The organism is Azospirillum picis (assembly GCF_017876115.1).
Lineage (GTDB): Bacteria > Pseudomonadota > Alphaproteobacteria > Azospirillales > Azospirillaceae > Azospirillum > Azospirillum picis.
The window spans coordinates 224055-280358 of record NZ_JAGINO010000006.1 but is presented as its reverse complement, the minus strand read 5'-3'; the positions used below and the strand labels follow the sequence as shown (position 1 = coordinate 280358).

General features: G+C 69.6%; 56 protein-coding genes (2 of these 56 running past the window's edge). 13 read left to right on the top strand and 43 right to left on the bottom strand.

Going from position 1 to position 56304, the window contains the following annotated elements; translation table 11 throughout:
* The 4 genes in view from J2850_RS11720 to moeB are tightly spaced (at most 14 nt apart) and all read left to right on the top strand, a layout consistent with a single transcriptional unit that may run on beyond the window.
* On the top strand, positions 1-685 hold the 3' portion of the coding sequence (locus tag J2850_RS11720; RefSeq protein WP_211113863.1) for a YcaO-like family protein. The gene continues 620 nt to the left of window position 1, outside the view; the window shows 685 of its 1305 coding nt (coding positions 621-1305); its start codon lies beyond the left edge, outside the window; its stop codon occupies positions 683-685.
* 14 nt (positions 686-699) lie between these two features.
* Positions 700-2118 (top strand): TfuA-like protein, encoded by a 1419-nt coding sequence (locus J2850_RS11715; RefSeq protein ID WP_209981757.1) that lies wholly within the window; start codon positions 700-702, stop codon positions 2116-2118.
* Complete coding sequence (locus J2850_RS11710) at positions 2115-2393, top strand: ubiquitin family protein (protein WP_307354351.1); 279 nt, start codon at positions 2115-2117, stop codon at positions 2391-2393. Before J2850_RS11715 ends, J2850_RS11710 begins: the two co-directional genes overlap by 4 nt.
* A gap of 14 nt (positions 2394-2407) precedes the next feature.
* Positions 2408-3565 carry a molybdopterin-synthase adenylyltransferase MoeB gene (moeB, locus tag J2850_RS11705; RefSeq protein WP_209981755.1) on the top strand — a complete coding sequence of 386 codons (1158 nt, stop codon included), beginning with the start codon at positions 2408-2410 and terminating at the stop codon, positions 3563-3565.
* A gap of 33 nt (positions 3566-3598) precedes the next feature.
* On the opposite strand, the gene J2850_RS11700 is transcribed toward moeB, so the two are convergent.
* The 10 genes from J2850_RS11700 to J2850_RS11655 all read right to left on the bottom strand — a co-directional run bounded on the left by J2850_RS11700 (position 3599) and on the right by J2850_RS11655 (position 16005).
* Positions 3599-3994, bottom strand: coding sequence for a response regulator (locus tag J2850_RS11700; protein WP_209981753.1), 396 nt, complete (start codon positions 3992-3994; stop codon positions 3599-3601).
* Positions 3991-5712 carry a PAS domain-containing sensor histidine kinase gene (locus tag J2850_RS11695; RefSeq protein WP_246512991.1) on the bottom strand — a complete coding sequence of 574 codons (1722 nt, stop codon included), beginning with the start codon at positions 5710-5712 and terminating at the stop codon, positions 3991-3993. Before J2850_RS11695 ends, J2850_RS11700 begins: the two co-directional genes overlap by 4 nt.
* 35 nt (positions 5713-5747) lie before the next feature.
* Positions 5748-7421, bottom strand: coding sequence for a hybrid sensor histidine kinase/response regulator (locus tag J2850_RS11690; protein ID WP_209981751.1), 1674 nt, complete (start codon positions 7419-7421; stop codon positions 5748-5750).
* Between the two features lie 277 nt (positions 7422-7698).
* Positions 7699-10473, bottom strand: coding sequence for a sensor histidine kinase (locus J2850_RS11685; protein ID WP_209981748.1), 2775 nt, complete (start codon positions 10471-10473; stop codon positions 7699-7701).
* 7 nt (positions 10474-10480) lie between these two features.
* Positions 10481-10681, bottom strand: a complete 201-nt coding sequence (locus J2850_RS11680) for a hypothetical protein (protein WP_209981746.1) — start codon at positions 10679-10681, stop codon at positions 10481-10483.
* Positions 10678-12918 carry a 3'-5' exonuclease gene (locus J2850_RS11675; protein WP_209981744.1) on the bottom strand — a complete coding sequence of 747 codons (2241 nt, stop codon included), beginning with the start codon at positions 12916-12918 and terminating at the stop codon, positions 10678-10680. The genes J2850_RS11680 and J2850_RS11675 overlap by 4 nt, the downstream gene beginning before the upstream one ends.
* Complete coding sequence (locus J2850_RS11670) at positions 12915-13310, bottom strand: response regulator transcription factor (RefSeq protein ID WP_209981742.1); 396 nt, start codon at positions 13308-13310, stop codon at positions 12915-12917. The genes J2850_RS11675 and J2850_RS11670 overlap by 4 nt, the downstream gene beginning before the upstream one ends.
* A gap of 261 nt (positions 13311-13571) precedes the next feature.
* On the bottom strand, positions 13572-14795 hold the full coding sequence (locus J2850_RS11665) for an SPOR domain-containing protein (protein WP_307354352.1): 1224 nt from the start codon (positions 14793-14795) through the stop codon (positions 13572-13574).
* 214 nt (positions 14796-15009) lie between these two features.
* Positions 15010-15348 carry a twin-arginine translocase TatA/TatE family subunit gene (locus J2850_RS11660; RefSeq protein WP_209981740.1) on the bottom strand — a complete coding sequence of 113 codons (339 nt, stop codon included), beginning with the start codon at positions 15346-15348 and terminating at the stop codon, positions 15010-15012.
* 90 nt (positions 15349-15438) lie between these two features.
* On the bottom strand, positions 15439-16005 hold the full coding sequence (locus tag J2850_RS11655; RefSeq protein ID WP_209981738.1) for a septation protein A: 567 nt from the start codon (positions 16003-16005) through the stop codon (positions 15439-15441).
* Positions 16006-16180: 175 nt separating this feature from the next.
* Between J2850_RS11655 and J2850_RS11650 the strand changes: the two genes are divergently transcribed.
* Positions 16181-16822 (top strand): DUF4337 domain-containing protein, encoded by a 642-nt coding sequence (locus J2850_RS11650; RefSeq protein ID WP_246513004.1) that lies wholly within the window; start codon positions 16181-16183, stop codon positions 16820-16822.
* Positions 16823-16880: 58 nt separating this feature from the next.
* Here the strand turns inward: J2850_RS11650 and J2850_RS11645 are convergent, their stop codons facing one another.
* From J2850_RS11645 to nifA, 14 genes are all read right to left on the bottom strand, one after another.
* The gene (locus J2850_RS11645; protein ID WP_246512990.1) at positions 16881-17972 is read right to left on the bottom strand and encodes a lipid A deacylase LpxR family protein; all 1092 of its coding nucleotides are present in this window, start codon (positions 17970-17972) and stop codon (positions 16881-16883) included.
* Between the two features lie 111 nt (positions 17973-18083).
* Positions 18084-18977: an SIR2 family protein gene (locus tag J2850_RS11640; protein WP_209981734.1), complete on the bottom strand. Its 894-nt coding sequence runs from the start codon at positions 18975-18977 to the stop codon at positions 18084-18086.
* A 47-nt stretch (positions 18978-19024) separates the two neighbouring features.
* Entirely contained in the window at positions 19025-20260 is a 1236-nt protein-coding gene (locus tag J2850_RS11635) for a DegT/DnrJ/EryC1/StrS family aminotransferase (RefSeq protein WP_209981732.1), read from the bottom strand.
* Entirely contained in the window at positions 20261-20560 is a 300-nt protein-coding gene (locus tag J2850_RS11630; RefSeq protein WP_246512989.1) for a hypothetical protein, read from the bottom strand.
* A 5-nt stretch (positions 20561-20565) separates the two neighbouring features.
* A complete protein-coding gene (nifT, locus tag J2850_RS11625; protein WP_209981730.1) occupies positions 20566-20775 on the bottom strand; it encodes a putative nitrogen fixation protein NifT in 210 nt (69 codons plus the stop codon).
* Between the two features lie 39 nt (positions 20776-20814).
* Positions 20815-21966 (bottom strand): cysteine desulfurase family protein, encoded by a 1152-nt coding sequence (locus tag J2850_RS11620; RefSeq protein ID WP_209981728.1) that lies wholly within the window; start codon positions 21964-21966, stop codon positions 20815-20817.
* Entirely contained in the window at positions 21963-22271 is a 309-nt protein-coding gene (locus J2850_RS11615) for a nitrogen fixation protein NifZ (RefSeq protein WP_209981726.1), read from the bottom strand. The genes J2850_RS11620 and J2850_RS11615 overlap by 4 nt, the downstream gene beginning before the upstream one ends.
* Positions 22272-22326: 55 nt before the next feature.
* Complete coding sequence (locus J2850_RS11610; RefSeq protein ID WP_209981725.1) at positions 22327-22650, bottom strand: nitrogen fixation protein NifZ; 324 nt, start codon at positions 22648-22650, stop codon at positions 22327-22329.
* Between the two features lie 19 nt (positions 22651-22669).
* Positions 22670-23482: a 4Fe4S-binding leucine-rich repeat protein gene (locus J2850_RS11605; protein ID WP_209981723.1), complete on the bottom strand. Its 813-nt coding sequence runs from the start codon at positions 23480-23482 to the stop codon at positions 22670-22672.
* Complete coding sequence (locus J2850_RS11600; protein WP_246512988.1) at positions 23479-24039, bottom strand: hypothetical protein; 561 nt, start codon at positions 24037-24039, stop codon at positions 23479-23481. The genes J2850_RS11605 and J2850_RS11600 overlap by 4 nt, the downstream gene beginning before the upstream one ends.
* Positions 24040-24107: 68 nt before the next feature.
* A complete protein-coding gene (locus J2850_RS11595) occupies positions 24108-24299 on the bottom strand; it encodes a 4Fe-4S dicluster domain-containing protein (RefSeq protein ID WP_014248512.1) in 192 nt (63 codons plus the stop codon).
* Between the two features lie 54 nt (positions 24300-24353).
* The gene (nifB, locus tag J2850_RS11590; protein WP_209981721.1) at positions 24354-25919 is read right to left on the bottom strand and encodes a nitrogenase cofactor biosynthesis protein NifB; all 1566 of its coding nucleotides are present in this window, start codon (positions 25917-25919) and stop codon (positions 24354-24356) included.
* Positions 25920-26127: 208 nt separating this feature from the next.
* Positions 26128-27024, bottom strand: a complete 897-nt coding sequence (locus J2850_RS11585) for an adenylate/guanylate cyclase domain-containing protein (RefSeq protein WP_246512987.1) — start codon at positions 27022-27024, stop codon at positions 26128-26130.
* Between the two features lie 209 nt (positions 27025-27233).
* The gene (nifA, locus tag J2850_RS11580) at positions 27234-29105 is read right to left on the bottom strand and encodes a nif-specific transcriptional activator NifA (protein ID WP_209981719.1); all 1872 of its coding nucleotides are present in this window, start codon (positions 29103-29105) and stop codon (positions 27234-27236) included.
* A gap of 342 nt (positions 29106-29447) precedes the next feature.
* Here nifA and J2850_RS11575 point away from each other — a divergent pair, with 342 nt between their 5' ends.
* From J2850_RS11575 to J2850_RS11565, 3 genes are read left to right on the top strand one after another with little or no spacing between them, the layout of a single operon-like run.
* Complete coding sequence (locus J2850_RS11575; protein ID WP_209981717.1) at positions 29448-30134, top strand: TetR/AcrR family transcriptional regulator; 687 nt, start codon at positions 29448-29450, stop codon at positions 30132-30134.
* Positions 30131-31102, top strand: coding sequence for an HlyD family secretion protein (locus tag J2850_RS11570; protein WP_209981715.1), 972 nt, complete (start codon positions 30131-30133; stop codon positions 31100-31102). The genes J2850_RS11575 and J2850_RS11570 overlap by 4 nt, the downstream gene beginning before the upstream one ends.
* Complete coding sequence (locus J2850_RS11565) at positions 31099-32067, top strand: ABC transporter ATP-binding protein (protein WP_209981713.1); 969 nt, start codon at positions 31099-31101, stop codon at positions 32065-32067. Before J2850_RS11570 ends, J2850_RS11565 begins: the two co-directional genes overlap by 4 nt.
* Positions 32068-32069: 2 nt before the next feature.
* Here J2850_RS11565 and J2850_RS11560 read toward each other — a convergent pair whose 3' ends face one another.
* Positions 32070-32438: a hypothetical protein gene (locus J2850_RS11560; protein WP_209981711.1), complete on the bottom strand. Its 369-nt coding sequence runs from the start codon at positions 32436-32438 to the stop codon at positions 32070-32072.
* 376 nt (positions 32439-32814) lie between these two features.
* Here J2850_RS11560 and J2850_RS11555 point away from each other — a divergent pair, with 376 nt between their 5' ends.
* Positions 32815-33039 carry an SMc00767 family acetate metabolism repressor gene (locus J2850_RS11555; protein ID WP_209981710.1) on the top strand — a complete coding sequence of 75 codons (225 nt, stop codon included), beginning with the start codon at positions 32815-32817 and terminating at the stop codon, positions 33037-33039.
* Between the two features lie 200 nt (positions 33040-33239).
* Positions 33240-33425, top strand: a complete 186-nt coding sequence (locus J2850_RS11550; RefSeq protein ID WP_209981708.1) for a hypothetical protein — start codon at positions 33240-33242, stop codon at positions 33423-33425.
* Here J2850_RS11550 and J2850_RS11545 read toward each other — a convergent pair.
* Both J2850_RS11545 and J2850_RS11540 read right to left on the bottom strand, forming a co-directional pair.
* Positions 33409-35643, bottom strand: a complete 2235-nt coding sequence (locus J2850_RS11545) for a hybrid sensor histidine kinase/response regulator (RefSeq protein WP_209981706.1) — start codon at positions 35641-35643, stop codon at positions 33409-33411. The genes J2850_RS11550 and J2850_RS11545 overlap by 17 nt on opposite strands.
* A gap of 123 nt (positions 35644-35766) precedes the next feature.
* Entirely contained in the window at positions 35767-36588 is an 822-nt protein-coding gene (locus J2850_RS11540) for a molecular chaperone TorD family protein (protein WP_209981780.1), read from the bottom strand.
* A 233-nt stretch (positions 36589-36821) separates the two neighbouring features.
* On the opposite strand from J2850_RS11540, the gene J2850_RS11535 reads away from it, so the two are divergent.
* Positions 36822-37211, top strand: coding sequence for a carboxymuconolactone decarboxylase family protein (locus tag J2850_RS11535; protein ID WP_209981704.1), 390 nt, complete (start codon positions 36822-36824; stop codon positions 37209-37211).
* A gap of 9 nt (positions 37212-37220) precedes the next feature.
* Here J2850_RS11535 and J2850_RS11530 read toward each other — a convergent pair whose 3' ends face one another.
* Entirely contained in the window at positions 37221-37493 is a 273-nt protein-coding gene (locus tag J2850_RS11530) for a hypothetical protein (protein ID WP_209981703.1), read from the bottom strand.
* Positions 37494-37607: 114 nt separating this feature from the next.
* Entirely contained in the window at positions 37608-38300 is a 693-nt protein-coding gene (locus J2850_RS11525; RefSeq protein ID WP_209981701.1) for an XRE family transcriptional regulator, read from the bottom strand.
* Positions 38301-38392: 92 nt separating this feature from the next.
* On the opposite strand from J2850_RS11525, the gene J2850_RS11520 reads away from it, so the two are divergent.
* Positions 38393-38602, top strand: a complete 210-nt coding sequence (locus J2850_RS11520; protein ID WP_209981699.1) for an XRE family transcriptional regulator — start codon at positions 38393-38395, stop codon at positions 38600-38602.
* Positions 38603-38705: 103 nt separating this feature from the next.
* Here J2850_RS11520 and J2850_RS11515 read toward each other — a convergent pair whose 3' ends face one another.
* The 9 genes from J2850_RS11515 to J2850_RS11475 form a co-directional block, all read right to left on the bottom strand.
* Positions 38706-39641, bottom strand: coding sequence for a ribose-phosphate pyrophosphokinase (locus J2850_RS11515; RefSeq protein ID WP_209981697.1), 936 nt, complete (start codon positions 39639-39641; stop codon positions 38706-38708).
* Positions 39642-39843: 202 nt separating this feature from the next.
* Positions 39844-40611 carry a peptidoglycan editing factor PgeF gene (gene pgeF / locus J2850_RS11510; protein WP_209981695.1) on the bottom strand — a complete coding sequence of 256 codons (768 nt, stop codon included), beginning with the start codon at positions 40609-40611 and terminating at the stop codon, positions 39844-39846.
* A gap of 178 nt (positions 40612-40789) precedes the next feature.
* A complete protein-coding gene (locus J2850_RS11505; protein ID WP_209981694.1) occupies positions 40790-41953 on the bottom strand; it encodes a class I SAM-dependent methyltransferase in 1164 nt (387 codons plus the stop codon).
* Positions 41954-41957: 4 nt separating this feature from the next.
* On the bottom strand, positions 41958-42767 hold the full coding sequence (gene lgt / locus J2850_RS11500) for a prolipoprotein diacylglyceryl transferase (RefSeq protein ID WP_209981692.1): 810 nt from the start codon (positions 42765-42767) through the stop codon (positions 41958-41960).
* 11 nt (positions 42768-42778) lie between these two features.
* The gene (gene rfaD, locus J2850_RS11495; protein ID WP_209981690.1) at positions 42779-43765 is read right to left on the bottom strand and encodes an ADP-glyceromanno-heptose 6-epimerase; all 987 of its coding nucleotides are present in this window, start codon (positions 43763-43765) and stop codon (positions 42779-42781) included.
* Positions 43766-43882: 117 nt separating this feature from the next.
* A complete protein-coding gene (leuA, locus tag J2850_RS11490) occupies positions 43883-45547 on the bottom strand; it encodes a 2-isopropylmalate synthase (RefSeq protein WP_209981779.1) in 1665 nt (554 codons plus the stop codon).
* A gap of 486 nt (positions 45548-46033) precedes the next feature.
* Positions 46034-46756: an LrgB family protein gene (locus tag J2850_RS11485; protein ID WP_209981688.1), complete on the bottom strand. Its 723-nt coding sequence runs from the start codon at positions 46754-46756 to the stop codon at positions 46034-46036.
* Positions 46753-47133, bottom strand: coding sequence for a CidA/LrgA family protein (locus tag J2850_RS11480; protein ID WP_209981686.1), 381 nt, complete (start codon positions 47131-47133; stop codon positions 46753-46755). Before J2850_RS11480 ends, J2850_RS11485 begins: the two co-directional genes overlap by 4 nt.
* Positions 47134-47251: 118 nt before the next feature.
* Positions 47252-47701, bottom strand: coding sequence for a pilus assembly protein TadG-related protein (locus J2850_RS11475; protein ID WP_209981684.1), 450 nt, complete (start codon positions 47699-47701; stop codon positions 47252-47254).
* Between the two features lie 619 nt (positions 47702-48320).
* Between J2850_RS11475 and J2850_RS11470 the strand changes: the two genes are divergently transcribed.
* A complete protein-coding gene (locus tag J2850_RS11470) occupies positions 48321-49646 on the top strand; it encodes an exonuclease domain-containing protein (protein ID WP_209981682.1) in 1326 nt (441 codons plus the stop codon).
* A 21-nt stretch (positions 49647-49667) separates the two neighbouring features.
* Here the strand turns inward: J2850_RS11470 and egtB are convergent, their stop codons facing one another.
* The 5 genes from egtB to J2850_RS11445 all read right to left on the bottom strand — a co-directional run.
* On the bottom strand, positions 49668-51071 hold the full coding sequence (gene egtB / locus J2850_RS11465; RefSeq protein WP_209981680.1) for an ergothioneine biosynthesis protein EgtB: 1404 nt from the start codon (positions 51069-51071) through the stop codon (positions 49668-49670).
* Between the two features lie 252 nt (positions 51072-51323).
* On the bottom strand, positions 51324-51491 hold the full coding sequence (rpmG, locus tag J2850_RS11460) for a 50S ribosomal protein L33 (protein ID WP_012974790.1): 168 nt from the start codon (positions 51489-51491) through the stop codon (positions 51324-51326).
* Positions 51492-51680: 189 nt separating this feature from the next.
* Complete coding sequence (locus J2850_RS11455) at positions 51681-53255, bottom strand: S41 family peptidase (RefSeq protein ID WP_246512986.1); 1575 nt, start codon at positions 53253-53255, stop codon at positions 51681-51683.
* Positions 53256-53634: 379 nt separating this feature from the next.
* Entirely contained in the window at positions 53635-55818 is a 2184-nt protein-coding gene (gene rnr / locus J2850_RS11450) for a ribonuclease R (RefSeq protein ID WP_209981678.1), read from the bottom strand.
* Between the two features lie 48 nt (positions 55819-55866).
* On the bottom strand, positions 55867-56304 hold the 3' portion of the coding sequence (locus J2850_RS11445) for a hypothetical protein (protein WP_209981676.1). It continues 219 nt past the right edge of the window; the window shows 438 of its 657 coding nt (coding positions 220-657); its start codon lies beyond the right edge, outside the window — the gene reads right to left on this strand; its stop codon occupies positions 55867-55869.

Sequence of the window (56304 nt, the reverse complement as noted above, 5' to 3'; positions counted from 1 at the left end):
TGAGGTCATCGAGCGGGATTCCGTCTCCTGCTGGCGTTTCGCGAGCGAGGCGCTCGGGATCCCGATCCCACGGGTGGATCTGTCCACCATCGACTCGCCGGTGGTCCGGGATCTGCTCGGCCGCTTCGAGGAGGCGGGGATCCGCCCGCTGCTGTTCGACGTCACCACCGACATGGGGGTGCCGACCTACATGGCGACCGTCTATGACCGGGACGTCCGGAATACCGGGATGTTCCGGGGGTACGGCAGCCATCTTGAGCCCGCGGTCGCGATGTGCCGGGCGCTGACCGAGGCGGTGCAGTCCCGCCTCGTGATGATCGCGGGATCGCGTGACGACTTCTTCCGCCGGGACATGATCCGGAACCAGTGCGGAGACAATTCGGCCCAGGTTGCGGCGATGGAGGCCCAGCCGGCGACCGCCGACGGCCGGTGCCACGCCAACCTGTCGACGCCGACCTTCGAGGGGGATATCGCGGTCCTGGTGAGCGCCCTTTGCCGTCGCGGCCTGGACCAGGTGCTTGTCTTCGACCTGATGCAGCCGGACATCGGCATTCCTGTGGTAAGGGTCATGGTGCCGGGCCTTGAGGCGTACAGGACCGACTTCTATGCGCCGGGTCCGAGAGCCAGCGCCTTTACCGCATGGTTGAAGGCGCGGGCGGCAGGGACCGGCGCGGCGGTCGTATGAACGGGATCGGCGGAATGAAGATCTGTGTGTTTCTCGGCCCCACCTTGCCTCAGGAGGACGCCCGGGCGCTGTTGCCCGGCGCAATCTATCTTCCGCCGGCGACGCAGGCCGACATCCTCAGTGCGATGACTATCCATCGTCCCGACGTCATCGCGTTGATCGACGGGGTGTTCGGGCAGTCGCTGTCTGTGTGGCACAAGGAAATCCTGTTCGCCCTGCACAAGGGGATCGCGGTTTTCGGCGCCTCCAGCATGGGCGCCTTGCGGGCGGCCGAATGCCATCCCTTCGGCATGATCCCGGTCGGTGAGATCGCCAGGGCTTACATCGACGGGCGGCTGAGCGGCGACGACGAGGTGGCGCTGGCCCATGCCGGCGCCGAACATGGCTGGTTCCCGCTGTCGGAACCGCTCGTGAACCTCCGGGCCAGCCTGTCGGCCGCGCTGGCCGCCGGCGTGCTCGACCAGCCATTGCACGACCGCATCGTCGCGGCGGCGAAACGGCGCTATTTCGTCGAACGCACGCGGGACCGCATCTGGGCGGACGCCGGGTTGACCTCGGAGGAGGCGGCCCGGCTCGACGGCTTCCTTGCCACCAATGCCGTCGACCGCAAACGCCTGGATGCCGAGATGCTGCTGACCCATCTTGCGGGGCTTGCCGCGCCTCCGCGTCCCGCACCCTTTCCCTTCGTGGGATCGCATTACTTCGACGCACTGTACGAGCGTGACCGGCGGGTCGCCCATGGCGGACACAGCGTGCCGTTGTCGGAGATCGCCACGCACGCCGCGCTGCATCGCCCGGATTTCGCTGCGATCAACAATGCCGCCCTCGACCGCCTGCTGGTGGTCCAGTTGGCGGAGACGGTGGGCATGACCGTCGATGCCCAGGCGATCGAGGCGGAGGTCCGCCGGTTCTGCACCGCGCGGCAGATCACCGGGCCGGAGCAGTTGTCGGACTGGTGTCGCCGGAACGATCTGACCGATGAGGAATTCCACGCGCTGATCGTGGAATTGGCCACCGAACGGGCGATGCGGCTGTGGCTGATCGCCCGCCGTTCCATGGTGCGCACCACCAAGCCGGTGCTCAACGAGCTGCGCCTGCGCGGCCTCTATGAGGCGACGGCAGCCGATGCGGCGCTGGTGCAGCGGCTGTCGGACCTGCATTTCGGCGACGCGGGCCTGCAGGACGGCGAGACGGTGGACGAGTTGATCGCCGATCATCTTGCCCACACCGCCTGCCGGATGGATGCGCCGGCGGGAGCTTGGGCTTATGAATATGGTTTCAAGGATTTGCTGGACCTGAGGATCGACTTGGCGAAATTCAAGCAGGCACGGGATCTGTTGCGCCGGCTGGCGGTGGAGGCCGAGCAGGCCGTCGCCGCCGGGCAGGAGTCCGCGACCACCTCGGGCTTGGCTGACGGGGGGAAGACGCCGTGACCGACGTGACGATCAGGATGCCGACGCCGTTGCGCGGGTTCATCGGGGGGCTGGATCAGGTGACCGTGCCGGCCTCGACGGTGGGCGAGGCGCTGGCGGTGCTGACCGCCGGCCGGGAGCCCCTGCGCGACCGCCTGTTCACCAGCGACGGTGAACTGCGTCGCTTCGTGAATGTCTATCTGGGGCGCGACGATGTCCGCCGGATCGGCGGCCTGGAAGCGGCCCTGCCGGCCGGCGCGACGCTGACGGTGATGGTCGCCCTGGCAGGCGGTTGAGGAGGAGTGGCGCAATGAGCCTCAAGGATCGTCGACTGGCGGAGTTGCGGAGCCGCATTCCCGAGATTCCGGCCGCCGCAGCGCATGCGAGGCAGCGCGAGGGCAGCCTTCTGGTCGACGTGCGCGAGGATGAGGAGACTGCCGCCGGCAGCCCGGCCGGCGCCCTGCGGCTGCCGCGGGGCTTCCTGGAATTGCGGATCGAGGACAAGGCTCCTGACACCGCGCGCCCGATCCTCCTGATCTGTGCCGGCGGCACCCGATCCCTGTTCGCGGCCGAGGATCTCAAGCGGCTCGGCTACCAGGATGTCGGCTCCGTGGAGGGAGGGTTTTCCGCCTGGAAGGCGGCCGGCCTTCCGGTCGAGGTCCCTCCGGCCCTCGATGCCTCCCAGCGCGAGCGCTACCGGCGTCACCTGACCATGCCGGAGGTTGGCGAACGCGGGCAGCATCGGCTGCTGCAAAGCCGCGTCGCCCTGATTGGCGCCGGCGGCTTGGGCTCGCCGGTTGCCATGTATCTTGCCGCGGCCGGCGTGGGACGGCTGACGCTGATCGACGACGACCGGGTGGAGCGCAGCAACCTCCAGCGCCAGATCCTTCATGCGGAAAGCCGGCTTGGCCAGCGGAAGGTCGAGAGCGGCCGCACCGCGCTGCTCGACCTCAATCCAACCATCGAAGTCGTCGCACAGGATGCCAGGATCGAAGCGGCCAACGTGCTCGACCTGCTGGGCGGTCATGACGTGGTGGTGGACGGCTCGGACAACCTGCCGACGCGGTATCTGGTGAATGACGCCTGCCTGCGGCTGGGCGTGCCCGTCGTCTACGGCGCGATCTTCCGGTTCGAGGGGCAGGTTTCGGTATTCGGCGGAGGCCCCGCCGCGCAACGCCCCTGCTACCGCTGCCTGTTCCCGGAGCCGCCTCCCGCCGAATATGCGCCATCCTGCGCGGAGGCGGGCGTGCTGGGGGTTCTGCCCGGCGTGATCGGCACGATCATGGCGGCGGAGACGGTCAAGCTCCTGCTCGGTCTGGGTCAGCCCCTGGCAGGGCGGCTGCTTCTTTATGACGGCTTGCGGGGCGAGTTCAACGAGATCGCGGTGCCGGTCGATCCTGACTGCGCGTCCTGCTCCGGGCGGGCAGGGCCGGAGCTGCGCGACCTCGCGGCGGTTTGCGGGGCTTGACGGTTCGCGCGGCCGGTCAGAACCTCCTGTCCGTCAGGCCGCGCTCTTCTGTTCGATGACGGTATTGACCAGCTTCTTCAGGACATTGAAGTCCACCGGTTTGGTCACCAGATCGGTGGCGCCGATGTCGAGGGCGCGGCGCCGGTTCTCGGTGTCGCCATAGGCGGTGACCATGACGACCGGGACCTGCGGCAGGTTCGTGCGCAGATGCCCGAGGAAATCCAGGCCGTTCATGCCCGGCATGTTGATGTCGCTGAGAACGAGCACGGCTTCCGGCTGCAGGCCCGAATTCAGTTTGGTGAGGGCCTCTTCGGCGGAGGTCGCGAAATGAATGGCCAGCTCGCCCCGCCGCAGTTCGGCACGGAAGCGCTGACGGAAGAGATCCTCGATATCCGGCTCGTCATCGACGACAAGGATGCCCAGAGTCATACTTTTCGTCGCTCCCCTAGCGATACGGACGCTGCCGCCCGCGGCAGCGTGATCGTGAACTCGGCATACTGATTCTCGACGCTGGCGACGTCGAATCTGCCCCTATGCTGATGTACCACGATGTCATAACTGAGCGAAAGTCCCAAGCCCGTTCCTTCACCCGTCGGCTTTGTGGTGAAGAAGGGGGTGAACAACTTGCCGATCACCGATTGTGGGATGCCCGTTCCATTATCTCTAATCTGTATGACTATTTTGTCTCCGCAATCCCTGGTCGCCACATGCAGTGTGGGTTGGTAATCGGGATCTCCACATATCAACTGTCGTTTGCGCAACGCATAGAAGGAATTGGTGAACAGATTGACCAGCACGCGTGAAATGTCCTGAGGCACGAGCTGAAGCTCGCCGACCGCAGGGTCGAGGTCGCGCAGGAACGTCGTGTTGAAATGGGGATCCTGGGCGCGGCTTGCGTGATAGGACAGCGCCAGAGCCTCTTCCACCAGGCCATTCAGCTCCGTGCGCTGCCACTCGCCGCCACCACCCCTGGAATGGTCCAGCATGCTCTTCACGATGCGGTCCGCACGCCGGCCGTGATCGGCGATCTTGCGCAAGTTGCTCTGGAGGTCGCCCACCAGGGCGTCCACCTCCTCCACCGCCTGCGGTGAAAGCCGATCGTCCAGAGGTCCCATCAGGGCAAGAAGCTCGTCCAGCAATTCCCCGGTCAGTTCCGCGAAGTTGTTGACGAAGTTGAGCGGGTTCTTCAGCTCATGCGCGATTCCGGCGGTCAATTGGCCGAGCGAGGCCATCTTTTCCTGCACGATCAACTGCTGCTGGGTCTCGCGCAGTTCCTGCAGGATGGCTTCCGCCCGGTCTCTCGCCTCGCGCAGCTCGTTCTCGATCCGCTTGCGGTCGGTGATGTCGTACTGGGTGATGACGTACCCGCCGTCGGCGCGCGGGGCCGTGCGGATGTCGACGATCCGGCCGTTCGGGATCACGCGTTCGGCATTCGCCAGTCCTTTGACCTGGAACTTGGCGAGCATCCTTGGAATGACCTCCTCGCGGGGAGCCTTGCCGTAGTCGCCCCGGTCATAATTGTAGTCCAGCGTGATGGAAACATGGGTCCCCGGCGGGAACATGCCGGGCGGATAATCCCACAGACGGAAATATTCGCTGTTGGCGCCTTCAAGGCGCAGTTCGCTGTCCAGCATCAGCACGCCGTTGGGCATCGCGTCGATGGCCGCCTGCAGCAGTTGGCCCTGCCGCGGCAGGTCGGCATTCGCCGGATGGGGGCGCATCCGGGTCAGCAGCTCCATGACCGCGAGGCCGTCAGCCCACTCCACGGTTTCCAGGAGCTGATCGAACCATTGGAGGCTGGAATCGGCGCGGAAGCGCTTGACGCGGCGGGCCTCCGGACGGCCGCGCCCGGTCAGGCAGCGCGTATACGCATCCTGTTCGATCGCCAGGGCATCGTCCGGAACCATGGACAGCACGCCCCGCAGTGCCAGCACCTCTTCCGTGGTCTCGTATCCCAGCAGGTTGGCCAGCGCGGTGTTGCAATAGAGAATGCGGCCGCCGCGATGCACGATCAGCCCAGGCATCGTTTCGATCAGCAGATCGCGGTAGCTGCGGGCATTCTCCCGTGCGTCCTCCACCGAGCCAGACGGCGGAACCGGGTGGTTGCTAGGCTCGTCCATCCAGAATGCTCCCGCCTTGCGGATCATGATGAAGCGCCGGTCTCAGCCGGCGATGAACCGGGTCAAGGCGCGTCCATCGGCAGCCGCAGGATCACCGAGGTACCGGTGCCGGGAACGCTCTCGATGTCGATCTCGCCGCCCAGCCTGCCGGTCACCAGGTTGAACACCGCGTAGAGGCCGAGCCCCATGCTGCCCGATCCGCGCCGGGTGGTGGCGAAGGGCTGGAACAGCCGCGGCTGGATCTCTTCCGGAATGCCGCGGCCGTTGTCGGACACGCGCAGCTCCACCCGGTCGTCCGCGGTCAGCCTTGCGGAGACGGTGACCCGGCCGCCGGGGCGCGGCGGGTCCTCCTCGGCCTCGCAGCCGGCGGCGACGGGAGCAGGGGCGGTGGGGGTCGAGCGCGTCTCGAAGCCATGGGCGAAGGCGTTGGCCAGCAACGCCAGCAGCACTTCGGTCAGCGCCCCGGGGTAGGATTCCAGGGCAAGCCCGTCCGGGCAGTCCAGCAGCAGCTCGTGCCCCGCGGCCGTCGGCTGCACCTGCACCGCCAGCACGATGTCCGACAGGTAGTCGCGCAGGTCGAAGCGGCTGCGCGGCGATCCAGCCTTGCCTTCGGTCACCAGCTTCAGGCTCTGGATCAAGGCGGCGGCCCGCTCGATGTTGGAGACCAGCAGGGTGGAGACCTCGCTGGCGGTGCCGACATAGTCCTGGAAGTCGCTCCGGCGAAGCTGGCCGCCCTTGAAGGTCAGGATGATCGAATCGGACGCGGTCTGCAGGTGGGTGGCGGCGGTCAGCGCGATCCCGACCGGGGTGTTGATCTCGTGCGCGACGGCGGCGATGAGCTGGCCGATCACCGCCATCTTCTCCGCCCGGATCAGGTCGCCCTGCATGCGCTCCAGGTCGGCCAACGCCTGCTCGGCCGCATCCTTGGCGCCGCGCAACGCCTCCGCCTGTTCCTTGCGCTCGGTGACGTCATAGAGCCAGACGATGAAGACGGGCTGGTTCTCGTAGTTGGTCTGGTCGAAGGAGACGGCCATCCACACCGCGCGGCCGTCGTCGCGGACGAAGCGAAGCTCGTCCGACAGCGGCGCCCGGAACGCAGGGTGTCCGCCGCCGCCGGGCCGGCGGTCCTGGACGTGACGGAAGAGGAGCGGGGCGCAGTGGCGGTGCATCTCCTCGGCCGCCAGGCCGAACAGGTCGAGGCAGCGGTGGTTGCAGTAGAGCAGCTCGCCGCTCTCGGTGATGATCGAGACGCCGATCGGGCTGCCGTCGAGCACCCGGCGCATGCGTGCCGCCTGGGCGCGCGAGGCGGCTTCCGCCGTGCGGGTTTCCTGCAGCGCGTCGCGCAGCCGCCGCACCGCGCGGCAGGCCTCCAGCGTCTTGTGGATGGTGGCTTCGAGGTCGGCGAAATCGATCGGCTTGATGATGAAGTCGAAGGCGCCGCGGTTCATCGCCGCGCGCACGTTGCCGAGATCGCCATAGGCCGAAACCATCACGGCGCGGATGTCGGCGTTCAACTGCGGCAGATGGTCCAGCAGCGACAGCCCGTCCATGCCGGGCATGTTGATGTCGCTCAGCACCATGTCGATGTCGGGCCGGGCACGCAGCATCGCCAGGGCTTCCTGGCCATCATGGGCGAACAGGAACTCCAGCTCGCCGGCACGGACGGCACGGCGGAAGCGCTGCATGATCAGCGTTTCGACGTCCTTCTCGTCGTCGACGACCAGTATCTTGCCCATTCCGCCTTCCTACCGCCGGCCCGTCCGGCCCGCGCGCCGCTCCGCCGGCCGCGCCTTGCCGGCAATGCGGCTGACACCATAGGCGCGGATCGCAGCCGCGGGAAGCGCCACGCTGCAGGCCATCCTGCCAGTTGTGCTAAGCCGTGACCTTAAGGTCAAGCCGGATCGCAAGGCATCTCTCGCTTTCGGGTAAGCCGAATACTATCCCGGAAGATAGCAACTTGCCCGTGGCGGAGCGAGTCGCTTGTGCGTTGCGGTCGTGAAGGGCCCGATTTTCTCACCGAGTCGCCTCGGTCTCCGCACTGTCGGCAGCCAACGGCAGCGTGAACCAGAAGGTGGCGCCCGCCGTCTCCTCCTCGATGGCGGCCGGAGCATCCTCGACGCCGATCCGGCCGCCGAGATGCTCGACGATCCGTTTTGCGATCGCCAGTCCGAGGCCGGTCCCCGCCGGCTTGCCGGTCAGCGTGTCGCCGCTCTGGCGGAAGCGGTCGAACACCAGCTTGCGGTCCTTGCGCGCGACCCCCGGCCCACTGTCGGCCACCGTCACCCGAACCCCGCCGTCGATCGGCCGGGCCGATATCCTGGTCCGGCCGCCGCGGGGGGAGAACTTGGCGGCGTTCGACAGGAGATTGACGGCGACCTGGATCACCCGGTCGGCGTCGGCACGCACCCGCGGCAGGTGCCGCGGCAGATCCACGCTCAGGTCGATGCCGCGTTCGCGGAACAGCGCCTCGGTGGCGGCGACCGCCTGGGCCAGCGTATCGGCCGGATCGATCGCCTCGATCCGCCAGTCGAGCGCCCCGGCCTCGATCTTCGCCATGTCCAGGACCTGGTTGATCAGGCGGGTCAGCCGTTCGCTCTCCTTGATGATGACGGCCAGGAACTCCTGCCGCTGCGCGGTGTCGAGGCCGGGATCGTCGTGCAGTATTTCACTGAGCGCGCGGATCGAGGTCAGCGGCGTGCGCAGTTCGTGGGTGACGGTCGACAGGAAGTCGTCCTTCAGCCGGTCGAGCTCGGTCAGGCGCTCGTTGGCGGCGCGGAGCGCGTCGGTGGCGCGTTCCAGGTCGGCGGTCTTCTGTTCGAGCTGGCGGCTGTGGGCGATCACGTCGCTGGTCTCGTCCAGCATGCGCAGCAGCTCCGCCGCATCCACCGCTTCGGCCGAAACCGCGGAGGCCAGCGCGACCCGTGCCGACGCCCCGCCCAGCACCCCCGCCAGCAGCCGCTCCGCCGCCCGCAGGCGCTCCGGCCCGGCCGGCTCCTGCGGGTCCGCACCGGCGAATGCCTGTTCGGCCCGTTGCGGACCGAGGAAGCGCGCCACCGCGCGGACGAGGTCCCCGACGCTGGCCGCGCCCCGCCAGTCGGCGGACGCGGCAGGCGGCGGGGCGGCGGTGTCGGTGAAGGGCGCGGCCGCGGCGGACATGCCGACGAAGGCGGCGGCTTGCCCCCGCTCCGCGCCGTCCGGGCTGTCGAACAGGGACAGCGCCACATAGGCCCCGATGTTGGCCAGCGCGCTCCAGAACAGGGCGTGGGCCAGCGGATCCAGTCCCTCCAGCCCGAGCAGGGCGTAGGGCCGCAGCACCGTGACGCCCCAGGGGCCGTCGGCGATGAAGGAGGCGGGCAGCCAGTCCGACCTGGCGAAGCTGGGCAGGAGAAGCGTATAGGCCCAGACGAGGGTGCCGGCCGCGACCCCGCCGATGGCGCCCCGGCGGGTGGCGCCGCGCCAGTAAAGCCCGCCGACCAGCGCCGGGGCGAACTGCGCCACCGCCGCGAAGGAGATCAGCCCGATCGACACCAGCGCGTAGGCCGACCCGGCCAGCCGGAAATAGGCGTAGCCGAGCAGCAGGATCGCCACGATGGCGCCGCGGCGGATCGCCAGCAGCAGGGGTGCCGGGTCGGCCGAACGCGCCAGCGCCGCCGGACGGAACCGCAGCAGCAGCGGCACCGCCAGCTCGTTGCACAGCATGGTGCTGAGTGCCACCGATTCGACGACGATCATGCCGGCCGCCGCCGACAGCCCGCCCAGGAAGGCCAGCAGCGCCAGCCACGCCACGCCGCCCTCCAGCGGCAGGGCTACGACGAAGAGGTCGGGGTCGGTCCGTCCCCCGAAGGTGGCGAGGCCGGCCAGCGTCACCGGCAGGACGAACAGGTTGATCAGCAGGAGGTAGAGCGGGAAGAGCCAGACCGCGCGGTCGAGATGCCGCTCGTCGACCGCCTCGATCACCATCACCTGGAACTGCCGCGGCAGGCACAGCATCGCCGCCGCCGACAGCAGCGTCGTCGCCACCCACACGCCGGCGGCCGTGGAGCCGAGGGCCGCCTCGCCGTCGAACAGGCGGGCGAGATCGGGGTGGGCTGCCGCCGCGGCGAACAGGGGGCCGGGGCCGTCGAACAGGCCCCAGACCACGAACACGCCGACCGCCAGGAAGGCCACCAGCTTCACCAGCGACTCCAGGGCGATGGCTGCGACCATGCCGGGATGATGCTCCGCGGCGTCGAGCTGGCGGGCGCCGAAGACGATGGCGAACAGCGCCATCACCGCGGCGATCAGGAAACCGTGGTCGAGGAAGGGAAGGGCGCCGGCCCCCAACCCGCCGTCGGCGGAGAGCCCGCCGCCGGTCAGCACGTCGAAGCTGACCGCGACGGCCTTCAGTTGCAGGGCGATGTAGGGAACGACGCCGACGGTGGCGGTCACCGCCACCAGCCCGCCGAGCAGCGGGCTGCGGCCGTAGCGGCTGGCCAGGAAGTCGGCGATCGAGGTGGTGCGCTGCTCCTTGGCGATGCGCAGGATCTTGCGCAGCAGGAGCGGCGCCAGCAGCATCAGCAGCGTCGGGCCGAGATAGACCGGCAGGAAGCCGATGCCCTGGGTCGCCGCCCGCCCGACCGAGCCGTAGAAGGTCCAGGTGGTGCAGTAGACCGCCAGCGACAGCGCGTAGACGGTGGGGGAGGCGATGACGCTGCGCCCGGCCGCCTGCCGCCGGTCGGCCCAATGGGCGACGGCGAACAGAGCCGTCAGGTAGGCCAGGGCGGCGCCCAGGACCGGACCCCAACCCATCGGGCCGCTACTTCATCCGCCCGGCGAGCGCGGCCAGCGCGATCACCGCCGCCCAGAGCCCGAAGACCCAGGCATAGAGGGCCGGCACGCCCAGCAGCGTTCCCCCGGTGCCGAACAGGCGGAGCAGCGGCGGGTTGAACAGGACCGCCGCCAGCAGGAACAGCGCCGCCAGCCGTTCGCCGCGGCGTCCGGGGGAGGGCGCGGTCAAAACGCCCGCTCCCGGGCCGCGAGTTCGACCAGGATGTTGGCGCCGCGGATGGCGTCGTCCAACGTCCGCACGTCCCGCTCGCGCAGCATCGCGATCATGCGCAGGAAGACCGCCGCGGTGACCAGGCTGTCGCCCAGCGCGGTATGGCGGTCGACGACGGCGATGCCCAGCCGCTCCGCGATGCCGTCGAGCGTGTGGTCGCCGTCGTTGCCCAGCAGCATGCGCGACAGCAGCATGGTGTCCAGCACCGGGCCGTCGAAGCTGACGCCCGCCGCCCGCTCCTTCATCTTCAGGAATTTCAGGTCGAAGGCCGCGTTGTGCGCCACCATCACCGCGCCGGACACGAAGCTTCGGAACTGCGGCAGAACGGCGCCGATCGTCGGCTTGCCCGCCACCATGGCGTCGGTGATGCCGTGGAAGCCGGAGGATTCGGGCGGGATCGGCCGGTTGGGATCCACCAGCGCGTTGAAGGTCTCGCCGGTCAGGATGCGCCCGCCGACGATGCGCACCGCCGCGATCTGGATGATCTCGTCGCCGGTGCTGGGGGACAGCCCGGTGGTCTCGGTGTCGAACACCACGTAATGCAGCCGGTCGAGCGGCGTCGCTCCCAGTCCGCTGGTCGCCAGGGGCTGGTGCAGCAGGGTGAAGTCGAAGAATTCCGGGCGGGCGCCGGCCTGCGGGCGGGGGCGGGCCGACAGCGGCGATTGCGCCGGCGGCAGCGGCACGCGCAGCCGGGCGAAGCCGGGGCGCCCGGAGCCCGCCAGCGCCTCGCTCCACGCCGTGCTGCGGTGGTGCTGCAGCACGTCGCCGGCGCTCAGGCCTCCGAGGCCGCCGGGCAGCGGCTGGTCGAGCCAGCCGTCCAGCATGGGGCTCGGCACCGGCTCCCCTTTCCACACCAGGTCGAGATAGACCCAGCGGTCGCCCTCCGGCGGCGCAACCGCCTCCAGGTCGAACTCGCCGGCGCCGGTCGAGGCCTGGATCCGGCCGACCAGGTGCGCGAACAGCAGGACGAGGCTGTGGCTGTCGCCATGGACCCATTGCGGCAGGCCGGTCAGCGTGACGGCGGCCGGCGCCCCGGCGCCGGCGACGCGGTGGCGGATCAGCGTGATCAGGTTGCTGGAATGGATGTCGCTCATCGGCCAACTGCCGGTGACGACGCTGCGGTAGGCGGCGGTCACCCGCTCCAGCCGCTGGGACAGGCTGTCGCTCGACTCCAGCATGGCGCTTTCCAGGGCGGCGCGATCGCCGGGGCCGAGGTCCGGGTTGTCGTAGAGCGTTTCCACCGCGGCGCGCAGGTTGGCGATCGGCGTCCGGAACCCCTCGGTCGCCTCGCGCAGCAGGGCGTCGCGCTTGCCGAGCGCCGCCAGCTCGCTGGTGGCGTCCGACAGGGTCAGCACATAGCCGGTGATGGCGGGACCGCCCTCCATCTCCAGGATCGCGCTCATCCGGCCCTCCAGCAGGATGCGGCCGTCGGTGGTGGCGCCGACGAACTGGGCGGTGGTGCCGTGCTCGTGGGTGGCGTGCCGGCCGTCGCGCACGCGCAGCGACAGGCGTTCCAGCGTGTGGGTCAGCGGTTCGGCCACCACGAAATGCAGCAGCGAGCGGCCGAGTCCCAACTCCCCCGTCAGGTGCAGGATATCCAGTGCCGTCTGGTTGTAGAGCAGGACCTGGTGCCGGGCGTTGCAGACGATCACGCCCTCGTGCAGGTCGCGCAGGATGGCGGCGAGCCGCGCCTTCTGCTCCTCCGCCTCGGCGGTCGACAGCGCGACGGTGCGGTCGATGTCGCGGCGGACCTGGGCCAGCCTGTCCGACAGCTCGTTGACCGCGCGCGCCATCGGGGCAAGGTCGCCGTAGCGGTCCAGCGGGATGCGGCCGCTCGCCGCCGTGGCGGCACCCGTGGCGGTGCGGCCGGCGTCCTGGACCGCGCCGTGGGCGACCAGGCCGGCCTCGCGGCTCAGGGTCTCCGCGGCGCGCAGCAGATGGCGGTCCACCACCAGCCACAGCCCGCGGATGGTGGCCGCGCAGGCGGCGGTCATCACCACCGCATAGGTCAGAAGGGGATCGGCGGCGTCGATCCCGCGCACCGCGACGGCCAGCCCGACGGCCAGCCCGACCAGCCCGAGGCCGGCGACGCGGAAGGCGAGCGGCACCCGGCGGCGGGGTGGCTGGGGCGGCGCCTGTGCCGGCGCGGTTCCCGTTTCCGCCCGTTCGCCGCCATCCAGCGCCGGCACGGTCATGGCCGCGGTTCCCCGGTGTCGGCCGGCATGCCCAGATGACGGCGGACGGTGGCCAGCAGGTCGCGGGTGGAGAAGGGCTTGGTGATGTAGTCGGTGGCGCCGAGTGCCAGCCCCTTCTGACGCTCCACGTCGCGGCTCCGCGCGGTCAGCATGATGATCGGCAACGACCGCCAGGCCGGGTCGTTGCGCAGGGTCTGGCAGACGTCGAAGCCGTCGCGCTTCGGCATCATCGCGTCGAGGAGGATCAGGTCCGGCGTGAACGCCGTCACAGACTGCAACGCCTCCTCCCCGTCGCGGGCGATGCGCACGTCGAACCCGGCGCGCTGCATCAGGACCTGGAGCGACAGGACGATGCTCGGCTCGTCGTCGACGACCAGGATGGTCGGCTTCATGGCGGGGCGTCCTCCGGTGACCGGTCTTGTGCCGGCTTCCTCATGCTGCGTTCGTGCCCTGGAATGTCCATGGTACGAGCAAAAAGAAGGGTGGATCAAGACGCGCACCCGGCTCCCCCGACCAAAGAACGGGGGCGCCGGCCCAAGAAAAAGCCCGGCCGCGACCAAATGTCGCTGCCGGGCATTCCCAGATGGAACGGGATGGGAGAGGGGGCGCAGGGCCGATGACCGGAGCGCCGGCGCCCCGGCCCCGGGCGATGCTCAGCGGGTGGTCACGACGACCGGGTTGAGCCCCATCCTGGCTTTCAACTGTTCGGCCTCGCGCTTGGCGGCGGCCGGGTCGGGGAAGCCGCCGACGCGCACCGCGCGCCAGGACCTGTTGGCCCCGTCGGTCCAGTCGACCGTATAGGCCTGGAAACCGCCGCCCTTCAGCCGCTGCGCCAGGGAATCGGCATTCGCCGCCACCTGGAAGGTCCCGACCTGGACGCTGTAGCGGCCGGCGGGCACCGACGCCGACGGCGCCGTCCTGGCGGCGGGAGCCTTCGACTCGCCGGATGGCGGCGGGGGAGCGGCCGGCGCCGCCGTCGGGGAGGCCGGAGGCGCGGTTTCGGCCGGCGGCCGCCTGGTATCGCGGGGCTCCTTCGGCGGGGCCAGCATCGCCTGCAGGGACCCGGTGTCGGTGCCATCGCGGCCGGTCCCCTCCCTGGCGGTGGCTGCGGGCGCCGGCTCCGGCCTGGGGGGCTCGGGCTTCGATGCCGCCGGCGGAGGGGGAGCGCCAGTCTCCGCGGCGGGCGCGGCATGCGGTTTCGGCTGCGCCGCGGGCGCGGTGGCCGGAACCGCAGGTGGTTCCGGAACCTTCAGCACGGGCGGCGGGCTGACCGGCTGCGCGGCGGAGGGCGGCGTCGGGGCGGAGGAGGTGGCCGTGGCCTGTGCCGCCGGAGTTTGGGCCGCCGGGGGGTGTGCCGTCGGAGCCTGGGCCGCCGTGGACTGGGTCGCCGAGGTTTGGGCCGATGAGGACGGCGCGCGGGTGATCATCGGCTCCGGCGAGCCGGTGGCGGAGGCGTTCGCCTGCGGGCGGGTGATCGCGGGGGCCGGAACCATCGGACCCGACGCAGCCGGCGTGGCCTGGCTGTCGGCCGCCGTCTCGGGCGCCTTGCCGCCGGGGTCCAGGGCGACCACCGCGACGGCGATGCCGCCGGCAGCCAGCAGGGCGAGGGCGATCTTGCCCAGCGGCAGCCCGCGGGGCGCCGGCTCCTCGTCCTCGTCGCCGATCTCGTCGTCCAGCGGCTCGGCCCGCAGATCCTCGTTCAAGGCGCGCAGCAGCTTGGCGATGTCCTCGTTCTCCGGCGGCGGAGTTTCGGAAGGGTTGCCGTTTGCCTTCATCTCGTCCTTGAACAGCAGGGAATCGGTAGGGGAAGTCGATATCGGGTCGGCCAGGGTCGGGGACCGGCGGACCGTCTGGCGGAACGGGGGCTTGAGCGTCACGGGCGACCTGCGCTTGCCCGCGGCGGCGGGCCGGCTGGAAATGCGAAAGGGCTTGCCGCCGCCCGGTTCGGACTGGCCGGACCGGCAACGGAAAGCCCCTTCTTTTTATCGTATTTTGCCGCGCCATCAAACCGCCAAGCGGCGGCGGCCACCCGGCGGCCGGTGGAAAAGAAGGGGCGGCAGCCCCGGGGCAGTCCTCGGGGCAGCCCTGGGCTCAGCCCTGATGCGGCCTGCCCGGATCGGCCGGATGCGGCTGGCCGGGGGTGGCGGTCGGCGCCGGGTGGGTGGCAGTTGCCTGGACCGGAGCCGCCTGGGCGGCGGGCTGCGTCGGTGCCGGGTTGATGGCGGCGGGCGGAACCTGGGTGCCGGTCTGGGGATGGTGGGACGCATCGGCGGCGGTCGGCGCGGCGGGCTCGTCGTCCTTGAGGCCGGCCTTGAACGCCTTCATGCCCTTGGCGAGGTCGCCCATCACGCTGGGCAGCTTGCCGGCCCCGAACAGGAGAAGCACGATGACCAAGACGATCAACCAGTGCCAGATGCTGAAACTGCCCATCGATCAAACCCTCTGCAAATCGGTCGGAGCGGACGCCGCCGCGGACGTCCCTCCCATGTGAGTGCCTCTTCCGCGTCGCACAAGAGGCGGTCAGGCGGCGGGGCCGCTTTCCGCCGGTTCTTCCGGCAGTTGGTGCCGCAGGATCAGCGGCGCCTGGAACGCGCTGAACAGCAGCGTCAGCGGCATGATGCCGAACACCTTGAAATTGACCCAGGTGTCGGTCGGGAAGTTCCGCCAAACCAGTTCGTTCAGCACGGCCAGAACCAGGAAGAACCAGGCCCAGCGGAAGCCCAGCGACCGCCAGCCCTCCTCCGACAGGTTGAGCACCGTGCCCAGCAGCCGCTTCAGCACGTTGCGGTGCAGGAGGTGGGCGACGAACAGCACGCAGGCGAACAGCAGGTTGACCAGCGTCGGCTTGATCTTGATGAACAGGTCGTCCTGCAGCCACAGCGTCAGGCCGCCGAACAGGAGCACGAATCCCGCCCCGACCACCGGCATGATCGGGACGCGGCGCTCCATCCGCCAGGACACCGCGACGGCGATGGTGATGGCGACCATGAAGACCGCGGTGCCGGTCATGATGCCGGCCTGCGAGTTGGCGATGAAGAAGGCGGCGAGCGGGCCGGCCTCGATCGCCAGGCGTGCGAACTGGTTCATGCCACTCACATAGCCCGAACAGCGGCCCCGTGAAAGAGGCGAGTGCCCGGCAGGCGAGATTGGCGCCGCCCCAGCGGCGGCCCCCGCGGCGGTGGGGAAAGCCTGCGCTTTCCTTGGGGCGCCTGCTTCGGTACCACTTCGGGACTTCGACATTGGCCAGGAAGGGAGCGTGACCATGGATGCTGCCGAGGTCCGGGAACTCATCGACGAAGCCCATGAGCGGGAGCTGGAGAAGCGGCGGGCCGAGAGCGACCATGGCGACGGGCACGGCCCGGCCGCCCATTCCGTCAAGACCTCCACCGCCATCTACATCTCGGTGCTGGCGGCGGCGCTGGCGATCGTCAGCGTCGCCGGCTCCAACGCGGGCAAGGACATGATGGCCAGCGCCGTCGAGGCGTCGGACGACTTCGCCTATTTCCAGGCGAAGACCCAGCGTCAGATCAGCCTGAGGCTCGCCGCCGACGAGCTGGACCTGCTGTCGGCCGGCCTGCCGGCCGACGCGCAGGCCAGGGCGTCGCAGCGGGCGGCGGACTACCGCGGCCAGGCCGACCGCATGGACAGCGAGGGCGGGAAGAACGGCCGCACCGATCTCCTGTCCCGTGCCAAGGCGGCCGAGGCCAGGCGTGACCATGCCGCGGCCCAGGATCCCTACTTCGACTTCGCCGAGGGAATGCTCCAGATCGCCATCGTGCTGGCGTCGGTCTTCGTCATCACCAACTTCGGCTTCATCCTGTGGACCAGCCGCCTGCTGGCCGTGGCCGGGCTGCTGATGGCGGCCGACGGCTTCACGCTGGCGCTGCCGCTTCCGTTCCTGTGAGGGCAGTTCCCGCGAGGTCGGTTCCGGCGAGGTCGGTTCCCGTGGCCGCGCCGCCCGCTCAGAGCTGCAGAGACAGCCGCAGGGAGCCGTAGTTGGTCAGCGACTTCTGGCCATGGAACTCGGGGGTCCGCAGCGTCTGGGCGTAGGTCAGGCCGTAACGGCCGTAGCGCAGCGTCAGGCCGACCTGCATGCTGCCGACGAGCGGGTACTTGTCGACGGACCGGCTGTCGCGGAAGCTGTTGCCATCGAGGAAGATGTTGCGGGCGACCGCGCGCCCCTCGGCGCTGGCATAGACGTACCAGGAGAAGAGGCCGGCCGGCGCGCCGTAGGGGCTGTCCTGGTAGGGGATGCTGGCGGTCGGGCGGCTGACCAGCGAGCCGACCGGCGGCGGCATGTTGCCGCCGAGGCGAACGGTGCCGCCGGCCGAGGCATAGGTCAGGACGTTGCCCAGGCTGCCGGCGACATGGGGGGTGACGTCCCACTCCAGCGGCCCGAGCTGCTGTGGCCGCTCGTCGCGCCAGGCATGCTCGTAGCTCAGCACCACGCCCGGCTCGTCATGGAGCTGGTAGTTCCAACCCTCCGGGTAGGTGGAGCCGCTGACGATCTTGTGGACGGTCTTCTGTGTCTGCTCCGCCAGCGAGGAGGGACCGACGATGCCGAGGTCGAGGTCGAACCGGTCGACCGCCCGCGGCGCCTCGTTCAGCAGCGACAGCCGGCCGTAGAGCCAGCCGGCATAGGGCCGGTCGGTGGGGTCGGGGTTGCGGGCCGACAGGTTGCTTGGCGTGTACATGTTCTGCCCGAAGGCGAAGCCGTAGCGGCGGACCCCGCCCGGCTCGATCCACGGCACCAGGTCGGGCAACCAGTCGATGGCGCCGTAGGTCGGGCGGGCACCGGAGAAATAATAGAACTGGAAGCCGTTGGTGTAGTAGCGGTCGGTGCCGCCGCCGAACAGGTCGTTGTCGATCCAGAAGCCGAACACCGGGCCGGAGGTGGCCGCGGGGGGCGTGCCGACGGCCATGTCGCCGGCCGTTTCGCCGGCCGCCGGGGGAGGCTGGAGGAGGCCGGACTCCTGCGCGCTCGCCACCGGTGCGGCGGCCAGCAGCATCGCCGCGACCGTCCCCGCAAGCATCCGTCCCATCACCGCCGTCATTCCCGCACTCCGCGACCGTTCCACCGGTAACGCCGAGATGGGGTGCGCGTTGCGGTGCAGCGCGGCTTCTTTGGGGGTAGGGCGGGCTCCCCGTCCCCGTTGCGCTCCGCCCTACAGCGCCGCCATCAGGGCGGCCGCCGCCTCGTCGAGGCCGAGGTCGATGCGCTGGATGCCGTGCAGGGCGAGGAAGCGGACCTCGTTCTTCGACAGCTCGCCGGGGATCACCGCCCAATGGCGGTCGGAGGAGCGCTTGGCGATCTGGCGGGCGAAGGTGCGCTGGATTTCGTGGTCGAAGCGGCAGCCCAGGAACAGGAAGTGCCGGCCGGCGCGACGCTCCTGGACGATGGCGGGGATCGGGGTCTGGATGTCGATCTCCGTCAGGACCTCGACATAGTCGCTGTCGGAGACCAGGTAGTTGCCGGCCGGCGTCACGGCGCCCGACGGCTTGTAGAGAACCGTTTCCCAGCCGGCGGCCGTCTCCGCCGTGGTCTCGGACCCGTCGGGGGCGTAATAGCGCACCCACTCGCCGGTGGACTGCGGGTGGGACACCCCCTGGATCTGGCCCCATACCCGGTCGGCCGCCGCACTCAGCAGCGAATCCAGCACATTGTCGTACCAGACGTCGACCAGCAGCGGCGGGGCGGGGATGGACGCCAGCAGGCTGTGGACGGCGGTGGCCGGCACCGTCTGGCGGAAGAGGTCGTCGAGGATGGTCTCCAGGGTCTTGCGGTGCTTGCGCGTCTCGATGAACTGCGCCACCGCGGTCAGGTTGGAGCGGATGCGGCCGGGGGCGGCGACCTTGGCGTTCAGCCGCTGCACCAGCTCCGCCGAGTTGCGCGGGATCGGGCATTGCTCGGCCGGCAGCAGGGCGAAGGCGCCGGGTCCGAGATAGGGCACCACCTGACGGGCGGCCAGCGCCGCCGCGACGTCGGCCAGGGCCGCGGCGGCATCGGGGGCGGTGACGGCCGCGGCGGTAAGGGCGGTGTCGAGCGTGGTGACGGTCATGGCGGGCCTTTCCCTGTCTTGCAACCCTGTTGTCCGCATATCCTGGTTCAGAGGTAGATCGCCGCGCCGGCGCCGGTGTTGATCGTGGCGTCCTTCAGCGTCTCGACGATGAAGTCGACCTGGTCCCTGGTGATCCTGTGGTGCAGCGGCAGGGCCAGCACGCGGTCGGCCGTCTTGGTGCAGACCGGGCAGGCGGCGCGGCCGGCCCCCTGCTCGCCCCCATGCCCGCCCCCGGGCCGGCCGAAACGCTCGATGTAATATTGCTGGGTGTGCAGCGGCTGGCCGTAGTCGGCGGCCTCGACCGCGTGGGTGTCGAGATCCTCGATCACCGCCTTGCGCCCCGAGGCGGTGAAGCGCGTGCCGAGATGGACGGCGTAGACCATCGGGTTGATGACCTCCGCCCCCGGCCCGCGGTAGGGCGGCTTGATTCCCTCGAAGCTGGCCATGGCGGCGTTGTAGTAGGCGATGACCAGATTGCGGCGCGTCAGGATCTCCGGCAGCCGCTTCAACTGCACCAGCGCCAGCGCCGCGTTCAGGTTGCCCATCCCGGCCTGCCAGGGCAGGGTGCGGGTGATGACGACGGTGTTGCGGTGCTCGATCTCCCGCCGGCGCATGTAGCGCAGGCGGTGGGCGAGGTCGCCGTCGTCGGTGACGATCATGCCGCCCTCGCCGGCCAGCAGCACGCCGGGCTCCGAGAAGTCGAAGACGGCGGCGTCGCCGAAGGTGCCGACCATCCGGCCCTTGTAGGTCGAGCCGATGGCTTCGGTCGAATCCTCCAGCAGGGTCAGCCCCGTCTCGTCGGCCAGCGCCCGCAGCTCGTCCCAATGGGCGGGATGGCCGTTGACGTTGCCGGCCAGGATGGCCCTGGTCCGCGGCGTGACCAGCGAGGCCGCCTTCTCCGGATTGATGGTGTGCTGCCAATAGTCGATGTCGACCAGCACCGGCGTGGCGCCGCAGAGCGCCACCGCATGCTGCACCTGATGCCAGCCGAAGGGACTGCACAGCACCTCGTCGCCCGCGCCGATGCCGTAGCCCTTCAGCATCAGCAGCGTCGCCATGGTGCCGCTCGACACGGCGACGGCGAAGCGCCGGCCGACATAGGCGGCGAAGGCGGTTTCGAACGCCTGCACCATCCGCCCGTCGCCGAGCCCGCCGGCCGACAGCAGGTGCCCCAGGATCTCGACCTCGGCGCCGGAGACGTCGGCTGCGGTCAGCGGGATATAGTCGTCGAAATCGTCATCCCGGTCCGGGGAGCCTTCCATCGCGGCGGCGGCGTCGGTCATTCAGTCCTCCTCCTCGCGCTGGGCGATCACGACGCCGGTGGCCAGCGCCGGCTTGTCGGTGATGGCCCAGCAGTGGTTGTTGCCGTCCACCAGATGCAGGTCGAAGGCAGCCTCCTCGCGGAACGGCTCCTCCGCCATCACCGCGGCCATGGCGCCGGTGACGGTCTTCAGGTCCGGGTTGGCTTCGCGCACCGCGCGGACAACGGCATCCAGGGTGCCGCCGCCGGCGAACAGGCGGGCGGCGAGCGTGGCGATGGCGTCGATGCGTTCGGGAGACAGCGGCATGGGCTTCACTGGCATGGGCCTCACTCCGTGCCGCGCTTCCTGGCCTCGACGGTGATCGGCAGGCGGGTGTCGGCCGGCAGGTCCGGCAGATCGAGCGTCCAGCCGTTGGCGATCTTCACCCAGCCGCCCCACAGGTCAGGCTTCTCCCTCTCGACGATCGCCTCCTCCAGATCCTTCTTGGCGACGTAGATCGTGTATTGTTCGGACGCCTTGCGGATCATCACTTTCATCACGGGCACTCCAGCCTGTTGTTTTCGTTCGGATTCCGGTCAGGCAGCCACCAGGCGCGCATGCAGCGCCGGCAGTTCCGCCAGGACGGCGTCGATCTCGGCCGCGGTGCTGTAGCGGCTCAGCGAGAAGCGCAGGCTCGCGGCGGCGTCGCGTCCGCCCAGGCCCATGGCGGTCAGGACATGGCTCGGCTCGGTGCCGCCGGAGGAGCAGGCAGCGCCCATCGACACGGCGATGCCGGCGCGGTCGAGGCGCATCAGCAGTTCCTCGGCGTCGACCGGCCGACCCTGGGCGTCGACGAAGCGGATGTTGCTGGTGTTAGGCAGCCGCGGCGCGCCGCCGCCATTCACCGTGGCGCCCGGCCAGCGGGCGAGGATGCCCTGTTCCAGCCGGTCGCGCAGGAAGGCGACGGTGTCGGCCTCGTCCAGCCACAGGGCGGCCAGCGACGCGGCGGCGCCGAACCCGACGATCCCCGGCACATTCTCCGTCCCGCCGCGGCGTCGGCGTTCCTGATGGCCGTGGATCAGCGGATGGAAGGGGGCGCCCTTGCGGACATAGAGGGCGCCGACTCCCTTGGGACCGTGAAGCTTGTGGGCGGACAGCGTCAGGTAGTCGGCGATGCCGCAGTCGACCGGCACCCGTCCGGCCGCCTGGACGGCATCGGTGTGGAACAGGGCGCCATGGGCGTGGGCGATGGCGGAGGCGCCGTCGACCGGCATCAGCACCCCGGTTTCGTTGTTGGCCCACATCATCGAGACCAGTGCCGTCGCCTCCGTCACCGTGGCGGCGAGGTCGACCAGCGACGGCAGGCCGTCGCGGTTCACCGGCAGGATGGTGACCCGCCAGCCGCGCTGGCGCAGGTCATCGACCAGGGCCAGCGTCGCCGGATGCTCGACCGCCGTGGTGACGATGTGGTCGCGGCGGTGGTCGGTCTCCTCGATGACGCGGAGCGCTCCCAGGATGGCGGCGTGCGTCGCTTCGGTGGCGCTGCCGGTCATCACCAGGTCGACCGCCCGGGCGCCGATCAGGGCGGCCACCTGCGCCTTGGCCTCGCCGACCGCGCGGCGGGCGGCCATGCCGGCGCTGTGCGGGCTGGACGGGTTGGCGAAGCCGCCGAACAGGTGGGGCAGCATGGCGTCCCGGGCCTCGGGCGCCAGGGCGGTCGTGGCGTTGTTGTCGAGATAGGCCATCATTCCATCACCCCCGGCACGCCGCGGCGCACGCCGCTCGACGGGGCGATCTCCTCCTCCAGGCAGCCGACGACGGTGCCGCCGGGGAGTTCCACCAGATAGACCGGCAGGTTGCCCTCCTCGGTGCGGCCGACGCGGATGATGACGCCGGGCGTGCCGGCGGGCGCCAGCAGGACGCCGTCCGCCACCTGAGGGTGGCTGCCATCGTTGAACAGGTCGTCCTGCACGGTGACCCGTAGGCCCCAGTCGTACAGCGGTTCGCGCGGCGGGATGAAGCCGGGCTTGGGGGCGGTTTCGACCTCGGACATCGCAAGGCTCCTGAAAGGGGGACCGGAGAGGCGGTGCAGCGGAGGATGCTGCCGGCTATTGCGGGTCGTTGCAGTGGGCGTCGATCACCTCCATCTCATGGGCGCGCATGCCGACGACCACCCGTTTTTCAAAGAAATCAATGGCATAGATGTAATACATCTGCAGGTAGGTCCCGATGGAGATGACATAGCCGACGTCGCCGGCACGGATCAGGAAGTCGCCGACCGGCCGGCCGGGATAGGTGCCGTCGTTGCGCACGTCGCGGAGGGCGCGGACCTTGAAGCCCTGTTCCAGCACCGGCGGGCCGGTCAGCTCGTTGGCGTCGTCGGGGTTGCGGGCGCGCTCGCGGCGGTAGGGGGTAGTGGTCGGTTCGGTCATCTGGCGGGCGCTCCATCCGTCACAGGGGCGGCAGGTCGTTGGCGATGGCGAGGCCGGCGGTGCGCTGGCGGGCGATGGCGCGGACCTCCTCCTCCGCATCGTCGAGCAGCGGGCCGAGCTGGCCCGGGTCGATGCGTCCGGCGACGCAGAGGCGGACCATCCAGTCCGGGTCCTGCAGCAGCACATGGAGCTTCGACGGCGGCAGACGCTGCGCCACCACCAGCCGCACCCGCGGGCTGTCGTCCCAGGCGAGGCTGGGCAGCCAGTCCATGGCGAGGCGGCGGGCGACCTCGACGCGCACCTCGTCGTCCTCGTCGTGCATCATCGCCGGCAGCATGCCTTCGGGGATGCGGCGGACGACGCGCATCCGCACCGAGCAGTCGGGGTCGCGGATCAGCGGTGCCAGATCGGCGTCCTCCAGGCGCGAGGCGGCGGCGATCCGCACCTCGCGGTCGGGATCGTCGCGCAGCTTCAGCAGCAGCCGGCGCGGCAGGCGCCGGGCCAGCACGGAGCGGACGGTCTCGTCCGGGTCGGCCATCAGGCGGGTGATCTGGAAGATCGGGGCGAAGCGGGCGGCGTTGGCGCGCACTTCGAAATAGGGATGGGCGAGGTGTCCGGCGGCGAGGTCGGGGTTCCACTCGAAGAAGCGCTGGATGCGCTTGGCGTAGCGGTCGTGGACGCAGGCCCGGCGCGGCAGGCAGTGGCCGGGCAGCGTTCCGCCGGCGGGCAGGTCGGCGTCGTCGGGGTCGCGGCGGCGGTCGCGGTGGCCGCAGGCGCCGCAGTCGATCGGCTGGCCCAGCCAGTCGAGGGTTTCCAGGATGTCGTCGATCATGCGCCGGCCTCCATCGAAGCCCCTGCCGACGCCTCTGCCGACGCCTCCTCCAGCATGTCCGCCTCGTGCCGGTCGGCGACCGCGATCAGGCGGGCGGCGCCGAAGCGGTCTTCCGGGTCTAGCGTGCAGACCGTTCCCAGCGCCTCGCGCCCGGCGGCGAGCCGGCCGCAGCGCAACAGCAGGTAGCCGACGGCGACCAGCGCGAACAGGAACAGGCGGGGGGCGGGCTCGTGGCCGCGGAAGTCGGCGGTGGCCGGGGTGACCGCCCGCCAGTCGGCGTGGTTGACGCCCAGCGCCGCCATGGCGTGGCCGATCATCCGCTCGCCATAGACCAGGGCCGGCTCCAGGTCGGCCTTGTAGAAATGGAATTTGTAGTGGCCGAGATCGACCAGACGGTGCCCGGGGGCGATCTCGGCGGCACGGGCGAGGTGGGCGAGGGCGACCGGCGTGTCGGCATGGCTGGCGGCCGCCAGATGCAGACAGCGTTCCGCCTCGGGCGGGAGATCCCCGCCATAGTAGCGGCGCGCAAGCCACTCCTCATCCACCTCGTCCAGCATGGCGGCGTTCCCTTCGAACCCTCTCCGCGGGCGGGAGAGGGGGAAATCAGTTCATCGCGCAGGCCCCGTCACGCCGGGACGCAGCAATCCGCCGGACAGACGGCGGCGCATTGCGGGCTGTCGAACTGGCCCTGGCATTCGGTGCATTTGGCCGGGTCGATGACGTAGGTGCCCTTCTTCAGGCTGATGGCGATGTTCGGGCACTCGGCCTCGCAGGCGCCGCAGACGGTGCATTCGGCGGACTTGATCTTGTAGGCCATGGCTCTCTCCTTCGGTGAAAAGACGGTTGGGGATGGCTGTGGGTGGAAAGGGGATCAGGCGCGGCGCGCGGTCAGCGCCCCGGTGCGGATCACGGCGTCCTGGCCGGCGCGCGAGCAGACGGCGCCCTGGCCGAGGCGCTCGGCGTAGTCCTTGAAGTAGGCGAGGGCGGATTCCTCGATGTAGTCGAAGGCGAAGCGGTCGACCGGCTCGATCCCGGCATCGGCCAGCGACTTGGACGGGCAGCCGCCGATCTTGGCGACGAACACCGCGGTGCAGTCGTTGATGGCCGACAGCACGCCGTCCAGCGTGTCGGCGTCGCCCGATCCGCCTTCGCAATACTGGTCGACGCGGCGGTGGCCGACGAACTTGGCGCCGTTCAGGCCGACCTCGTAGATCTGGAATTCCTTGGCGTGGCCGAAATGCTCGTTGATGCGTTCGCCGCCCTTGGTGGCGACGGCGATCAGGATCGGGTCCACCGCGGCGCCGACGGCGTCCTGCACATCGGCCTGGGCCGCCGCCTTCGAGGCGTGGCGGCCGGCGCGCTCGGCCTCGACATGCTCGCGGTAGCTGCGGCGTGCTTCGTCGTCGTAGTCGGCGATCTCCATCGCCGCGATCTTGTCGGCGGTGAACTCCTCCCCGCGGTCCTCGCCGAGCAGGCCGACGGCGTCGGCGCGGCACTGGCGGCAGTGCCGCATCAGCTTGGCCCCGCCCTCGCAGGCGTCCTGGACGACCTTCAGTTCCTGCGCGGTGGGACCGCGCTGGCCGTTCAGGCCGAACCAGGTGCCGTGCGCCGGGTCGGAGATCAGCGGCATGATGTTGTGGAGGAAGGCGCCGCGGCTCTTCACCGCCTTGTTGACCTCCAGCAGGTGCTCGTCGTTGATCCCGGGGATCATGACGGAGTTCACCTTCACCAGGATGCCGCGCGAGGTCAGCATCTCCAGCCCCAGCATCTGCTGTTCGTGCAGGATCTTGGCGGCGTCCAGCCCGGTCCAGCGCTTGTGCTTGTGGAAGATCCAGGGGTAGATGCCGGCACCGACCTCCGGATCGACCATGTTGATGGTGATGGTGACGTGGTCGATGTTGTACTGGGCGATGGTGTCGACATGCTCGGGCAAAGCCAGCCCGTTGGTCGACAGGCAGAGCTTCAGGTCCGGCGCCTTTCGTTGCAGCATCTCGAAGGTGGCGAAGGTGTTCCTGCCGGCGGCGGCCAGGCTGTCGCCGGGGCCGGCGATGCCGATCACCGAGAGCTGCGGGATCTCCTGCGCGACCGCCAGGATCTTCCTGATCGCCTGGTCGGGCGTCAGCTTCTCGGAGACCACGCCCGGCCGGCTCTCGTTGGAGCAGTCGTATTTGCGGTTGCAGTAGTTGCACTGGATGTTGCAGGCCGGAGCGACCGCGACATGCATGCGGGCGAAATAGTGATGTGCCTCTTCCGAATAGCAGGGGTGGTTCTTCACCTTCTCCCACACCGCCGGGTCCATGTCGGCGGGACCATCGGACGAACCGCAGGACGATGACGAACAGCCGGACGCCGCCACCGGCGTCGCCATGGCGGCACCGGGCGGGGGGAGTTCGCCGAGCCCGAAGATGCTGTCGAGCGAAACCACGTTGCCCATCATCCACTCCTTCCCTGTCGTGCCCGACGACACCGTTGGACGGAGGGATCAAAGCAAGTTCGGGGCCACCGGGAAAAATGAAAGGGTTACAGTGGGTTGATCGTGTTTGTCGGGTCGGCCCATGCTGTCGTCATTGCGACAATGGGGGATGGCTGTCGGGGAAGCGACAATGAGCACGGCCGGCGCGGCCGGGGCCGTCAGGCCAACCCGCTCAGGCCAACTCGCCGCGGAAGGCGATGACGTGGTCCTGCCCTTCGTTCAGCGCCTCGGCGCCGAACCCGATCAGGCCGCGGCCGACCAGCTTGGTCGAATCGCGCCGCAGCACCACCGGCGGCGATCCGCCGCTGCGGATGAAGGTGCCGTTGGTCGAATGATCGGTCAGCAGGAAGCTCTCGCGGCTGAAGTCGATGACCGCATGCTGGCGCGAGGTCTGCGGCGATGCGATGCGAAGCCCGCTGCTCTCTTCCCGCCCGATGGTGACGCGGGGCAGGCTGCGGTTCATCGTGATGGCATGCCCGCGGTAGGACAGGTGCAGGGTCAGCATGGTCCCGCCGGACGGGGACGCCATCAGGAAACCCAGCGTGGTGCTGTCGATGGAGTCGTCGCCGTCCTTGTCGCTGAGGATCTGATGGACGCGGATCGGTGCCGTCTTGCCTTTCATGGCGACGTTGCTCAGCGGCTTCGTGCGGTCCCGCAGCTCGGCGGAAAGGCCGTCCACCAGTGCAGCGGTCGCCAGGATCTCGCCGGGGCGGGCGATCTGCTGGACCCGTGCGGCGACGTTGCAGGCATCGCCGTAGAGATCGCCTAGTCCCTCGACCACCGTCCCGTAATGCAGGCCGACCCGCAATCTCAGGTCGTAGCGTTCCTGGATGTCGATCATGGTGCAGGCGGCTCGCACCCCCTGGTCACCGGTCGCGAACGCCGCCAGCAGTCCGTCCCCCAGGCTCTTGATCACGCCGCCGCCGCTGCCTTCCACCAGTTGCCGCAGATGGGCGAGGACGCGCTGGGTCAGCGCGGCGGCGGTGACGTTGCCGATCCGCTCGTACAGCATGGTGCTGTCCGCGATGTCGACGAACATCAGGGCAAGGGGCTTTTCGAGCGACGGCAAGTCGTGATCCGTTCGACCTGTGAAAAGCCATCGGGAAGCGACGGCGCGGCAGGGTAGCATGAAACGCCGCCGCGGTGCGATGGCGGAGCGGACCGGCCCCGGGCAATCGCATCGGGCGAAACACGTCCGGAAATGGCGGCGGGGAAGATCGTCCATCCGGCCGCAGCGCGGGGCCGTCCGCGCCAACTCCAACGGCCACCCCGCGGACCCTAGAACCGCTTGATCTCGATGTTGTACTTGCGCAGGGCGTAGCTGACCTGACGGGTGGTCATGCCCAGAAGGCGGGCCGCCTTGGCCTGGACCCAGCCGGTGCGTTCCATCGCCCAGATCAGCCGGTCGCGCAACGGTCCCGCTTCGGGCTCGTCGAGCGGCAGGTCGGGAGCGGCGGAGGCGACGGCCGGCTGCGGTGACGGTGCCGAGGGCACAGGCGGGGCCGAAACCGCCGGCCGGGGGGCCGGCAGCGGTGCGATGGCTGTGGGCGGCAACGGCTTGGAGGCGCCGCAGACCGGAGACGGCCCGGCCGAACAGCCGGACGCGCAGGCCGGCCATTGCGCCCCGTTGGCCGGAACGGGGACCGCCGGCGGCATCGTGGCGCCCTGTGCGGGGCCGCCGGGCTGCGGGCGCTGCATCGCCGGATTGGCGGGGGCGCCGCTCATCGACGGGGCGAGCCCGCCGACCGCGGCACCCATGTTGCGGTACTGGAACAGCACCGAGGAATTGCACAGGTTCATGCTGCAGGACAGGTCGGGCACGCGGATGGTGCCGTTGCGGCACTGGGTGGCCGCCCGTTCGATGCAGTTCTCCAGTTCGCGCACGTTGCCGGGCCAGGTGCAGCGGTTCAGCACCTCCAGCGCATCATGGTCGATGTCGAGGTTCAGGCCGTTGTCGCGGCCGAACTTGGTGATGAAATGCCGGGCCAGGACGGCGATGTCGCCGCGCCGCTCGCGCAGCGGTGGCAGGTGGATGGTGACGACGTTGATGCGGAAATACAGGTCGGCGCGGAACTTGCCGTGTCCGACGGCCTCTTCCAGGTTGAGGTTGGTGGCGCAGATCAGGCGCACGTCGGTCTTGATGGTCTTCGATCCGCCGACCCGTTCGAACTCCTGCTCCTGCAGCACGCGCAGCAGCTTGGCCTGGAAGTTGGAGGAGATGTCGCCGATCTCGTCCAGGAACAGCGTGCCGCCCGACGCCAGTTCGAACCGACCCTTGTGGTCCTTCTGGGCGCCGGTGAAGGAGCCCTTCTCGTGGCCGAACAGCTCCGATTCCAGCAGGGATTCGGGCAGGGCGGCGCAGTTGACGCGGATGAACGGCGCGTCCTTGCGCGGCGACAGGTTGTGGATCGCCCGCGCGATCAGTTCCTTGCCGGTTCCGCTCTCGCCGCGGATCAGCGCCGTCGACTTGAAGGGGGCGACGCGGTGCACCTGGGCGAGGACGTCCACCATGTTGGGGCTGGTGCAGACGACGTCGCTGACCGGCGCCACGACCGGCCTCAGCTCCTTCTGGACGCGGAATGTCTCACGCATCATGAAGCGGCGTTCCTCGGCCACCGTCCGGTGCAGCCGCACGGTCTGGCCGATCAGGTTGGCGACCATGGTCAGGAAGCGGACATCCGCGCCGAAATGGCCGCTCGGCCCTTCGTCGGAGATGCGGTCGATGGTCAGCACGCCGATGACGGTGCCGGCCGCCTTGATCGGCACCCCGACCAGAGAGGCCACCTGTTCGTCCAGGTCGTCGCGCCCGCCCGAGCGGTTGTTGAACAGCGGCTCCTCGGCGAGGTTGGGAACGACCGCCGGCATGCCCGTCTTCAGGATGCGGCTGCTGATGCTCTCGCCTTCATTGTAGTCGATCTGCTGGGCCGGGGAATCCTTGGGCAGTCCCTGGGCGGCGACCAGCCGCAGCGCGCCATCCTCGCCCTGCAGGTAGACGCGGCCGCGATGCATCTGCAGTTGGTAGGACAGTGCCCGCAGCACCTCGCGCAGGGTCTGTTCCAGATCCAGGGACGAGCCGAGGATCTTGCTGACCTCGTAGATCGTCAGCAGTTCAAGGTTGGAAGACGACGCGGACTGGGCGGCACTCGGCATTGTCGATCCCCTCGCTCGGCTGGGGACCCTGGAGCTTGCGGTCGGGGCACTGCGGCCCAGGCAACGCCAACGCTTCGGGTCCCGGCTCCTGCGCCTTGATCCGCTCCTCCCAAGAGCAGGGCGGCCGTTTGTCCGGCAGCCCGTCTGGCCCGTGTTATCGTTCCGGGTCGTGCGCGGCCGGCGTCGGTTCGTACGCTGGCGGCTGGTGGAAAGTGTCTGTGACTGCTCGCGGAAAGGCAAGACTTTTTGCATAGTTTCTACCGCGATGCACAATGACCTTCGCCATTGGAGGTAAAGCCGGGTTGTGGTAATAACTGACCGTCCAGTCAGAAGGGAAGAGCCATGCCCGACCGTGCCCGCAACGCTGACGGCGATGACGGTGACGGTACGCCGCGGCGCTGGCGCCGCCGCAAGCAGGCCCGCCCGCAGGAGATCGTGGCGGCCGCCATCGACGTCTTCGCCGAACGGGGGTTCGCCGCCGCGCGGCTGGACGAGGTTGCCGGCCGCGCCGGCGTCAGCAAGGGAACGCTCTATCTCTACTTCCCCAGCAAGGACGACCTGTTCAAGGCGGTGGTCCGCACCGCGATCCTGCCCGACCTGGAGCAGGTGGAGGCGATGGTCGCCGCGGATCGGGGTGCCGTCTTTCCCATGCTGGAACGGCTGCTGCGCCTGGTTGCCGACCGTATCGCCACCACGCGGGTGGCCGTCGTTCCGCGTCTGGTGATGGCCGAAGCCGGCAACTTCCCGGACCTGGCCGCCTTCTACCATCGCGAGGTGATCAGCCGTGGATTCGCCCTGCTCGCCGGTCTCCTGCGCCGTGGCGTCGAGGCCGGCGAGTTCCGCCCGCTCGACATCGATCATGGCGTCCGCCTGATCGTGGCGCCCCTGCTGATGGGGGCACTCTGGCGCGGATCCTTCAGCGGAATCGACGGTGCCGTGCCGCTCGACCTGCCGGCGCTGGTCGACACCCACATCGCGCACCTGCGGCTCGTCCTGCTCGGTGGTCACGAGGCCGGGGGCGTGCCATGAGTGGCCTGCTGGAGTGGCTGGCCATGCTGGCCGCCACCCTTGGCTTGCCGCTGGCCGGCGGCCCGCCGCCGCTGGCGCACGGCTATGTGGAAGGGGAATATCTTCGCATCGCGGCACCTGCCGCCGGGACGCTGGAAAGCCTGTCCGTCGCCCGTGGCACCCAGGTTGCCGCGGGGGCGCCGCTGTTCGCCATCGACCGCACGGCCGCCAGGGCGGAGCGCGACCGCTTGGCGGCGGCGCTGGCTCAGGCCCGGGCGGAGCGCGCCGACCTCGCCACCGGCCGCCGGCCGCAGGAAGTGGCGGTGCTGGTGTCACAGAAGGCGCAGGCCGAGGCGGCACTGCGCTACTCCACGGCCGAACTCGCCCGCCAGACGCAACTGACCGCGCGCAGGGTCAGTTCTCCGGACAAGCTCGACCAGGCGCGGGCAGCCTACGACCGCGACCTCGGGCGTCTGGCGGAAGCCGAAGCCCAGCTTGCCGTCGCGGCGCTTCCGGCGCGTGACGAGCAGCGGCGCGCCGCCGACCAGGCGGTGATGCAGGCCGAGGCGGCGCTCGTCCAGGCGGAGCGCCGGCTGGCGGACCTCGCCCCGACCGCGCCGGCCGGCGCCCTGGTCGACGACACGCTCTACAATCCCGGCGAATGGGTGCCGGCCGGGTCGCCGGTGGTTTCGCTGCTGCCACCGGAGCGGGTCAAGCTCGTGCTGTTCGTTCCGGAGACGGCTTTGGCCAGGGCGGTGCCGGGAACGGACCTCGCGATCGGTTGCGACGGCTGCCCACCGGGGCTTTCCGCCAGGATACTGCGTGTCGCTTCGCAGGCCGAATATACGCCGCCGGTGATCTACAGCGTCGGCAGCCGCGGGAAGCTCGTCTTCCGGGTGGAGGCCCGGCCGGCGGCGACGCCTGGGCCTCCGCTCAATCCTGGCCTCCCGGTGGACGCCTGGATCGCCGCGGAGGATGGCGGCCGATGACGGGGGCGGGGGCCGGCACCGGTGCGGACAGGGCGGCGCCGGTGATCGACGTGCGCGGGCTGGTCAAGCGATTTGGTGCCAAGACGGTGGTCGACAACGTGTCGATCCGCGTCGATGCCGGCGAGATCTACGGCTTTCTCGGCCCCAACGGGTCGGGCAAGACCACGACCATCCGCCTGCTGTGCGGCCTGCTGACCCCGGATGCCGGGGCGGGCACCTGCCTGGGGTTCGACATCCGCACCCAGGGGGCGGCGATCAGGCGCCAGGTCGGCTACATGACCCAGAAGTTCAGCTTCTGGGAGGATCTCAGCATCGCCGAGAATTTGGATTTCGTCGCCCGGATGTACGGATTGCCCGACCGGCGGCGCCGGGTGGCGGAAGCGCTGGAGCGGCTGGGGCTGGCCAACCGCCGCAGCCAACTGGCCGGAGAGCTGTCGGGTGGCTGGAAACAACGTCTGGCGCTGGCCGCCTGCATCCTGCACGCCCCCAAGCTGTTGCTGCTCGACGAGCCGACGGCGGGTGTCGATCCCAAGGCGCGGCGGGAGTTCTGGGACGAACTCCACCGGCTGGCCGGGGAGGGGCTGACCGTTCTGGTGAGCACGCATTACATGGACGAGGCGGAGCGCTGCCATCGCATCGCCTACATCGCCTATGGGACGCTGATGGCCGATGGCACGGTCGGGCAGGTCATCTCGGCATCGGGCCTGCACACGCGGGTCGTCGGCGGAGCCGGCCCGCACTCCGGCCTGCACCAGATGGCCGCGGAGCTCCGGAGGCGCCCCGGGGTCGAGATGGTGGCGGTGTTCGGCAGCAGCCTGCACGTCAGCGGCTCCGACCGCGCCGCCCTGGACCGGACGCTCGATCCCTGGCGGGAGGATCCGGGCCTGCGGATCACCGAGGCGGAGCCGACGCTGGAGGACGTCTTCATCCACCTGATGAACCGCAGCCCGGACAACTTCGGATAGACTTACTCGATGCTCGCGGAGGTGACGCCGGTGTTCTTGTTCCACTTCAGCGTCAGCTTCGAAATCTTACAGAGATTCAGGCCGCCCCAGACAGCGGAATCACCGTCGTCGTAGATGACCTTCATGTCCCATTTGCAGGTCGCTTCGGCCTTGTCGAAAGAAACCTCGAACTCCTCGCCGTTTTCCAGCAGGTCACGGCCCAGGATATCCTCGTCCCAGCTATTGCTGTTGCTTTCGGACACATAGATATGCTTCAGGGCATATCCGGTCTTGTTGAGGATGCTGAAGTCCTGCTGCCCGGCGAATGCAGCGCCATGCATGAACAGCAGCGAGGACGCAACCAGAAGGGCCTTGGAGGCAACAGTCTTCAAGATTATCTCCATGGAGAAAAAGGATTACACCAAAAGCTAATCAGTGCAATTGGAGACGGTCAAGCCGCAATCCGCCGAATTATTAAGAAAACTTAGTTTTATCCTTTCGCTCGTAAGAAATAAAAATACGGGGCAGATGGTCCGCAGCGGCCCCGCATCGAACCCGCGACGGCGTGGCGCCGGCGATAGCCGGTGCTTCGGCGGTTGCAAGAGGCCAATGGTCGCAAGTGCTTGGCACGTCGGGTGCTTTATCGCGGCGCACAAGATGTGGTACATCTCGAAAACCGGCATCGTCCGCCGGACAAGATCATGACCAAGTCAGGACCGCCGCAGGCGAAGGCCCGCGGCGGTTGCAACCGAGGGGAAGGAACAACGCATGTCGGGATTCAAGGATGCACCGCCGGATGAACGTTCGGAGCTGTCTCCGGAGCAGGAAAGCGCGATCCGCATCGTGGCCAACAACCTGCACCGCCTGAACGACGCCGTCGTCAAGGCGGTCGAGGCCGGCATCACGGTGGAGCTGATGCGCACCGCCCGCTACCACAATGAGGCCGGCAACTGGGGCGACCAGCTCACCCCGGTGATCCGCCCCGGCAAGTGACCGGTTCGGCCGGCCGCGCCTCCGCTTCCGGAGGCGCGGCCGGCCGGCTTGGCCCTGCTGCTGAAGGCCTCATCCGTGCGGCGGGTGCGGCCTTTTTTCATATGCCGAGATAATTCGCGTGCCATCGGAAGACAGGCTGGCCAGCCGGCATCATGGGTCCAAACTTGTTGGGCGTTCCGCTTTCGATGCGAGGTCCAGCCATGACGCCGAGCGACCGCGACCGATCCGCTTCCGATACCCAGCCGAGCCCCAGCGAGCTGCACGAGATGTGGAGTTTGCATCGACTGCAGTCCCCGACATTCGACGACCTGACGCGCGGCCTGTGCCTCGGCCTGGTCTGGTGCATGGCGATGTGGACGCCGATGTTCCTCAGTGCCCTGACCTGAGGCGGCCGTCCGGACGCATGGTGCCGGTTTCGCCATCCTTGGTCCGGTCGCCGGCCGCCTGGTCGCCGGCCGCTTGGTTTTCGGCCACCCGCCCGCTGGTCAGTGCGCGGATGCGCGCGGCAAGCTGATCGGGCGTATAGGGCTTGGGCAGGACCGAAGCAAGGTCGGCCCCCATCGTCGACAGCGATTCCGGACTGTAGCCGGACGCCAGCAGGACCGGCAGTCGCGGCCAGCGCTCGCGGATGCGGCGGGCGAGGTCGATGCCCGACACGCCGTGAGGCATCACCACATCCGACACGACGATGTCGAAGTCGGCGTCCCGCTCCAGCAGGTCCAGTGCCTCGACGCCGTGTTCCGCCGTCTCGACCGTGAAGCCGTCCTGCACCAGCCCCTCGACCGTCGCCAACAGCACCAGGGCATTGTCCTCCACCACCAGGACGCGCAGGCCTCGGCCGTCGGCCGGAGCCCCGGCCGACTCCCCGGTGTCGGCGGCCGGAGCAGTCGCCGCACCTTCGGCCAGAGGCAGGTCGATCATCACCCGCGTCCCGGCGCCCGGCCGGCTCTCGATGGTAGCGTTGCCGCCGGACTGGCGGGCGAAACCGTAGACCATCGACAGGCCAAGCCCGGTCCCCTTGCCCATGGCCTTGGTGGTGAAGAAGGGGTCGAACGCGCGGGCGGCCACGTCCGGCGCCATTCCGGTTCCGGTGTCGACGACCTCGATCCGCACCATCCGCGGTGAAGGGCCGCGTGTGAGCGCGACGCGCACGCGGCCGCCCTCGGGCATGGCATCGCGTGCATTCACCACGAGGTTCAGCACCGCCATCTCGAGCTGGATGGGATCGACCGCCACGGTCCAGGTGCCGGGGGCCAGGTCCCAGTCCAGCGCGACGTCGCCGCGGACCGAATGCTCGATCAGGTCACCCATCCGCCGCAGGCTGTCGCCCAGATCAAGCAGGGCTGGGTTGACCGCGTCCTGCCGGGAGAAGGCCAGCAGTTGGCGCGTGAGCTTCTCCGCCCGCTCCAGCGCCGTGCGGGCACCGTCGAGGTAGCGGTGCGCCTCGGTGGGAAGGTGGCGGGACAGCAGGTGCAGGTTGGCCAGCGCCGCGGTCAGCAGGTTGTTGAAGTCGTGGGCGACACCGCCGGTGAGCTGGCCCAGCGCCTCCATCTTCTGGCTCTGGCGCAGCGCCTCCTCCAGGCGCTCCCGGTTGCGCGTTTCCTCGGCCCAGCGGCGCACGGCCGCGTTTTCGGAAACCGCACGGCCATAGGCCAGCCAGGCGATCAGCGCCAGCGCCAGCGTCGCCGGCGCCACGAAGGCGGCATCCATGGCCATGTTGCGCCACCAGGCCGTGATCACCCGTGCCTGGTCGAGCCCATAGACGACATAGACGGGAAAGTCGCCGACGCGCCGGTAGGCGTACAGGCGATCGCGGCCGTCGAGTGCGCTTTCGGTGCGGTAGATCCCTTCCTCGCGCCGCTCGCGAAGCTGGGCGAGAAGCCCGCGGTCCGGCGGCAGCACCACCGGTGCGTCGAAGCCGGTGGGCGGGAAGCGCATCAGGATCAGGCCGTCCTCGCGAACCAGGCTGACCGACTGGCCGCCGATCCCGAAGGCGCTGCGGTAGAAGCTCGCGAAATAAGCGGGATTGACGGTGGCGTTGATCACTCCGTCGAAGCCGCCGTCGGGTCCCCCCGGCCCGCTGCGGCGCCGGCTGATGCCGAAGCTGGGCCGGCCGCTGGCCGGATCGGCCAGGGTCTCTCCGATCAGCAGCCCGGCGTCGCTTTCGCGCTGCAGTCGGAAATAGGTCCGTCCCCCGACGTAGAAGCGGTGCGAGGGAAACTCGATGCTGGAGTTGCGGACGACGCCATCGGGATCGGCCAGTCCGATGCTGCCGATCTGCTCCAACTCACCGGCAAGCGTCCTCAGATAGCCGTGCAGGGACTCCGACGTGGTGATCTCGGCCCAGCTTCGCCCCCGGATCCGCTCGTCGACGCGATCCAGCACCTGTTCGACCGTATCGAATACCTTGAGCACATGCTCATGCAGGATCAGCGCATTCTTGCGGCTGTCCTGCTCGGCCTCGGCCTGCGCCTCCCATCGCTCGCGCCAGCCGATCCCGGCGAACAGCACCAGCGGCAGCGCCACCGACACGGCCAGCAGGAGGCGCAGCAGCCGCAGAGAGGCCGTGCGGTCGGTCCAGCTTTCGTGACTGCGCAAAGCCATGGCCGTCCAGATCGAGGGTGCCGGCCGGCAACGGACCACCTGCGCCGCGGGCACGATACCGTCCCACCATCGCCGAATCGGCGGCGGCTGGGCAACTCCGACTTCCGGCAGGGGCGCGTGCCGTCAGCCCTCGCAGTCGCAGGTTAGCGGGAATTGTCCCTCGGTCCGACGGCGGCGGCGGACATCGGCACCATCCCCGTTGGGGCGGGGCATGCCGCAGGCCGAACCCAGCCGGTCGCGGAGATGGTCGAGATGCGCAGTGGTCAGGATGGCGGCGCCGGCATAGAAGGGTTCCCGGCAACGGGTGGCGATGCGGCTGCAGAAGCCGGGAATCCAGCGCAGGACATGACGGTCGAGAAACTGCACGCCGTCCGCCTTGCGGCCGAGGTCGAGAAGATGGGCGAGCAGCAGCAGTTCCGCCGCGACATGGTCCTCCGGCAGCCGGTCGGCCGGCGGCCGGCGCAGCGCCGTCTCGAACCCCGCGCGCCAGCCGCGCAGGGACGCTGCCGCGGCGGGGCGTGCCTGCACGTCGAGCCAGGGAGCCTCGGTCGGGCAGGCGCAATATTCGCCGGTGACGTGGATGGTGGTGTAATCGCTGGCGAGCGGCGAGATCGACCGGCGGGTGATGCGGGGGGGCAGGTCGCTCACCACCTCGTCGATCAGGGCCGACGCCTGGATGGCGTCGTCGCGGTCGAGAGCGAGGCCCCGGCCGCCGATGGGATTGTTCCGCAGATCCTCCAGGAAGGCGGGGGTCGGCGCCTGGGCATGCAACAGGGCGAGGAGGCGCAGGGCTGCGGCGGCGTCGCCGAAATCGGCATCCTGCTCCGCCGGAGAGCCGTCTCCCGCTGATGCTCCTCCCGGGGCGGCGTCCGCCACCGGCCTGCCGGTTTCATCGTCATCGGGAGTGCGCTGGCGGACCAGCGGGGCGGCCGCCTCCAGAACCATGCTGTCCACGCTGCTCCTCCCGGCGCCCCATCCCATCCGGAGCAGGCCGGAACCGGCGGGCCGAACGGATCATGGGCCGAACATTTGCGCGATATTGTTCTATGTCTTTACTACCAGAGGGGTGGGGGGCGGTCAACGCGGCCGATGAAAAAGGGCAGGAACAGGTTCGCCGTTGCCTTTCGCAAGAACCTCCGACCATATCCGGATCCGCCATCACAGGAGGACCGACCGCCATGCCGCTGCTCCCGATCGAACAGGGCGACGCCGCCGCCGAGGTGCGTGCCGTCTACGACGACATCAAGACGACGCGCGACGTTCCCGACGTGAACAATTTCTGGAAGGTCATCGCCCATCATCCGGCGACCCTGAAACGGACATGGGAAAGCCTGAAGGAGGTGATGGGACCGGGGACCCTCGACCCGCTGGTCAAGGAGATGATCTTCGTCGCTGTCAGCGTCACCAACAACTGCCAGTATTGCATCCGGTCCCACGAGGCTGCGGCGCGGCGACTTGGCATGACCGACGCGCAGTTCGGAGAGCTCATGGCGGTGGTCGGCATGGCCAACGAGACCAACAGGCTCGCCACCGGCTATCAGGTGGAACTCGACGAGCGTCTGAAATAGGGGCACCGATCAAGCGGCGCGGCGGTCCGGTTGGGCCGATTCGTCCCGGCGCCGCTGCGCGAGCCCGTTCATCAGGTCGCTGCGGACGGTGTAGTGGGCGATGCTCCGGCCGTCGTCGAGCTCCTCGCTGGCGATGCGCTCCACCCGCACCTCGACATCCCAGCCGACCTTCGCCCAGGCCGCACGGATGCGGCGTGCCAGTTCGTGCGCTCCGCGCTCGCTGAAACCGTCGAGGCGGCCGGAGGACGGACCCGGCTGGAAACGGGGGTGACGCTGAACCATGGCCGGAAGCTCCTTGCTTGATGCCCCCGGCGCAAGCCGGCGGGGCGGTGAGCAAGGAATAATCCAAAATGGATTTTATAGTCCAAGAATAACCGATACCAAAGTGGTATCCCGTTATGGTTCCTGAAGGCCGACCACGGTGTGCAGGGTGTCGAGGTCGGCGAGTGCGACGGCGAACTCGCGGTCGGCCGGCTGATACTCGCGCAGCACCACCACGTCGGAGCCGCGGCGGACGAACTCCTTGACCAGCACCGCCCTGTTGCGTTTGACCACCACGACGCCCGATCCTGGCGATGGCGGCTTGTGCGGGTTCACGTGAAGCAGTTGCGCCGGGCGGAAGCGGGGCATCATCGAGTCGCCGACGACATACATCGCATAGGGGTCGCGGGCGTTCTTCAGGTAGTCCGGCCTGGCGATCCAATCGATCGGGCCGTCCTCCAGGAACATCTCCTGGTCGACGCCGCCGCGTGCCGCTGCGCGGACGGGCATGGAGGAGGGCGGGTGGCCACCTGCGGCGGAGCCGGCGCGCAACAGCGGCAGGGCGGCTGCCGGGCGGGCGCCGGTACCCGCCCGCGCGGCGGCCGGACCGGAGACCGGGGCGGGAGCCGCGCCGGGAGCCGCGTCGAGCCCGAGCAGCACCGTCGGCTCGACGCCCAGCGGATGGGCGAGCTTCACCGCCCAATCCACGGTCATCTTGCGCTGGCCGGTCTCCAGCTTGTTGATCTGGGGCTGCGAGGTCCCCGCCAGTTCGGCCAGCTTCTCCTGGCTCAAGCCGGCGGCCTGCCGCAGGTCGCGCATCGTGGTCATGCCGCTTCATACCAAAACGGCTTTGGAAAGTCCATCGCGCTGGAATAAATCCAGTTGCGCGCAGAACTCGCCTTGGTCTAAACCATTGCGGTATGACGCTCGACGACTGGCTCACCCGGACCGCCACCAAGGAAGAGGCCTTCGCCGCCCTGATCGGGACGAGCCAGGCCGCGGTCAACCGCTATCGCCGCGGCCGGCGCGTTCCCCGCCCGCTGGTGATGGCCCGCATCGTCGCCGCGACGGCCGGGGCGGTGACGGCGAACGACTTCCACGGGCTGGCGGACCGGGGCGGCGGCCGATGAGGGGGGAGCGGAGCGGGAACGGGAATGGTGAGGGCATGGAAAAGGCCCATCCCCGTCGGGAATGGGCCTTTTCCGAAAGCGGAAGGCGGGAGCGGGTGCCGTGTTACGAGAACAGGCTGGAAACCGACCGTTCCTCGCTGATGCGCATGATCGCCTCCGCCAGCAGCGGGGCGATGGTGAGCTGCCGGATGTTGCGCGATACGCGCACGGCTTCCGTCGCCTGGATGCTGTCGGTGGTGACGAGCTGCGACAGCGGCGACACGGCGACGCGGGCGACCGCACCGCCGGACAGCACGCCGTGGGTGCAGAAGGCGTGGACCGACTTGGCGCCGGCATCCATCAGCGCCACCGCGGCGTTGCACAGGGTGCCGCCGGAGTCGACGATGTCGTCCAGCAGGATGCAGCGGCGGCCGTTGGCGTCGCCGATGATGTTCATCACTTCCGACACGCCGGCGCGCTCGCGCCGCTTGTCGATGATGGCGAGATCGACATCGAGCCGCTTGGCCAGCGCGCGGGCGCGCACCACGCCGCCGACGTCCGGGGACACGATGGTCACCTCGTCGATGTTCTCGAAGGACTGGCGGATGTCCTTCTCGAAGACCGGGGCGGCCATCAGGTTGTCGGTGGGGATGTCGAAGAAGCCCTGGATCTGGCCGGCGTGCAGGTCCATCGTCAGCACGCGGTTGGCGCCGGCCTGGGTGATCAGGTTGGCGACCAGCTTGGCCGAGATCGGCGTGCGCGGGCCGGTCTTGCGGTCCTGGCGGGCGTAGCCGTAGTAGGGGATCACCGCGGTGATGCGCCGGGCCGACCCGCGCCGCAGCGCGTCGATCGTCACCAGCAGTTCCATCAGGTTGTCGTTGGCCGGGGCTGACGTCGACTGGATGACGAACACGTCCTCGCCGCGCACGTTCTCCAGGATCTCGACGAACACCTCCATATCCGAGAAACGGCGGATGCTCGCTTTGGTCAGCGGCACGCCGAGACAGGTGGAGATCGCCTCGGCCAGCGGACGGTTGCTGTTGCCGGCAAGCACCTTCATCGGGGACGGCTCTCTTTGCAGGGAAACGGCTCAAGGCACGTCCGCCGCTCGCGCGCCGCCGCCCCTTGAAAACGGGGCGGACCATAACAAAGGGTGGTGCCCGTGTAAACGTTCCATGACGGTGGGGCCTTTCCCCAATGGGGAAAACCGCCTTGCGCGGGGGGCATGGCCACGGCCACGCTCCCCGTCCGTCCGGGACCGTTCAACCCTGCAGGACGATGGCCGACAGGCCGCGCCCGTAATCGGCCTCACCGCGGTGGCAGGACCTGCGGTAGCTGAAGAAGCGGTCCTCTTCCGCAACCGTGTCGTTGGGGCAGCGCTGGATCACCGTGACTCCGGCATCGCCGAGCCGGCGGGTGACATAGGCGGCGAGATCGAACAGGAAATGGCCGGGCTTGCGGGCTGGCGCGAAATAGTCGCGGTTGCGCGCATCCTCCTCCTCGAACGGGGCGGGGAACTCGGGTCCCACCTCGTAGGAGCGCTGGGCGATGCAGGGGCCGATGCAGGCGACGATTCGCCCCGGCTTCGCCCCCAGCTCGACCATGCGGGCGACGGTCGCCTCGACGACACCGGCCTTGGCCCCCTTCCAGCCGGCATGGGCGGCGCCGATCACCCGCGCCTTGCTGTCGGCGAACAGCACCGGCGCGCAGTCGGCGGTCAGGATGCCCAGCGCGATGCCGGTCTGCCGGGTGGCCATGGCGTCGGCCTTGGGGGCGGTCCCCGGCGCCCACGGCTCCTCCACGACGACGCAGGTCGGGCTGTGCACCTGATGGCAGGTGATGAGGTGGCTCGGCTGCACCTCCATGCGCGCGGCGGCGCGGGCGCGGTTCTCGTGCACCGCGGCCGGCGAGTCGTTGGAGCCGAGCCCGCAGTTCAGCGAGGCGTAGAGACCAGTGGACACGCCGCCGTTGCGGGTGAAAAAGGCGTGGCGGATGTGGGTGATGTCGTTCAGCGCGCCGAGTGTGATCACGAACGCCGTCCTTCCCTGTTGTTGGCTGGCCGCTTCGCCGTTCCCCGCCGGTGGGGGAGGCGCGCCACGCCGACGGCGTGCCGTCGGCGCGCTGGCCATCCGGGGGGATCCGTCGACCCCGGATGAGCGGCCTGATGTTCGGAAATATTGTATCGGAAGCCCGGCGGTTTCCAGACGCTCAGGGCGTCTCGAACCCGGCCGGAGGGGTCTCCCTGGCGAACGCGCCGGGGGAGGCCAGGGCGATCAGCTTGAACAGCCTGCCCATCTGCGCGGGGTCGATCAGGCGGTCCAGGGCCGCGCGGATGTCGCGGGCCTGGGCCGGGGTCGCCTTGGCCGACAGGGCGGCGGCGCGCTCGCGGATGCCGAGGCGGCACAGCCACTCTCCCTGTTCGACCGGACCGAAGCTTTCCGCACCGCCCTCGCGTGCCGCTGCGGCGATCGCCGCGAAGTCGACATGGGCGGTCAGGTCGGCTTCGCCGGGCGCGTCCAGAACCGGGGCGAAGGCATGGCGGCGCACTGCCTGCAGCGTGTCGCCCGCCACTGGCCCGTAGGCGTAGCCATAATCGATGAGCAGGGCCGCGCCGGGGGCCGCCGCCAGCCGGGCGCCGATGGCCCGCGCCACCGCCTGGCTCGCCGGGGAAACCTCCACCACGCTGCCGTCGGGCTGGTCGCGCAGCGCGTCGGGGACCAGCCGGCTGCCGGAACTGCCGAAGGCTTCCAGCACGAAGCGGAAACGCGGCTCCTCCGCGCTTCCGGCGGGGTCGATGTCGACCAGCCGCTCGAACCAGCCGTGCGCCGTCTTCTGGACCTGGCGGATCGGCAGGGCGTCGAAGAACTCGTTGGCGACGAGGATGGTGGGGCCGTCCGGCACCTCCTCCAGCCGGTCATGCCACCGGAGGGCATCGCCCAGCAGCGGCTGCAGCGTCTGGCGCTGGCGCTCCCTCAGGACCGGGCTGGTTTCCACCAGATGGACGGTGGCGTTGTCGCGGAACAGGGGCAGCACCGCCGCCGCCCGCAGCAGGTCGGCCATCAGCGTGCCGCGGCCGGGACCGACCTCCACCAGGTGGAAGGGACCGGGACCCCCCAGCCGCGCCCAGCTCTCCGCGCACCACAGCCCGACCAGCTCGCCGAACATCTGGCTGATCTCGGGCGCGGTGGTGAAGTCGCCGCCGACTCCGAACGGGTCCTGGCGCATGTAGTAGCCGAGCCGCGGATGGCCGAGAGCCTCGGCCATGAAGGCGCCGACGCTCAGCGGGCCGTCCAGCAGGATGCGGCGTGCCAGCAGATGCGCCAGCGTCTCGCCGTTGCCCGGAGCGCCGGGGATGCCTTCGCCGCCGGCCATCGCGTCAGGCCAGGATCGCTTGGCGCCGGCCGCGCAGCACCAGCCAAAGGCCGACCGCCAGCATCGGCAGCGACAGGAGCTGCCCCATGGTCGCGCCGGCGAACAGGAAGCCAAGCTGCGGGTCGGGTTCGCGGAAGAACTCGACGGCGATCCGCGACAGGCTGTAGCCGATCAGGAACAGGCCGCCGACGGTGCCCGGGCGGCGGCGCAGCGCCGGGACACGGATGGCGACCGCCAGCAGGATGAACAGCAGCAGCCCTTCCAGAGCCGCCTCGTAGAGCTGGCTGGGATGGCGCGGCACCTGCAGCGGGTCGCGCGGGAACACCATGGCATAGGCGAAGTCGGGCGCCGGCCGGCCGTACAGCTCGCCGTTGATGAAGTTGGCGATGCGGCCGAAGAACAGCCCGATCGGCGCGCAGGCGGCGACGATGTCGCCGAAGACGAAGGGGGAGATGCCGCGGCGCCAGCAGAACAGCCCGATCGCCGTCAGGACGCCGACCATGCCGCCGTGGAAGGACATGCCGCCGTGCCAGACCTGGAGGGCGTCCAGCGGGTTTTCCACGTAATAGGGCAGGTTGTAGAACAGCACGTAGCCGATCCGGCCGCCCAGGATGGTGCCGACCACCGCCCAGGTCAGGAAGTCGTCGAAATCCGCCGGCGAGGGGCGGCTGTCGGGGTCGAGCCGCGCCAGCCCCAGGCAGTAGCGCCAGCCCAGCACGAAGCCGGCGAGATAGGCCAGCGCGTACCAGCGGACGACGACCGGCCCGACGGCGAGGGCCACCGGGTCGATGGTGGGGAAGGGTATGGCCAGCATGAGGGCTCCGGTCAGCGGTAGGGGTCGGGCTGCGACAGGAAATCCTGCACGTAGCGCCGGACTCCTTCCTCCAGTTCGGTGAAGGGCTGGTCGAACCCGGCGGCGCGCAGGCGATCCGTCGTCGCCTGCGTGAAATATTGGTATTTGCCGCGCAGATGCTCGGGCATATCGAAGTACTCAATCCGGGGGGGCTGTCCCAGGGCTGCGAAGGTCGCCAGCGCCAGATCGCGGAAGCTCCGCGCCTTGCCCGTGCCGACGTTGAACAGGCCGCTGACCTCCGGATGGTCGTAGAGCCACATCATCACGGCGACGCAGTCGTCGACGAAGATGAAATCGCGGAGCTGGCCGCCATCCTCGAAGCCCGACCGGTGCGACTTGAACAGGCGGGCCGGCTGCCCGGCGCCGAGCTGCGGGTACAGCTTGGCGACGACGCTCATCATGTCGCCCTTGTGTGCCTCGTTGGGGCCGTAGACGTTGAAGAACTTCAGCCCGGCCCATTGCGGCGGGACAAGGTCGCCGCCGGCGACCGCACGGGCGACCCGGCGGTCGACGAGGTGCTTCGACCAGCCGTAGGCGTTGAGCGGCCGCAGCCGGGCCAGCCCGTCGCAGGACCCGTCATCCTCGAAGCCGGCGGAGCCGTCGCCGTAGGTTGCGGCGCTCGATGCGTAGATCAGCCGGCAGCCGCGCCAGGAGCACCAGCGCCACAGGTCGAGGGTCAGGGCGACGTTGTTGGCGACGATCCTGTCGACGTCGCGCTCGGTGGTGGCGGAGATGGCGCCGAGGTGGAAGATCATGTCGATCTCGGCCGCGTGCTGGTCGAGGAAGGCCATGGTCTGCTCGGGCGCGACCAGGGCTGCGACCTCGCGCTTGGCCAGGTTCTGCCATTTCTCGCCGTCGCGGAAGCGGTCGACGACGACCAGGTCGGTGATGCCGCGCGCGGCCAGCGCCGCGACGAGGTTGGAGCCGATGAAGCCGGCCCCGCCGGTGACCACGATCATGCCGCTGCCCGCTGTTGACTGAAGCGATGGCGGACTTATAGGCGGCCAGGGCGGTGGGGGCAAGGTTGGTCCCCCCTCTCCCGCTCGGGCGGGCGGAAGAGGGGAGAGTGCGGTCCTTTACCGAGTCGCCCGGTTCGCGGCGCTGACCAGCGCGCGCAGCGAGGCGGTCACGATGTCGGCGTCGATGCCCACGCCGAACAGCGTCTTGTCGCCGGTCTTGACCTCGACGTAGGCGCAGGCCTGGGCGTCCTCGCCGGCGCCGATGGCATGCTCGCGGTAGTCGACCACGTGCAGGTCGACGCCGCAGCCCTGGCGCAGGGCGTCGAGGAAGGCGTCGATGGGGCCGTTGCCCTTGCCCTTGGTGGTGACGGTCTGGCCGTCGCGGCGCATCACCACGCTCATGGCGCGGGCGCCGGAGTTGGGGCCGCGCGGCTCGGTCGAATGCTCGACCAGTTCCAGCGGGCGGTCGGCATCCAGGTACTCCGCCTTGAAGGCGGCGTGGATGTCGGCGGGCGACAGCTCCTTGCCGGTCTCGTCGGCGACGCGCTGGACGACCTTGGAGAACTCGATCTGCAGGCGGCGCGGGATCTGCAGCCCGTAGTCCTTCTCCAGCACGTAGGCGATGCCGCCCTTGCCGGACTGGCTGTTGATGCGGATCACCGCCTCGTAGCTGCGGCCCAGGTCTTGCGGGTCGATGGGCAGGTAGGGGACCTCCCACTTGCCGGTGTTGGACTTGGTCAGCGCCTTCAGCCCCTTGTTGATGGCGTCCTGGTGCGAGCCCGAGAAGGCGGTGAAGACCAGCTCGCCGGCATAGGGGTGGCGCGGGTGGACGGGCAACTGCGTGCAGTATTCCGATACGCGGACGACCTCGTTGATGTCGTCGATGCTCAGGCCCGGGTCGACGCCCTGGGTGAACATGTTCAGCGCCAGCGTGACGATGTCGACGTTGCCGGTGCGCTCGCCGTTGCCGAACAGCGTGCCCTCGACGCGGTCGGCGCCGGCCAGCATGCCCAGCTCCGCCGCGGCGACGCCGGTGCCGCGGTCGTTGTGCGGATGCAGCGAGATGATGGCGGCGTCACGGTTCTTCAGATTGCGGCAGAACCATTCGATCTGGTCGGCATGCACGTTCGGCATCGACATCTCGACGGTGGCCGGCAGGTTCAGGATGACCTTGTTGGCGGCCGAGGCGCCCCAGGTCTCCATCACCGCCTCGCAGATCTCGACCGCGAAATCCAGTTCGGTGCCGGTGAAGCTCTCCGGCGAGTATTGCAGGACGATCTCCGTCTCGGGCGTCTCGGCGGCCAACTGCCTGATCAGCCTGGTGCCGGCGACGGCGATGTCGATGATGCCCTGGCGGTCCAGCCCGAACACGACGCGGCGCTGCAGCTCCGAGGTCGAGTTGTACAGGTGGACGATGGCGCGCTTGGCGCCCCTGATGCCGTCGAAGGTGCGGCGGATCAGCTCTTCGCGCGACTGGGTCAGCACCTGGATGGTGACGCCCTCGGGAACCTTGCCCTCGTCGATGATTTCGCGGCAGAAGTCGAAGTCGGTCTGCGAGGCGGCCGGGAAGCCGACCTCGATCTCCTTGAAGCCCATGCGCAGCAGCATGTCGAACATGGCGCGCTTGCGGTCCGGCCCCATCGGTTCGATCAGCGCCTGGTTGCCGTCGCGCAGGTCGACCGAGCACCAGACCGGCGCCTTGTCCAGGACGCGCGACGGCCAGCGGCGGTCGGTCAGGTTCACCTGCGGGAAGGCGGCGTACTTGGACGGCGACTTCGGCATGCTCGGGACGGCGGCGGTATGGCTCGCGGTGCTGGTCTGGGTCGCGGTGCTCATGGCGTCGTACTGCTCCTGTGGCGGTTCCGAACAGCTTCCCGCCTTTCCGGGGTGGCGGATCGGGACTGCGGGTCGGGACTGCGGATCGGATATCCGATCGGAATGTTCAGGGTGGAGGCCGGCGAGGGGTACGGCCGCGGAGCCGCCGGGAATTGGCTCAGCGACCGCTTGTAAGTCGCAGCCCCGGCCCCTGCCGGGCGACGCCGGATCCGGCGCCTTTACAGACTTCGCTCATGGAACAGACACTTCGACCGATGGAAACTGAGGACGAACGCAAAAACCCGGACGCTTTAGAGCGCCGGGCCGAGAAGTCGAAGAAGGGCGTTCGTGCGGTCGATGGTGTTCATGGCCCGCACTGTGCGCAGGAGCCGCAACGCTGTCAAGCGCCGAATGGCGCCGGCCGGATTGCTGAGCGCACCGACCATCCTGCCCTCATCCCCAGATCAGCCGGTAGAGGGTCGGCAGCAGAAGCGCCGTCGCCAGCCCGTTCAGCCCCATGCCCAGCCCGGCGAAGGCGCCTGCCACCTCGTTGACCTGAAGGGCGCGGGCCGTGCCGATGCCGTGCGCCGCCACCCCCATGCCGAATCCGCGCGCCCGCCAGTCCGTGACCCGGACGAGGTTCAGCACCCAGGTGCCGAAGGTGCCGGCGATGATGCCGGTGATGATGACGAACACGGCGGTCAGCGACGGCAGGCCGCCGATCTGCTCGGAAACCCCCATGGCGATCGGCGAGGTCACGGACTTCGGCGCCATCGACAGGATCGTCGCCTTCGATCCCCCGAAGGCCCACACCAGCGCCACCGCGCTCAAGGCCGAGGCCGCCGATCCGGCCAACAGCGCCACCACCAGCGCGACCGCGGAGCGGCGCACCTCCTGGAATTGGTTGTAGAGCGGCACGGCCAACGCCACCGTCGCCGGTCCCAGCAGGAAATGCACGAACTGCGCGCCGTCGAAATAGGTACGGTAGTCGACGCCCGATGCGGTCAGGACCGCGGCCAGCAGGATGACGGCGATCAGCACCGGGTTCAGCAGCGGACGGCGGCCGAGCCGTTCGAACAGCCAGAGCCCGACCTGGTAGGCAAGGAGCGTCAGGGTCAGCCCGGCAAGCGGGCTTGCCGAGAGATAGACCCAGATCTGGTGGAGGTCCGCACTCATGGCTCGTCGCCCCCGATCGTCGGCTCGCGCAGCCCGGCGTCGGTGCGCTGCAACAGGGCGGCCATGATCCTGGCCGTCACCGCCACGCCGAACAGCGTGCTGCCGAACAGCGCGATGACGATGGGCAGCGCTTCGGCTTCCAGCCGGGCGGCATGGGTCATCACCCCGACCCCGGCTGGCACGAACAGCAGCGAGAGGTGCCGCAGCAGGCCGCCCGCCGTTTCCTGCATCGGCACCGGCACGCCGCCGCGAAGCAGCAGCCCGGCGAACAGCAGGAGCATGCCCAGCACCGGCCCCGGCACCGGCAGGTGCAGCAGCCGGGCGGCGAGTTCGCCGGCGAGTTGGCAGAGCAGAAGGAGCGTCAGGCTTCCTAGCATCGCGGACTCCGGAAGGCGGGAGAGGGAAGGCGGGAGGGGGCTTCCGTCCTTCTACCGCAGCGGCCGGGCGCGCGGACTGAAATCCGCGAATGCGTGCTTTGCGCTTGGAGCCGCCGGCCTACTGGGCCTTGCGCGCATGCTGCGAGCCGCGGCGGACGATCGACTGCGCCTCGATCGTCACCTCCTTCTTTCCGAACAGCCGCAGGAAGATGGCGTTGACGGTGGCGTGGGCGCTGACGGTCAGCGTGCCGGCCGCGGCATCCTCGGCAATCGTCAGCGGCGACAGGTTCGATCCCAGGAAACCGTTGGGGAACGCCTTGTCGAAGAAGCTGCGGATGTGGCCGTCGCGTTGCGAGTCGAACATCACCCGCCCGCCGGCAAGCGCGGCCGCGTCCACGGCGTGCGACAGCCGGGCCTCCACCGCAAATCCACGAACGGCGTCAATGGTGCAGCCGGCGCCTACGACGGCCGGTATGGACAGAAGGAGGGCCACCGCCAGCAGCACATGGCGGCCCGTCCGCCGGTCTTCGTGCCCGCCATAGGGCAGGGGACGATAGACCAAGGTCATTGCTGGCCTCCCAAACAAATGGATATGCGGAAAGGAAAGGTGAGGATGGTCACCCAACTCTTAGCATCATCCAACCGTCGGGCAAACTTGGAAATGCAACAGAGCGGCAGCAGACGGATAGTCGGGAGTTACCTGATATTTTATGCAAAGGTACGGATCCGACCCTGCCGCGGGAAGAGTTTTGCGCCTTACCCTCGTGAATGGGATGGCGGGGGCCGGTTTCGACTTGCCGGATGCCCGATACAGCCAAAAGACTGAAGACAAAACCGTGCCAAAGAACCGGGGAATTGAGCCGGCGGAGCGGAATTAACGGGTTGTTGAGGGGCTTTCCCCGGAAGGCTCCGCGTCTTTCCGCTGTAACAAAAGCAGGTCTCCGCCGTGAGGCGTCTCTCCAGGTCTTTCCGGCGGCCGTTTTCCGGCCGGCCAGGATTGTGGTTGCAGCCAGCAGGCGCGATCGTGGCTTGCTGACCGCAAGCTGCGGCCGGGGGGCGACGCGCGTGTGGCGAACCGATGGCCGAAGTGGCTGCCGCGGCCGCACCGCCACATTGACCGCGCGCGTGCCTTCACCGTCGGCATGGCGATCTATAGAGTTGGGGTCTTATCGCAGGGAGGCGTCCCGATGAAGGGCGGCGCGTGGCGCGTGGTGTTGCTGGGATTGGCGGTGGCGGCGGCCGCGCTGGTGTTTCTCGCCGTGGAGATCACGCAGATCGCGGCCGACGACCGCACCGCCCTCGTGCGCGGGCTGGCGATCGGCGGAGTCGGATTGCTGGCGCTGTGGTACGTCTTCTCCAAGCTGGCCCGCCATTTTCGGGATCTCACCCGCCTGTCCGATCGCCTGTCTGGCACCCGCGGCCGGGTCGACCTCGAACCGTGGTCAAGCGGGCGCGGCGGCGAGATCGCACGGCTGGCGGATGTGGCCGGCGCGCTGCTCCGCGGCGACGGCGCCTCTGTGGCGGGCCTGCCCGCGGGCGGACGCTGGGAGCGGGCGGTGCAGGCGGCGCTGGCCCTTGCCGACGATCCACTGCTGGTCCTCGACGAGCAGGGGCGGGTGGAGCGGTTGAACACCGGCGCATCCCGCCTGCTTGGACTGGAACAGGGAGCCGACATCGGGAAATCCCTGCTGCGCGAGGATCTGGCGCGGGCCATCGAACGCGCACGGGGGGGAGGGGCGCCGGTCAGTGCGGTGCTTCGACGAACGGAGGAGGGGGAGTTGTCGGCACGAGTCGCCGATCTCGGCCTCAATGCCGGCGTGGTGTTGTCTTTTCCCGCCCGCGGTTCGGCCCATGCCGCGGCGCTCAGCGGCAGGCGCACGCTCAGCCTCCGGCCCTCCCAGGCCCCGGGGCCGCTGGGTGACGACGAGCCGCTGGCGGCCTTGCCCTTCGTGGCGCTGTGGGTGGCGACCGCCGGGCCGGAGCCGGACGTCGGGCCGGTGATCGCCGTCGGCACCGTGCGCCTCGTCGGTACGCGCATCTTTCCCACCGTCTCGCTCTCGCTGCTGATAGATCCGGTGGATCCGGTTCCGGCGGAGGCGGTGGAGCGGCATGGCATCGGCACCGCCATGGTAGCGGGCGAGCGCCCCTTCGGACAGGTCTGGCCAGCCATCCAGGACGCGCTCCACCATTGCATCGCGGTCGGGGTCGGCGTCGATGCGGCCTTGACGGTACTGGCGCAGTCGGTGGCCCATGCCGGCATCGCCGACCCGGTCCTGCCACCGTCGCTCGACCTCGGTGCCCTGGCGGCGGCGCTCGACCCGGCGCTGGCGGGCGCCCCCTTCGATCAGCTTGCCGCCGCCTTCGGCCTGACGCACAAGCCGCGCCTCGGTCCGCAGGCCCAGGCACAGGCGCAGGCCGAACTGGCGGCCGCCCTGTTCGCGCGCCTGAACGATCGCGGCATCGTTACCCAGGGCCAGGCCCGTGCACTGATCGCCGACAGGGCGGTGGTGTAGCGAGGGAACCGGGCGTGCGGCTCAGGCCGCCGCCCGGCGGTCCTCCGCCAGCCTTATTCCCGTCACGGATTGGCGGGTTCCCGGCCGGAGGCCATGGCGCGTCCAGGGACCGGCATGGTCGAAGGGCGTGAGGCAGCTTCCGCCGCGCAGCACCATGCGGTTGACGGCCAGCCGGCCCCGGACCGCCTCGTCCGGGCCATCGGGCCGGCGATAGCCGGGATAGAGGGTGAAGGCGTCGCACGTCCATTCCCACACGTCCCCGCACATCTGCCAGGGACCGGAGCCATGACAGGCACTGGGACGCGGGTGGCGCCAGCCGGTGCCCAGCAGATTGCCCAGATGATCGCCGGAATGGGTGCCCGCATGGCCACCCGACTGGCCACCCGACAGCCCATCCGACTGGTCGCCGAGGCCACCATGGCTCGGGCCGGCGGCCACGGTTTCCCATTCGGCCTCCGTCGGGAGGCGCTTGCCGGCCCAGCGGGCATAGGCGTCGGCCTCGTACCAGCTCACATGGCAGACCGGCTCGTCGGGATCCAGCGGACGCACGCCGTAGAGAGTGAAGATCCGCCAGCCGCCGGCGCCGTCGGCCGGATCGCCGCTGCGCTCCCAGTAGAGCGGGGCGCTCCAGCCTTCGGCCCGCGCCATGGCCCAGCCGTCGGTCATCCAGAGATCGCGGTCGCCATATCCGCCTGCGTCGATGAAGGCGAGATACTCGGCGCAGGTCACCGGCCGGGCGGCGAGCCGGAACGGATCGACCCAGACGCGGTGGCGTGGCCCCTCGTGGTCGAAGCCGGGCAGAGGAAGCGGCCGTCCGATCTCCACGAGCCCGCCGTCCCGGTCGATCCATTCGTCCGGCGGCGCGCCGGGGGGCGGCTGGTCGGGTGCCGGTTCATAGGCGGGACGAAGCGGATTGGACCACAGGGCATGCTTGATGTGCAGAAGCATGCGCTCCTGATGGCGGCGCTCATGGGCGATGGCCATTGCCAGGACCGGTTCCACCGCATCCCACAACCGCTCGTCCATCTGGTCGATCAGATGCAGCACCGCGGCATTGATCTGGTCGCGGTAGCGCATGATCTCGGCGGTCGTCGGGCGCGACAGCAGGCGGCCCAGCGGCGTCCTGTGGTCGACGCGCCCGCTGAACAGGTCGAGGAACACCGGATCGCACGGGCGATAGGCGGGGTTGAAGGGGATGAGGAGCGCCGCCTCGAACAGCCAGCTTGTGTGGGCGAGGTGCCATTTCGGCGGTGCGCCGTCGGGCGTGGTCTGCACCATCAGGTCTTCGGCCGACAATGGGGCGACCAGTTCCGCCGTGCGCGCGCGCGTCTTCTGGAAGCGTGTGGCGAGGGTCAGCCGGCGCTCGGCGTTGGACAGGGAGCCGTCTGACGGGCCGGCGAGGGGGATGGGATGCGTGTCAGGCACGGGCGTTCCCTCCGGTAAGGCGGTGAACCATCGGAGATTGTCCGCCCGGCCGGCAGCGATTGGAATGCACGCATCCGTGGTGTTGGAGTGACCGCAATTGTGCGGGAGCGACCGATTGCCGCGGCAGTCCCGGTCCGTCCGTTGCAAGATCCCGTGTGGACGGATCGCGGGCGCCTGCCGGTCGCGAAAACGAAAAGGCCGCCCGGAAGGCGGCCTTGTTCTTCAGAAGCGCGACGAACTGTCGGGCAAGCCTTACTTGATCTTGGCTTCCTTGAACTCGACGTGCTTGCGCGCCACCGGGTCGTACTTGCGGAACGACAGCTTCTCGGTGGTCTTCTTCGGGTTCTTCTTCTTGACGTAGAAGAAACCGGTGTCTGCCGTGCTCACCAGCTTGATGAGGACGGTGTTCTGCTTGGCCATGATCTCGATCCCGACAAAAAATCCGTGCCCCGCCGGCCCGGCGGGGCGGCGTCGTAGCGGCGGAAGATACTGACTGGCGCCGCGATGTCAAGCCCTATGGGCTGCCGTCGCAACAGGCGCCCCACCATTGCCCCAGGCGGTCGTCCGGCGCCCGGACGCGTGCCTCGGGGCAACGGTGGAACATGCCCGTCAGCGTTCCGCGACCGTGTTGACCACGGCCATGGCGACCGCCCGCTGGTACAGCCCCGGCTCGGCCAAAAGCCGCTTCGCGACCTTCAGGTCCAGCTCCGGCTCATGTTCCTTCCAGGGGCAGGTCTCACGCAGGCTGTTCAGCGCCGTCTCGTCGTCGGCCGCCTTCGAGCGCCAGCTCGCGATCTGCGCCGGCCGCAAGCGGCCCTCGCGCAAGTCGGAGAGCAGGGCCTCCGGATCGGTCTGGCCGGCGCGGCTGGTGCAGACGGTCGGCTGCACGCCCTGGCGGTGCAGCGTGTAGCCGGCGGGCGTGTAGATGCGGCTCCAGGTCAGGAACAGCTCGCCGTCGTTGGGCAGACGCGTGACGGTCTGGACGCTGCCCTTGCCATAGCTGGAGGCCCCGACCACCACCGCCCGACCGGAATCCTGCAGGGCCGATGCCACCACCTCCGCGGAGGAGGCGGAGCGGCCGTCGACCAACACCACCAGCGGCAGCCCTTCGAGGACGTCGTCGGGATTGGCGTCGAAGCGCTGGCGGCTCTCCGGGTTCCGCCCCTCGGTGGAGATGATGCGACCGCGCCGGATGAACAGGTCGGCGACCGCCACAGCCTGATCGAGCAGCCCGCCGGGATTGCCGCGCAGATCCAGCACCATGCCGTGCAGGGCGGTGCCGGCCGACTGGCGCATGGCGACGACCGCGCCGCGCAGGCCCGAAGCGGTCGTGGCGTTGAAGCGGTCCAGCTTCACGATGCCGACGTCGCCGGAAAGCGAATAGGTGACCGTGTTGGGAACCACGCGCTCGCGCCGCAGCAGCAGTTTGCGCGGTGCGCCGCCGTCCCGTGCGGTGGTCAGGGTGATGAGGGTTCCGGTCGGGCCGCGCAGGCGTTCGCGCAGGTCGGCATTGCTGACGCGGCCGGTCAGCTCGCCGTCGATCGCCAGGAGCTGGTCGCCCTCCGCGAGGCCGGCGCGGTCGGCCGGGCTGTGCGGCATCACCTCATGCACGAGGGTGCGGCCGTTGACGATGTCCAGCGTGATGCCGATTCCGCCGTAGCCTTCGCGCTGCGCGCGTTCGTTGGTGGCGCGCTGGACGCCGGTGTAGCGGGAGTAGCCGTCAAGGTCGGCGGTGACGCCGTCGAACACCACCTGATAGAGGCGCTCCGGCGTCGCCTTGGCGAGGGCCGGCGAGTAGAGGCGGGCGCGGTCGATGACGCGCGTGGTCAGTGCCGCCCAGCCGCCGGCATCGGTCGGTCCGGCGATGCCGTACTCCGCGGCCAGCGCACCGGAGACGTACAGGCGTACGGTGGTGCTCGCCCGCTCGACGGTGACGGCGGAATCGATGCCGGCCAGTCCCTTCAGCCCATCCATGCCCAGGCGGTCGAAGTCCACCGGATCAAGGTACACCTCGGCGATCTTGCCGAAGCCGACGGCGAAGACCTGTTCGCTGACGGGGTCGGGGGCCGGGGTGGCTGTCAGCGCGCGAGACGGTCCGGCGAAGGCGAGGCCGGAGGTGGCGATGGCGAGCAGAGCCGCTGCGGGAAGCTGGTGGACCGAGCGGCGGGCCAGGGTGCGGGGCAAATTGCGGAACGACCGGTGAAGTCGCTGTGCCCAACCGGGAAGGGCCGGGTTGCGAGCGGGCGACGGGCGAAACGGCGCGCTGAGATCGCACTTTGCCATGGGGCGGACCACGCCCTCCCTTTCCTGCAACCGGACCGGTGGAGATCGTTCCCGATCCCGGATGGATAAGAAATAGCACCTTCGTTTGGTTGCCGGACGGGACAAAATTGGTGTGCGCGCCCTCTCCGATGAGGATTGTACGAAGCTGTGTCTGGGCCGTCACACCGGTGTGGCATCGCCGTTCCCGGGTTCGCCGTGCCCCGGAGTCGTGCCATGGACCGGCAGGCTTTTTGCCGCCCCGCACAGGCGTGGCCGATCGGCCACGCCTGTGCGGGGCGGCTCAGGCCGCCGACTCGGCCAAGCGGAAGAGGGTGCTGCCGCTGAGCGGGTCGGCTTCGACCAGGATCACGCGGACGGGGTTGCTGAGGCGGAAGACCCGCCCGGACCGCTGCCCGACCAGCGCATGCGCCGCCTCGTCATGGTCGTAACGGTCGTCGGGCAGGCTGCTGGCCGGGACCAGCCCGTCGGCCCCGCTTTCGTCCAGGCGGACGAACAGGCCGAAGCGGCTGACCCCGGAAATGCGGCCGCTGAAGCGCTCTCCCACCCGGTCGGCGAGGAAGGCGGCGGTGTAGCGGTCGACGGCGTCGCGCTCGGCCGCGGCGGCGCGGCGCTCGGTGTCGGACAGGTGCTCGCCGATCTCCGGCAGCCGGCCCAGCGCCTCGTCGTCGAGCCCGCCGACGCCGAGGCCCAGCGTGCGGATCAGCGCGCGGTGGACGATCAGGTCGGCATAGCGGCGGATCGGCGAAGTGAAGTGGGCGTAGCGGTGCAGGGCCAGTCCGAAATGGCCGATGTTGTCCGGGCTGTAGGCGGCCTGGGCCTGGGCGCGCAGGATCACCTCGCTGACCAGCGGCGCTTGCGAGGTGCCTTCCACCTTGCGCAGGATGCGGGTGAAATGCTCCGGCGTCAGGTCGGTGCCCTTGGCCAGAGGGTGGCCGATCTCCGCCAGGAAGCCGCGCAGCGCTTCCATCTTGTCCATCGACGGCCGGTCGTGGACGCGGTAGAGGCCGGGCATGGTGCGCGTCTCCAGAACCTCCGCCGCCGCGACGTTGGCGGCGATCATGAACTCCTCGATCAGGCGATGGCTGTCGTGGCGTTCCCGTGCGGCGATCTCCGCGACCCGGCCGCGCTCGTCGATGCGCACGCGCCGTTCCGGCAGGTCGAGCTCCAGGGTGCCGCGCCGTGCGCGGGCGGCGGCGAGGCAGGCGTACGCGCCGTAGAGCGGGGCGATCACCGGATCGGCCAATGGCGCGGTCGCCTCGTCCGTCCGGCCGTCACGGCAGTCCTGCACCTGCTCGTAGGTCAGCCGGGCGACCGAGCGCATGAGGCCGCGCACCAGCCGGTGCCGGACCAGCACGCCGCGGCGGTCGATCCACAGATGGAAGGCCAGGCAGGCGCGGTCCTCGCCCGGCCGCAGCGAGCACAGGCCGTTCGACAGCGCCTCCGGCAGCATCGGGACGACACGGTCCGGGAAATACACCGAATTGCCGCGCTCGTAGGCAGCCTGGTCGAGCGCAGAGCCGGGGCGGACGTAGTAGGACACGTCGGCGATGGCGACCACCAGGTGCCAGCCCCCGGCGTTCGCGGGGTCGGCATCCGCCTCGGCCCACACCGCGTCGTCGAAGTCGCGGGCGTCGGCGCCGTCGATGGTGACCAAAGGCAACGCCCGAAGATCCTCGCGCTGCATCAGCGCCGGCACGGCCGCCAGTTCCGCCTCGCGCAGGGCGGCATGGGAGAAGGCGGTGGGCAGCCCGTGGGCATGGATGGCGATCAGGCTGAAGGCGCGCGGTTCTTCGGTGGAGCCGAGACGCTCGACGACGCGGGCCTGCGGTTGTCCGGCGCGGCCGGCCGGCAGCAGGTCGGCGAAGACGAGGTCGCCGGCCTCCGCCCCGCCGCGGTTGGGCGGCAGCACCAGGAACTCGGTCTTGTGGCGGCGGTCGGTGGGAACGATCCGTCCGCCGTCCGCGCTCGGCCGGTAGACGCCGAGGATGCGCCCCTCGCGTTCGCCGTCGATGCGGCGGATCACCCGCGCCTGGTACAGGCGGTCGTTGAGGCGGGCCAGCCTGGCCAGCAGGGTGTCGCCGACGCCAAGCGCCCGGCCGTCGCCGTGAGGCTTGTGATCCTGTTTGCGCCCCTTGTTGCCTTCAGGCAGCACGAAGATGCGGGGCGGCTCTCCCTCGCCGGTCCAGGTGAGCGGCCGGGCTGACAACTCGCCGTCGGCATCGACGGCGGTGACCAGCAAGACGGCAACCTCCGGCAGCGCCTGCGGCGGCGCCATCCGCTTGTTGCGCCCGCGCTCGACCACGCCGTCGGCCTCCAGGTCGCGCAGCAGGTCCTTCAGCGCCTCGCGGTCGGCGGAGCCCGACAGCTTGAAGGCACGGGCGATCTCGCGCTTGCCGACCGGGGTCGTGCTGGACCTTATGAAGGAGAGGACCTCGTCCTTGCTGGGGAAGCGGCTTTGGCTCACGGGGCGGGGAGTCCGTCGGTTCTTGTCTTGGAAACGGCTATATGGGGATCAATCGCCGCCGCGGCCGGCATCATCGCGGCCGGCATCATCGCGGCCGGCATCGTCGCGGCTGGTCGCCCATGGCCTGCCGGCCATCGCGCGCAGGGCGTCGCTGCGCTCCACCGCCTCGCGGAAGCCGGCCAGCGCGTAGCGTACCTCCGTCTTCTCGCCGGCCGGCGACTGGCCGACGATCGACACTTCGGGCGCCGGGGCTATCGTCTCGACCATGCGGCGGTTGATATCGGGATCCTCGACGGCGCAGGTGTTGGTTTCCAGCCGATAGGGCCGGCAGGGGGCGTCCGGCTTGAACACCGCGCGGGCCGCCCAGATGCGCACCAGCTTGTCGAGGTCCAGCGAGTCGGCGGCGACACGGAAGCGCAGCCCCTGGCGCCAGCGCTCGGTCGATCGCAGCCAGACCAGACGCGCCGTCCGGTCATTGACCCCGCG

Coding starts and splice junctions, on each gene's coding strand:
- J2850_RS11650 (WP_246513004.1), top strand. CDS start 16,181: ATGGATGCTGCCGAGGTCCGGGAACTCATCGACGAAGCCCATGAGCGG.
- J2850_RS11675 (WP_209981744.1), bottom strand. CDS start 12,918: ATGACCGTGCCGGCGCTGGATGGCGGCGAACGGGCGGAAACGGGAACC.
- J2850_RS11685 (WP_209981748.1), bottom strand. CDS start 10,473: ATGGGTTGGGGTCCGGTCCTGGGCGCCGCCCTGGCCTACCTGACGGCT.
- J2850_RS11565 (WP_209981713.1), top strand. CDS start 31,099: ATGACGGGGGCGGGGGCCGGCACCGGTGCGGACAGGGCGGCGCCGGTG.
- J2850_RS11530 (WP_209981703.1), bottom strand. CDS start 37,493: ATGGTTCAGCGTCACCCCCGTTTCCAGCCGGGTCCGTCCTCCGGCCGC.
- J2850_RS11700 (WP_209981753.1), bottom strand. CDS start 3,994: ATGACTCTGGGCATCCTTGTCGTCGATGACGAGCCGGATATCGAGGAT.
- J2850_RS11525 (WP_209981701.1), bottom strand. CDS start 38,300: ATGACCACGATGCGCGACCTGCGGCAGGCCGCCGGCTTGAGCCAGGAG.
- J2850_RS11660 (WP_209981740.1), bottom strand. CDS start 15,348: ATGGGCAGTTTCAGCATCTGGCACTGGTTGATCGTCTTGGTCATCGTG.
- nifB (WP_209981721.1), bottom strand. CDS start 25,919: ATGATGGGCAACGTGGTTTCGCTCGACAGCATCTTCGGGCTCGGCGAA.
- J2850_RS11640 (WP_209981734.1), bottom strand. CDS start 18,977: ATGACCGTCACCACGCTCGACACCGCCCTTACCGCCGCGGCCGTCACC.
- J2850_RS11470 (WP_209981682.1), top strand. CDS start 48,321: ATGAAGGGCGGCGCGTGGCGCGTGGTGTTGCTGGGATTGGCGGTGGCG.
- J2850_RS11475 (WP_209981684.1), bottom strand. CDS start 47,701: ATGACCTTGGTCTATCGTCCCCTGCCCTATGGCGGGCACGAAGACCGG.
- J2850_RS11635 (WP_209981732.1), bottom strand. CDS start 20,260: ATGACCGACGCCGCCGCCGCGATGGAAGGCTCCCCGGACCGGGATGAC.
- J2850_RS11550 (WP_209981708.1), top strand. CDS start 33,240: ATGACGCCGAGCGACCGCGACCGATCCGCTTCCGATACCCAGCCGAGC.
- J2850_RS11600 (WP_246512988.1), bottom strand. CDS start 24,039: ATGCTGGACGAGGTGGATGAGGAGTGGCTTGCGCGCCGCTACTATGGC.
- J2850_RS11655 (WP_209981738.1), bottom strand. CDS start 16,005: ATGAACCAGTTCGCACGCCTGGCGATCGAGGCCGGCCCGCTCGCCGCC.
- lgt (WP_209981692.1), bottom strand. CDS start 42,767: ATGCTGGCCATACCCTTCCCCACCATCGACCCGGTGGCCCTCGCCGTC.
- rfaD (WP_209981690.1), bottom strand. CDS start 43,765: ATGATCGTGGTCACCGGCGGGGCCGGCTTCATCGGCTCCAACCTCGTC.
- J2850_RS11715 (WP_209981757.1), top strand. CDS start 700: ATGAAGATCTGTGTGTTTCTCGGCCCCACCTTGCCTCAGGAGGACGCC.
- J2850_RS11670 (WP_209981742.1), bottom strand. CDS start 13,310: ATGAAGCCGACCATCCTGGTCGTCGACGACGAGCCGAGCATCGTCCTG.
- leuA (WP_209981779.1), bottom strand. CDS start 45,547: ATGCCGAAGTCGCCGTCCAAGTACGCCGCCTTCCCGCAGGTGAACCTG.
- J2850_RS11555 (WP_209981710.1), top strand. CDS start 32,815: ATGTCGGGATTCAAGGATGCACCGCCGGATGAACGTTCGGAGCTGTCT.
- J2850_RS11520 (WP_209981699.1), top strand. CDS start 38,393: ATGACGCTCGACGACTGGCTCACCCGGACCGCCACCAAGGAAGAGGCC.
- J2850_RS11535 (WP_209981704.1), top strand. CDS start 36,822: ATGCCGCTGCTCCCGATCGAACAGGGCGACGCCGCCGCCGAGGTGCGT.
- J2850_RS11615 (WP_209981726.1), bottom strand. CDS start 22,271: ATGTCCGAGGTCGAAACCGCCCCCAAGCCCGGCTTCATCCCGCCGCGC.
- J2850_RS11485 (WP_209981688.1), bottom strand. CDS start 46,756: ATGAGTGCGGACCTCCACCAGATCTGGGTCTATCTCTCGGCAAGCCCG.
- J2850_RS11605 (WP_209981723.1), bottom strand. CDS start 23,482: ATGATCGACGACATCCTGGAAACCCTCGACTGGCTGGGCCAGCCGATC.
- J2850_RS11645 (WP_246512990.1), bottom strand. CDS start 17,972: ATGACGGCGGTGATGGGACGGATGCTTGCGGGGACGGTCGCGGCGATG.
- rpmG (WP_012974790.1), bottom strand. CDS start 51,491: ATGGCCAAGCAGAACACCGTCCTCATCAAGCTGGTGAGCACGGCAGAC.
- J2850_RS11515 (WP_209981697.1), bottom strand. CDS start 39,641: ATGAAGGTGCTTGCCGGCAACAGCAACCGTCCGCTGGCCGAGGCGATC.
- J2850_RS11595 (WP_014248512.1), bottom strand. CDS start 24,299: ATGGCCTACAAGATCAAGTCCGCCGAATGCACCGTCTGCGGCGCCTGC.
- J2850_RS11695 (WP_246512991.1), bottom strand. CDS start 5,712: ATGATCCGCAAGGCGGGAGCATTCTGGATGGACGAGCCTAGCAACCAC.
- J2850_RS11540 (WP_209981780.1), bottom strand. CDS start 36,588: ATGGTTCTGGAGGCGGCCGCCCCGCTGGTCCGCCAGCGCACTCCCGAT.
- J2850_RS11610 (WP_209981725.1), bottom strand. CDS start 22,650: ATGACCGAACCGACCACTACCCCCTACCGCCGCGAGCGCGCCCGCAAC.
- nifT (WP_209981730.1), bottom strand. CDS start 20,775: ATGAAAGTGATGATCCGCAAGGCGTCCGAACAATACACGATCTACGTC.
- J2850_RS11575 (WP_209981717.1), top strand. CDS start 29,448: ATGCCCGACCGTGCCCGCAACGCTGACGGCGATGACGGTGACGGTACG.
- moeB (WP_209981755.1), top strand. CDS start 2,408: ATGAGCCTCAAGGATCGTCGACTGGCGGAGTTGCGGAGCCGCATTCCC.
- J2850_RS11630 (WP_246512989.1), bottom strand. CDS start 20,560: ATGCCAGTGAAGCCCATGCCGCTGTCTCCCGAACGCATCGACGCCATC.
- J2850_RS11690 (WP_209981751.1), bottom strand. CDS start 7,421: ATGGGCAAGATACTGGTCGTCGACGACGAGAAGGACGTCGAAACGCTG.
- J2850_RS11620 (WP_209981728.1), bottom strand. CDS start 21,966: ATGATGGCCTATCTCGACAACAACGCCACGACCGCCCTGGCGCCCGAG.
- J2850_RS11570 (WP_209981715.1), top strand. CDS start 30,131: ATGAGTGGCCTGCTGGAGTGGCTGGCCATGCTGGCCGCCACCCTTGGC.
- J2850_RS11480 (WP_209981686.1), bottom strand. CDS start 47,133: ATGCTAGGAAGCCTGACGCTCCTTCTGCTCTGCCAACTCGCCGGCGAA.
- J2850_RS11545 (WP_209981706.1), bottom strand. CDS start 35,643: ATGGCTTTGCGCAGTCACGAAAGCTGGACCGACCGCACGGCCTCTCTG.
- nifA (WP_209981719.1), bottom strand. CDS start 29,105: ATGCCGAGTGCCGCCCAGTCCGCGTCGTCTTCCAACCTTGAACTGCTG.
- J2850_RS11505 (WP_209981694.1), bottom strand. CDS start 41,953: ATGGCCGGCGGCGAAGGCATCCCCGGCGCTCCGGGCAACGGCGAGACG.